This window comes from Flavobacterium filum DSM 17961 (assembly GCF_000425465.1).
Lineage (GTDB): Bacteria > Bacteroidota > Bacteroidia > Flavobacteriales > Flavobacteriaceae > Flavobacterium > Flavobacterium filum.
Genome location: NZ_AUDM01000007.1, coordinates 1 through 57,671, shown reverse-complemented (window position 1 = coordinate 57,671; position 57,671 = coordinate 1). Strand labels below are relative to the sequence as shown.

The 57,671-nt window shown below is 33.3% G+C and carries 45 protein-coding genes and 1 pseudogene (1 of these 46 running past the window's edge); 24 read left to right on the top strand and 22 right to left on the bottom strand.

From position 1 onward, the window contains the following. The 4 genes in view from H601_RS0104695 to H601_RS0104680 are tightly spaced (at most 56 nt apart) and all read left to right on the top strand, a layout consistent with a single transcriptional unit that may run on beyond the window. Positions 1-173, top strand: partial view of a CCA tRNA nucleotidyltransferase gene (locus tag H601_RS0104695; RefSeq protein ID WP_026710426.1) — the end only. The gene continues 1,249 nt to the left of window position 1, outside the view; 173 of the gene's 1,422 nt are visible here — the last part of the coding sequence; its start codon lies off the left edge, out of view; it ends in the stop codon at positions 171-173. Between the two features lie 56 nt (positions 174-229). Continuing rightward, a complete protein-coding gene (locus H601_RS0104690) occupies positions 230-511 on the top strand; it encodes a hypothetical protein (protein WP_026710425.1) in 282 nt (93 codons plus the stop codon). Further along, positions 496-792 (top strand): type II toxin-antitoxin system RelE/ParE family toxin, encoded by a 297-nt coding sequence (locus tag H601_RS15250; RefSeq protein WP_051220659.1) that lies wholly within the window; start codon positions 496-498, stop codon positions 790-792. Before H601_RS0104690 ends, H601_RS15250 begins: the two co-directional genes overlap by 16 nt. 2 nt (positions 793-794) lie before the next feature. Further along, positions 795-1,814, top strand: coding sequence for a COX15/CtaA family protein (locus tag H601_RS0104680; RefSeq protein ID WP_026710424.1), 1,020 nt, complete (start codon positions 795-797; stop codon positions 1,812-1,814). Between the two features lie 60 nt (positions 1,815-1,874). Here H601_RS0104680 and H601_RS0104675 read toward each other — a convergent pair whose 3' ends face one another. Then, the gene (locus tag H601_RS0104675) at positions 1,875-3,584 is read right to left on the bottom strand and encodes a DUF6029 family protein (RefSeq protein ID WP_026710423.1); all 1,710 of its coding nucleotides are present in this window, start codon (positions 3,582-3,584) and stop codon (positions 1,875-1,877) included. A 1-nt stretch (position 3,585) separates the two neighbouring features. Beyond that, a complete protein-coding gene (locus H601_RS0104670) occupies positions 3,586-4,068 on the bottom strand; it encodes a TlpA family protein disulfide reductase (RefSeq protein WP_026710422.1) in 483 nt (160 codons plus the stop codon). Between the two features lie 198 nt (positions 4,069-4,266). Between H601_RS0104670 and H601_RS0104665 the strand changes: the two genes are divergently transcribed. The 3 genes from H601_RS0104665 to H601_RS0104655 are packed head-to-tail and all read left to right on the top strand — an operon-like array spanning position 4,267 to position 7,790. Next, on the top strand, positions 4,267-5,979 hold the full coding sequence (locus tag H601_RS0104665; RefSeq protein WP_035655551.1) for a T9SS type A sorting domain-containing protein: 1,713 nt from the start codon (positions 4,267-4,269) through the stop codon (positions 5,977-5,979). Positions 5,980-6,030: 51 nt separating this feature from the next. Beyond that, on the top strand, positions 6,031-6,738 hold the full coding sequence (locus H601_RS0104660; protein WP_026710420.1) for a T9SS type A sorting domain-containing protein: 708 nt from the start codon (positions 6,031-6,033) through the stop codon (positions 6,736-6,738). Between the two features lie 2 nt (positions 6,739-6,740). Beyond that, positions 6,741-7,790 (top strand): Omp28-related outer membrane protein, encoded by a 1,050-nt coding sequence (locus tag H601_RS0104655; protein WP_026710419.1) that lies wholly within the window; start codon positions 6,741-6,743, stop codon positions 7,788-7,790. Between the two features lie 53 nt (positions 7,791-7,843). On the opposite strand, the gene H601_RS0104650 is transcribed toward H601_RS0104655, so the two are convergent. The 6 genes from H601_RS0104650 to H601_RS0104625 all read right to left on the bottom strand — a co-directional run bounded on the left by H601_RS0104650 (position 7,844) and on the right by H601_RS0104625 (position 13,743). Beyond that, entirely contained in the window at positions 7,844-8,599 is a 756-nt protein-coding gene (locus tag H601_RS0104650; RefSeq protein WP_026710418.1) for a LytR/AlgR family response regulator transcription factor, read from the bottom strand. Positions 8,600-8,696: 97 nt separating this feature from the next. Next, complete coding sequence (locus H601_RS0104645; RefSeq protein WP_035655547.1) at positions 8,697-9,002, bottom strand: 2TM domain-containing protein; 306 nt, start codon at positions 9,000-9,002, stop codon at positions 8,697-8,699. A 12-nt stretch (positions 9,003-9,014) separates the two neighbouring features. Beyond that, positions 9,015-9,311 (bottom strand): 2TM domain-containing protein, encoded by a 297-nt coding sequence (locus tag H601_RS0104640; RefSeq protein ID WP_026710416.1) that lies wholly within the window; start codon positions 9,309-9,311, stop codon positions 9,015-9,017. Positions 9,312-9,323: 12 nt separating this feature from the next. Next, positions 9,324-10,661 (bottom strand): 2TM domain-containing protein, encoded by a 1,338-nt coding sequence (locus H601_RS0104635; protein ID WP_026710415.1) that lies wholly within the window; start codon positions 10,659-10,661, stop codon positions 9,324-9,326. An 8-nt stretch (positions 10,662-10,669) separates the two neighbouring features. Continuing rightward, on the bottom strand, positions 10,670-11,290 hold the full coding sequence (locus H601_RS0104630; RefSeq protein WP_026710414.1) for a hypothetical protein: 621 nt from the start codon (positions 11,288-11,290) through the stop codon (positions 10,670-10,672). Between the two features lie 299 nt (positions 11,291-11,589). Further along, positions 11,590-13,743: a TonB-dependent receptor gene (locus tag H601_RS0104625; protein ID WP_026710413.1), complete on the bottom strand. Its 2,154-nt coding sequence runs from the start codon at positions 13,741-13,743 to the stop codon at positions 11,590-11,592. A 286-nt stretch (positions 13,744-14,029) separates the two neighbouring features. Here H601_RS0104625 and nudK point away from each other — a divergent pair, with 286 nt between their 5' ends. Continuing rightward, positions 14,030-14,611, top strand: coding sequence for a GDP-mannose pyrophosphatase NudK (gene nudK / locus H601_RS0104620; protein ID WP_026710412.1), 582 nt, complete (start codon positions 14,030-14,032; stop codon positions 14,609-14,611). Positions 14,612-14,665: 54 nt separating this feature from the next. Here the strand turns inward: nudK and H601_RS0104615 are convergent, their stop codons facing one another. From H601_RS0104615 to H601_RS0104585, 7 genes are all read right to left on the bottom strand, one after another. Further along, a complete protein-coding gene (locus H601_RS0104615; RefSeq protein WP_026710411.1) occupies positions 14,666-14,854 on the bottom strand; it encodes a YgaP family membrane protein in 189 nt (62 codons plus the stop codon). A gap of 57 nt (positions 14,855-14,911) precedes the next feature. Then, positions 14,912-15,217: a hypothetical protein gene (locus tag H601_RS0104610; protein ID WP_026710410.1), complete on the bottom strand. Its 306-nt coding sequence runs from the start codon at positions 15,215-15,217 to the stop codon at positions 14,912-14,914. Between the two features lie 64 nt (positions 15,218-15,281). Next, the gene (locus H601_RS0104605; RefSeq protein ID WP_026710409.1) at positions 15,282-18,473 is read right to left on the bottom strand and encodes an efflux RND transporter permease subunit; all 3,192 of its coding nucleotides are present in this window, start codon (positions 18,471-18,473) and stop codon (positions 15,282-15,284) included. 68 nt (positions 18,474-18,541) lie between these two features. Beyond that, a complete protein-coding gene (locus tag H601_RS0104600) occupies positions 18,542-19,621 on the bottom strand; it encodes an efflux RND transporter periplasmic adaptor subunit (RefSeq protein ID WP_026710408.1) in 1,080 nt (359 codons plus the stop codon). A gap of 96 nt (positions 19,622-19,717) precedes the next feature. After that, positions 19,718-21,031: a TolC family protein gene (locus H601_RS0104595; protein ID WP_026710407.1), complete on the bottom strand. Its 1,314-nt coding sequence runs from the start codon at positions 21,029-21,031 to the stop codon at positions 19,718-19,720. Between the two features lie 177 nt (positions 21,032-21,208). After that, positions 21,209-21,601: a methyltransferase family protein gene (locus H601_RS15245; protein WP_051220658.1), complete on the bottom strand. Its 393-nt coding sequence runs from the start codon at positions 21,599-21,601 to the stop codon at positions 21,209-21,211. Next, positions 21,585-21,797, bottom strand: a complete 213-nt coding sequence (locus H601_RS0104585) for a DUF6132 family protein (protein ID WP_035655544.1) — start codon at positions 21,795-21,797, stop codon at positions 21,585-21,587. The genes H601_RS15245 and H601_RS0104585 overlap by 17 nt, the downstream gene beginning before the upstream one ends. A gap of 143 nt (positions 21,798-21,940) precedes the next feature. Between H601_RS0104585 and H601_RS0104580 the strand changes: the two genes are divergently transcribed. The 12 genes from H601_RS0104580 to H601_RS16050 all read left to right on the top strand — a co-directional run bounded on the left by H601_RS0104580 (position 21,941) and on the right by H601_RS16050 (position 39,921). Beyond that, complete coding sequence (locus tag H601_RS0104580; protein WP_026710405.1) at positions 21,941-22,477, top strand: IS1096 element passenger TnpR family protein; 537 nt, start codon at positions 21,941-21,943, stop codon at positions 22,475-22,477. A gap of 118 nt (positions 22,478-22,595) precedes the next feature. After that, the gene (locus tag H601_RS0104575) at positions 22,596-22,955 is read left to right on the top strand and encodes a four helix bundle protein (RefSeq protein WP_026710404.1); all 360 of its coding nucleotides are present in this window, start codon (positions 22,596-22,598) and stop codon (positions 22,953-22,955) included. A gap of 42 nt (positions 22,956-22,997) precedes the next feature. Then, positions 22,998-24,056, top strand: a complete 1,059-nt coding sequence (locus H601_RS0104570) for a nucleoid-associated protein (RefSeq protein WP_026710403.1) — start codon at positions 22,998-23,000, stop codon at positions 24,054-24,056. Between the two features lie 165 nt (positions 24,057-24,221). Continuing rightward, positions 24,222-24,458, top strand: a complete 237-nt coding sequence (locus H601_RS16475) for a hypothetical protein (RefSeq protein WP_026710402.1) — start codon at positions 24,222-24,224, stop codon at positions 24,456-24,458. A gap of 376 nt (positions 24,459-24,834) precedes the next feature. Further along, positions 24,835-26,319, top strand: coding sequence for a zinc metalloprotease (locus H601_RS0104560; RefSeq protein ID WP_156900344.1), 1,485 nt, complete (start codon positions 24,835-24,837; stop codon positions 26,317-26,319). Positions 26,320-26,383: 64 nt separating this feature from the next. Then, positions 26,384-27,691, top strand: coding sequence for a T9SS type A sorting domain-containing protein (locus H601_RS16055; protein WP_026710400.1), 1,308 nt, complete (start codon positions 26,384-26,386; stop codon positions 27,689-27,691). Between the two features lie 169 nt (positions 27,692-27,860). After that, entirely contained in the window at positions 27,861-28,757 is an 897-nt protein-coding gene (locus H601_RS0104550) for an ABC transporter ATP-binding protein (protein ID WP_026710399.1), read from the top strand. Positions 28,758-28,813: 56 nt separating this feature from the next. Beyond that, a complete protein-coding gene (locus H601_RS0104545; RefSeq protein ID WP_026710398.1) occupies positions 28,814-29,653 on the top strand; it encodes an ABC transporter permease in 840 nt (279 codons plus the stop codon). Positions 29,654-29,669: 16 nt separating this feature from the next. Continuing rightward, positions 29,670-31,964 (top strand): T9SS type B sorting domain-containing protein, encoded by a 2,295-nt coding sequence (locus tag H601_RS0104540; protein ID WP_026710397.1) that lies wholly within the window; start codon positions 29,670-29,672, stop codon positions 31,962-31,964. 32 nt (positions 31,965-31,996) lie between these two features. Beyond that, complete coding sequence (locus tag H601_RS15235; RefSeq protein ID WP_051220657.1) at positions 31,997-37,060, top strand: T9SS type B sorting domain-containing protein; 5,064 nt, start codon at positions 31,997-31,999, stop codon at positions 37,058-37,060. 2 nt (positions 37,061-37,062) lie between these two features. Further along, the gene (locus H601_RS0104530) at positions 37,063-37,980 is read left to right on the top strand and encodes an alpha/beta hydrolase (protein ID WP_026710396.1); all 918 of its coding nucleotides are present in this window, start codon (positions 37,063-37,065) and stop codon (positions 37,978-37,980) included. A 120-nt stretch (positions 37,981-38,100) separates the two neighbouring features. After that, positions 38,101-39,921 (top strand): SPOR domain-containing protein, encoded by a 1,821-nt coding sequence (locus H601_RS16050; protein WP_051220656.1) that lies wholly within the window; start codon positions 38,101-38,103, stop codon positions 39,919-39,921. Positions 39,922-39,973: 52 nt separating this feature from the next. On the opposite strand, the gene typA is transcribed toward H601_RS16050, so the two are convergent. From typA to H601_RS0104505, 4 genes are all read right to left on the bottom strand, one after another. Continuing rightward, complete coding sequence (gene typA, locus H601_RS0104520) at positions 39,974-41,773, bottom strand: translational GTPase TypA (RefSeq protein ID WP_026710395.1); 1,800 nt, start codon at positions 41,771-41,773, stop codon at positions 39,974-39,976. 443 nt (positions 41,774-42,216) lie between these two features. Next, a complete protein-coding gene (locus H601_RS0104515; RefSeq protein ID WP_026710394.1) occupies positions 42,217-43,536 on the bottom strand; it encodes a hypothetical protein in 1,320 nt (439 codons plus the stop codon). Continuing rightward, the gene (locus H601_RS0104510) at positions 43,466-45,736 is read right to left on the bottom strand and encodes a sensor histidine kinase (protein WP_035655542.1); all 2,271 of its coding nucleotides are present in this window, start codon (positions 45,734-45,736) and stop codon (positions 43,466-43,468) included. The genes H601_RS0104515 and H601_RS0104510 overlap by 71 nt, the downstream gene beginning before the upstream one ends. After that, the gene (locus H601_RS0104505) at positions 45,729-47,009 is read right to left on the bottom strand and encodes a class I SAM-dependent methyltransferase (protein WP_026710392.1); all 1,281 of its coding nucleotides are present in this window, start codon (positions 47,007-47,009) and stop codon (positions 45,729-45,731) included. Before H601_RS0104505 ends, H601_RS0104510 begins: the two co-directional genes overlap by 8 nt. Positions 47,010-47,716: 707 nt before the next feature. On the opposite strand from H601_RS0104505, the gene dnaX reads away from it, so the two are divergent. Together dnaX and H601_RS16790 are read left to right on the top strand one after the other, a co-directional pair. Continuing rightward, the gene (gene dnaX, locus H601_RS0104500) at positions 47,717-48,802 is read left to right on the top strand and encodes a DNA polymerase III subunit gamma/tau (protein ID WP_026710391.1); all 1,086 of its coding nucleotides are present in this window, start codon (positions 47,717-47,719) and stop codon (positions 48,800-48,802) included. 17 nt (positions 48,803-48,819) lie between these two features. Beyond that, positions 48,820-49,419, top strand: coding sequence for a DNA polymerase III subunit gamma/tau (locus H601_RS16790; protein ID WP_245571613.1), 600 nt, complete (start codon positions 48,820-48,822; stop codon positions 49,417-49,419). A gap of 321 nt (positions 49,420-49,740) precedes the next feature. On the opposite strand, the gene H601_RS0104490 is transcribed toward H601_RS16790, so the two are convergent. From H601_RS0104490 to H601_RS0104480, 3 genes are read right to left on the bottom strand one after another with little or no spacing between them, the layout of a single operon-like run. After that, the gene (locus H601_RS0104490; RefSeq protein WP_026710389.1) at positions 49,741-50,631 is read right to left on the bottom strand and encodes a Ppx/GppA phosphatase family protein; all 891 of its coding nucleotides are present in this window, start codon (positions 50,629-50,631) and stop codon (positions 49,741-49,743) included. A gap of 20 nt (positions 50,632-50,651) precedes the next feature. Next, the gene (gene ppk1, locus H601_RS0104485) at positions 50,652-52,775 is read right to left on the bottom strand and encodes a polyphosphate kinase 1 (RefSeq protein ID WP_026710388.1); all 2,124 of its coding nucleotides are present in this window, start codon (positions 52,773-52,775) and stop codon (positions 50,652-50,654) included. Further along, positions 52,768-53,259, bottom strand: coding sequence for a SixA phosphatase family protein (locus H601_RS0104480; RefSeq protein ID WP_026710387.1), 492 nt, complete (start codon positions 53,257-53,259; stop codon positions 52,768-52,770). The genes ppk1 and H601_RS0104480 overlap by 8 nt, the downstream gene beginning before the upstream one ends. 585 nt (positions 53,260-53,844) lie before the next feature. On the opposite strand from H601_RS0104480, the gene H601_RS0104475 reads away from it, so the two are divergent. Further along, positions 53,845-54,309: a hypothetical protein gene (locus tag H601_RS0104475; RefSeq protein WP_156900343.1), complete on the top strand. Its 465-nt coding sequence runs from the start codon at positions 53,845-53,847 to the stop codon at positions 54,307-54,309. A 37-nt stretch (positions 54,310-54,346) separates the two neighbouring features. Further along, positions 54,347-57,671, top strand: a pseudogene (locus tag H601_RS16045) (Ig-like domain-containing protein); the annotation flags it as partial.

Sequence of the window (57,671 nt, the reverse complement as noted above, 5' to 3'; positions counted from 1 at the left end):
TTTCCGGAGAAGAAATTATGGAACTGTTCAATTTGAAACCCTCTCGTGAAATTGGCGTTTTAAAAGAAGCCGTAAAAGAAGCAATTTTAGAAGGAGAAATTCCGAATGAATACGAGGCTGCTTATGAATTTGTTTTAAAACGTGGAGCCAAATTAGGTTTGACAAAAGTTTAAGTTTTGTTTCATTCAATATTATCTAAAAATTCTTAATTTTATAAAAATTTAGATAGATGAATATCGCTGCATTAAAATTAGAAATTATTGCCAAAATTATTGCTACGGATGATGTTGAACTTTTGAATAAAATTCAAGAAATGATTAGCGTCTATCAAACAAATACTATGGTAAACGAACCACCATCAACATATCAAAAAACAACTAACGAAAAAGTTCGCGTTTTTAATGAATGGGAACAAAATAGAATTGATAAAGCATTAGAACAATACAAAAATGGAGAATGTATTTCTGATGAAGAAGCCGATAAAGAAATTCAAAAATGGTTAGAAGATTAATTTGGTCTATTGAAGCCAGAACCTCAAGAAAAAACATTTTTGACTATTGGAATAATCGCAATAAATCTAAAGTTTATAGCAAAAAATTAAATAGTCTTTTTAAAGAAAATCTTCTTATTGTTTCAAAATTACCTGAATTTGGAAATGCTACTAAATACGATGATACAAAATTTATAATTATTAGTCATTTTGAAATAATTTATAAAATAACTGATACTGAAATTGTTGTATTAGACATTTGGGACACACGACAAAACCCTATAAATTTTCCGATTAAATAAAAATGAAAACAAACAAACCTGTTATAATTTGGCTTCTTTCCGGCTGTTTTTTATTGTTTATTATGGTGATGGTTGGCGGCATCACTCGTCTAACCAACTCAGGACTTTCGATGACCGATTGGCATTTGGTTACCGATACTTTTCCTCCCACATCTGAAAAAGCTTGGAACGATGCTTTTGAAGAATACAAGAAATTTCCGGAGTATCAAAAAATCAATATTCACAACGACTTTACATTAGACGATTATAAATTTATTTATTTTTGGGAATGGTTTCACCGCTTCATTGGTAGAATTATCGGACTAGTTTTCATCATTCCGTTTGTTTATTTTTTGATAAAGAAAAAATTAGACTCCGAAACCATCAAAAAATGCATCATTCTACTTTTCATGGGTGGTTTTCAAGGATTTTTAGGTTGGTTTATGGTGAAAAGCGGCTTAATTGACAATCCGGATGTGAGTCATTATCGATTGGCTTTGCACCTCACTTTTGCGTTCATCACCTTTGCTTACACACTTTGGGTGGCTTTGGATTTAATTTATCCTAACAAAGTTGAAGTTATTTTACCGTTGCGAAAAATAGCTCGAATTGCCATGGTGGTTTTAATCCTACAAATTATTTATGGTGGGTTTGTAGCGGGATTAAACGCCGGATTAATTCACAATCACTGGCCATTAATGAGTGAAGGAAAATTAATTCACGAAACGGTTTGGATAGAACAACCCACTCTTTTGCAAAACTTAACCGAAGGAAAAAGCGGTGTGCAATTTATTCATAGAACATTTGCCTATTTTGTAGTTGGGATGATTTTATTTTTATATTTCAAAAGCAAAAAGTATTCGCTTACAATACTACAAATCAAAGGTTTAAATGTATTAGTACTTTTTGTATTTGCTCAATTTATTCTAGGCATTTTCACTTTATTGCTTCATGTTCCACTTTGGTTGGGATTGGCTCATCAATTGATGGCTTTCTTATTATTAAGTGCGATGGTTCTCGTGTTGCATCGATTTTCCAAGTAAAATGCATAAAAAAAGTCGATAAACAAATATCGACTTCATTATCTTATTTTCAGATTCTTTTTAAAATGCTGTATTAATAGAAAGCGTGAAACCTGTACTTTCCGGCACAAAACGACAAACGCCACCCACACAAACTAAACCACCACGTTGACGTCCATAATTCATGGCTATTCTGGTAGAATTGATGCGATAGGCACCACCAAAATTGTAGTAATGATTCCTTCTTGCTGTATTATCATTTCCATAATTGATGATATCCCAAAAGTAAAATGAATATTTATCTTTCAAATTCAACTCTACTGTTCCTCCTGCCCAATTTTTAAAATCAGCATCGGCCCACATATGTTCAGCCTCCATACGGATGGATTTATCTGATGCAAAATTATATACTGCTTCAGCCGTTACAATGTTTGTGCGTACATCAGTACTCCCATCCTCTACCCAAGGTTTGTTGTAGTATTGATTGATATAATAGAATCCGGTACGCCAATTTTCAGAAAATTGCTTTTTTATTTCTAAATTATAATCTGAAAAATATTTTTCTCCAACTCCAAAAAAGTCAGTTTTATATTCGGCAGGAGTCAAACGGTATTGACCCGGCAAATTATACCATGAAGCCATGTTCAGGGCAATTTTAGTACCATATTTTCCTCCCAACTTTGTGTCTTTGGCAAATTCATAAAAAATATCAATTTGACCACCTGTTTCTCCTACTTTTAAAATTCGTGGATCTTTAAAATCAAACCCTACTTGGGCTTGATATACATAAATATTTGCCAAATTAGAATGGTGTTGCTTGGTTAAAGCAGGTGTAAAATTCAATACTTTATCATTAAAATTTAAACTCGTATTTTCACCATTTACGGTTGGAATACGTTCAGACAAGAATGTCATATTTTCACTTCTACGAAGCGTTGCATCAATTCCTAGACCTTGCTTGGAATAACCTAAATTTAAACTAATTGCATTACCGTCTTTAATTAGATTTTCATCCAAACTATTACTAATTCGATTCAAAATAGCATCTTTCGATTTGTAATTATATTCAAAGTTGGAATAAAAGGAATTAATCGAATAATTTAACCTTCCTGAAATACCGTGTGTAATTTCCTTAAAATCAGGATCAACAATAGAAGGAGTAATTTCTTCTTGACGACCAACATAACTTAAACCAAGTGTTAAATCAGAATTTTCAAATTTAAAAAGTTGATTCAATTGAAAATCTGAGTCAAAACCATATATTTTTCCATCAGAAACATGAAAACCTGTACGTTGTTGTCCAAATAATGCTGTTAAACGAACATTATCTGAAGGTCTAAAAATAACTCTTCCTCCGCGAAGAGCTGTATTGATTCCTAAAGCTCTATCTTCCCAAGCACGAAGTAACATTCCACTACCAAATTGTTCATAGAAATAACCTGCCGTTATGTCCCATTTTTTAGACTTATAATTGATAAAATAGGTAGCTACATTTGTTCCCTCAAATTCTGGATTGTAATTTAAAAGAGCATTTTTTTCATACGCTTCCACTTGAACTCCTGCAGTCCAACCTTTGTATTGATAATTAACAAACAAATAATTGTTGGATCGAATTGGGTCTTCAGGTTGCACAATCCCTCTTCCCTTGTCATTCAAATACCATTGCGTATTGGATTCAAATCCACCAAAAACTCTACCAAAATCTTTTTTTACTTCTGTAGAATCAATTTGAGCTACAGCCAATAAGGAACAACTTAAAAATACGGTTACAACAAAATTTCTTACTTGCATGTTAAAGTTGTTTCAATTTGTTAAACAACTCTTTTTCACCACCTTGGCTATATCCATTATGAACATAAACAATTTTTTGATTTTTAACCACCACTGTATAAGGAACATTGGCTATTCCCAACGCTCTTTTTAAATCTTGATTGGTATCTAAAAGAACCTTATATGGCCAGTTTTTACCATTTAAAAGGGGTTTCACACGTTTCTGAGTTCTAGTATCGTCTATAGAAACAGCTATTACTTCAATATTCAATTCTTTTGTCCATTCTGCATAATTTTCTTTAATGGCATCCAATTCATTCAAACAAGGTGCACACCAAGTTGCCCAGAAGGTATAAACATAAATTTTGTCTTGCTCTTTAAAATCATTTTTAACATGATACGATTTATTATCATCCGATTTTAAGATAACGTTTGGCATTTGCTTTTGAGCTAAAATTGAAAGTCCGAAAAAGCAAGATAAGATTGTGGTGAGAAGTAAACGCATAAAAAAATAGTTAGTGGTATTAAAAATTTGGTTATAGTTTGTAATTTGAAGGCACAATATTATAAAAAAAAGAACACTTTATTACGAGTATGATATTTTTTTTAAAAAAATGTAAGCAAATTGTTGATTGTTAAGAAAAATATAATATTTTTGAAGCTTTAACTAAAACTAAACCTTTAATTAACAAACCACTAACCCATGAAAAAAACATTACTCTCTGCTCTTTTATTGAGTTTTGGGTTCATGAATGCACAAACATTTGTGAGCACTACACCACAAAACAAAAAAGTTATTTTAGAAGAATTCACAGGTGTTAACTGTGTTTATTGTCCACAAGGGCACACCATTGCAAATAATATTAAAAATGCAAACCCTGACAATGTTTTCTTGATAAATATTCACGTTGGAAATTTTGCAACTCCCGGAGCTGGCCAACCAGATTTTAGAACTTCATTTGGGACGGCAATTGCCAATCAATCTGGTTTAACAGGATATCCAGCTGGTACAGTTAACAGAACTGTTTTCAGCGGTTTAGGCATGGCCACCGGTTCAACAGCTATGGGTAGAGGAAACTGGACGAATGCTTCTAACCAAATATTAGGTCAAAGTTCATATGTAAACGTAGCTGTTCAAGGCCAAATTAATGCTCAAACTAATGAATTGACCGTTACAGTTGAAACGTATTACACAGGAAGTAGTCCGGTTGCAACTAATAAATTAAACGTTGCTCTTTTACAAAATAATACTTTAGGTCCACAAACAGGTGGTAATATGGGTAACAATTACAACCACATGCACCGTTTAGTTCATATGCTTACCGGTCAGTGGGGAACAGACATTACAACTACAACAAATGGTTCATTTAACTCACAATCATTTACTTATACTATTCCGGCTGCTTACAATGGAATTCCAGTTGAAATTGGAGAACTAGAATTAGTTGCTTTTGTAACTGAAACACAGCAAAAAATTATCAGTGGAAATGGTGCAAAACCAACATACACCGGATTAACAGCAAATGATGCAAAAGTAAAAAGTATCGAATCTATTGGACAACAATGTGTTACAACTTTAGGCCCTAAATTTACGTTACAAAATATGGGTCAAAACAATTTGACTTCATTACCAATTACTTACACTATTAATGGTGGAACTCCACAAGTTTTTAACTGGACCGGATCTGTTAGTCCATTAAGTTCAACTCAAGTAACTCTTCCAGCTGTAAACTACAATTTATTAGCAAGTAATACTGTTGAAATTAGTATTCCTTCGGATGATAATAATACCAACAATTCGGGAACAACTAGTTTTACTAAAGCTGTAGAAACACAATACACTAATATAACAGTTAAAATTACAACAGACCAATATGGTAGTGAAACTACTTGGAATATTAAAAACAGTAATGGAACAACTGTAGCTTCAGGCGGTCCTTATCAAGATATGGGAGCTGCCGGTACTACTGTTCAACCTGATGTTAATTTAACTTTACCTAACGAATGTTACACTTTTACCATCAATGATTCTTTCGGTGATGGTATGTTTAGTGCTACTTATGGATATGGAGGTTATCAAGTTCTTGCAAATGGAACTTTAATATCTGGAATTAGCGGTGGTAATTTCACATCTTCGGATACAAAAAAATTCGGTATCAATACCAATTTAGGAATCGACGATTTCTCTAAAGATTTAGTGAAGTTTTATCCTAATCCTTCCAATGGAATAATTACTATCTCTTTGCCAGAAACAGCAAAAATTAGTATCTCGGATTTAAGTGGAAAAGTAGTTTATGCCGCTTCTTTAACAGAAGGAGAATCTACAATAAACTTAAATAATTTGTCTTCCGGAGTTTATTTAATAAACTTTGCAGGAGATACATTTACCAAAACAGATAAAATTATCTTAAAATAATCATTCAAAATCGGGAGCCTTTGTTGGTTCCCGATTTATAAAATCTATGTTATGAAAAAAATAGTATTTAGTTTATTATTAAGTTGTTTGTTTATTAGTGCCAATGCACAACAATTTAACTTTAGAAAATCTGACGGAACTCCAATCAACAATGGAGATGTATTGGCCTATGGTTCAACAGGAACCTATCTAAATTTTAGAGTTACCAATACCGGAAGTGTTCCTTTAGATATAAAAATTAAATGTATCGGATTAACAAATGCAACCGGTAATCAGTTTGAATTATGTTATGGTGGTTCATGCTATGATAATATCAATTTAAATGAAGTGTATCCTGAATATGAAAATATTTTAGGTCCAGGTGCAAGTAATCCTTCACAAGGAGATCATTTTGTAAACTATAATGCCGGTAATGGTACTGCAATGGATTACCAATTTTCGGTATATGCTTTAGGTTATGAATCACAAACCTTAACATTTACCTATCGATTTGATCCTCAACTTGGAATAGGTAATTTATCTTCTGATTGGAAAGGTATTCAACTTGAGAGCACTCTCATTAACTCTGCCATTTCATTCCAAGCTGAACAAAATGGAAAAATTGAATTAGTGAATATCAATGGCCAAAAAGTTTATTCAAAACAATTTGAAGCCGGAGCAAATCAAATGGATGTAAACTCAATCTCTTCAGGAATTTATTTTGCAACGTTTACAAATGCTGAAAATAAAACTGCACAATTCAAATTAATTAAATCATAAAAATGAAAAAAATTAATGTATTTGGACTTTTCTTCTTGTTAACGCTATTTTCTTGCAGTTCTGAATATACCATATTAGAATCAATTGAATCCATTAGTTTAACTGCGGACTCGTCTTATAAATTAATTGGCGAAGAAATTACGTTTACTGTGAAAACCAATAACGGTACTGATGTTACGGAAGACGCAGAAATTTTTGTAAATGATGAAAAAATTGAAGGAAATACTTTTACATCTGAAACAATTGCCAATTACACCATAAAGGCAGTATATTTCGGAGTTTCCTCTGAACCATTTGTAGTTACATTTAGTGATGGTTCTGAAATTAATTTCAAAAAAAGAGTATTAATTGAAGATTATACCGGAACGTGGTGTGGTAATTGCCCTCGTGTTGCCCACGCAATAGAATTGGCAAAACAACAAAGTGATGCAATTGTAACTGTTGCTATTCATCGTTCAAGTTCTAATCCTTCAGATCCAAATTATGACCCTTACAACTATGATTCAAGTGCTTTAGAATCATTGATTAATATTTCAGGTTATCCAAAAGCATTACTGAATAGGATGACACGTTGGTCACCATTGGAACAAAACAATATTCCACAAGTAATCAACTTAACACAAGGCGAAAATCCGAAACTTGGTTTAGCAATGAATGCTCAAGTAAATGGTGGAAATATCAATCTTGAAGTGAAAACAAAATTCAGTAAAGATTTTTCTAATTTAAAATTAGTGGTTTATGTATTAGAAAATGGTTTAATTTATGATCAAGTTAATTATACCAATTTTTACACTGGACCAGGTTATATTTCTAACTTTCAACATGACCATACTGTTAGAACTTGTTTAACACCTTTATTAGGAGAATCTGTTGCCAATAATTTAACTTCAGTTGGACAAACATATACTAAGACTTTTTCAGTTCCTGTTCCAGCCAATGTTGCTAATCCAAATAATATTGAATTTGTAGCTTTTATGGTTGATGAAAATAATAAAGTAATCAATGTAAGAAAAGCAACACCGGGTCAAAACCAAGAGTTTGAACAATTATAAAATTGAAAATAATTTAAAATAAGACTGCTAATTTAATATTAGCAGTCTTTTTTTTATCCTAACCATTCCTTAAAATCATTTACTTTTTCCCGACTCACAATAACCTCATCGCCTTTATAAGTGGGTAAAATCACCTTGAGACGAGAATTACTGTACACCACAATATCCTTAATTGTTTTTAATGGAATAATAAATTTTCGACTGACTCTGAAAAAATCTTTCGGATTTAATTCTGATTCCAGTTGTTCTAATGTTGTATCTAAAAGATAATCCCGATTATCTATAGTATGAAGATAAGTACCTTTATTTTCACTGAAAAAACATTCCACCTCATCAATGGAAATCATTTTCAAATGTTCTCCAATTTTGATGGTAAAACGTTGTTTGTATGACTTTTCAATTGGATAGACCAACATTCGCTTTATTGCTTCAAAATCTAAAGAAGCCAAACTACTTTTTTGAAATTGATTTTTGAATTTCGCAATTGCAATTTCCAAATCATCTTCATCAATAGGTTTAAGTAAATAGTCAATGCTATTCAATTTGAAAGCCCGCAATGCATATTCATCAAAAGCAGTTGTAAAAATGACCGCACTTTTAATTTCAATTTGTTCAAAAATTTCAAACGATAATCCATCCGATAATTGAATATCTAAAAATATCAAATCCGGATGCTGATTCTCTTGAAACCACTGCAATGATTCTTCTACCGAGTGAAGCATAGTTTCAATTTGCAAACCCAATTTTTCAACCTTTCGTTGAAGTAATCGTGCGGCAGGTTTTTCGTCTTCTATGATGATGATTCTCATTTTTTAGGGTAATGGGTTAATTGTAATGGGTAATGGGTGATGGGTGATGGGTTATTGATACTAATTTAACTGATAACAGACAACTGAACACTAACCTCTACTCCCACTTCTTCTTATCTTTTTCCATCAATTCTTTAATCTTTCGTTCTTCCCAATTGCTACCTAAGAACCATTGTGGTAAGAATACTGAAAAACCGTGGGCTACTAAACCAATTCCCCAAAAGAAAGCGGTAAAAAAGTTTTTGTATTGAAAATAAGATTCTCCCGGAGATAAATTTTGAATATTTACTACAATAATCATAATATTTACGACAATATAAACCAATAAATGCGAATAAAATCCTTTGATTTTTTTCACTCGTTTCAGAGCTTCTTGGTATTTAATTTCTTCTTGAGCATTCATAACTTTATAATTTTATAAATAGTTGTTCTTTTTTTCTTTTTCCATTAATTCTTTAATTTTTCGCTCTTCCCAATTTTTACTAAAAAGCGTATCCGTTCCAAAAACGCCAATTGCGTGACCTATTAATCCTACTCCCCATCCTAACATTGGATAAAAAAACCATAAGTGTTCCGGTGTATTTCTAATATTTAATAGTATGAGTAAAGCAATAACAATCACATAACAAATCAAATGAATGTAAAATCCTTTTATTTCCTTTACTTTTTTACATGCTTTTTGGTATCTTTCCAGTTCTGTATTCGTTTCCATAATGATTCCTTATTAGCTCCACTTATTTTTTTTATTCGCTTCTTTTTCTAAAATTTCCTGAATTTTACGTTCCTCCCATGTCTTTCCATATCCGAAAGTTTCTAAGCCATGAAACAGCACTCCCATTCCCCAACCTAACATGGGAAACCAAAACCATTGGAATTTTGACGTGTTCAGATTAACAATAATTAAAACCGGAATAACTACACAATACGAAATTAAATTTCCGTAAAAACCTTTAATTCTTTCTACCCTTTCTTTGGCTCGGGCATACGCCATATCTTGATTGTAATTTGTTTTTGTTTCCATAATTGTAATTTGTTTCGTTAAAATAGGTAAGCCTACCTTAAAACTATTTTCATTTTCTACGACCCATACTTTTCTTTCAGTCAATATGGCGTAACGATTCACAATGTTTTGCAATCCCACTCCTTTTCTATCAGAAAGAATTTCCTTTTTTTGAAGATTATTTTCAATAATTAATTGATTATCATATACATATATTTTTATGTGTAACGGTTTTGATTCACTCACTACATTATGCTTGATGCAATTTTCTAATAATAATTGCAACGATAACGGAACCACTTTAGCCTCTTCATTAGCAAAATTTTCAGGCAACTCAAACGTAATGCTGTTTTCAAATCGCATTTTCAATAAGTTCATATACGTTTTAGCAAAGTTTAATTCTTCCTGAACCGAAACCAATTCTTTGTCTTTTTGTTCTAAAACATAGCGATAGATTTTTGATAAAGATGTAGTAAACTTTTGAGCACTTTCCGGATTTTCTTCTATCAAAGAACTCAACACATTTAAACTATTGAATAAAAAATGGGGATCAATTTGATTTTTTAAACTTTCAAACTGTGCCGAAGCTGTTCCGGCAATTACTTTTTGTTCTTTTACTTTGTTTTCCTGATACGCTTTGTAAAAATAAAATGCGTGAATTCCGAGTGTTACAATAAAAGTGATGATGATAGCCACCACATAATTTGCCGGTTTTTCATTTTGAATAAAGGTTGTAAACGACTGCTTTTCAATTACCACATCTTCAAAAACTCGCATCAAAAAAATCACCATCATACTCATTACAAACGAAGCAAAAGCTCCTAATAACAATCTCCTTTTGGTAAATCGATTGTTGGCAAAAAGCGTATCCAATTGATGAAAAACAAAACTGTTGGCAAAATAAAGCGTATAGCCATACAACATTGTGTAGCCAAAATTTATCCACAGGTTTTGATCAAATTTTATGGTGGCTCCCATAACCAATTGCAATAGAATAAGTACTGAAAATACTGCTAGACTAATCCAAGTGGCTCTGGGAAATTCTTTGATATACGCTTTCATTATATTGCCTATTTACAGTTTTTAGCAGCTTCTTGTGCTCGCTCTAACCCCCAATTTGGATGAAAAACTGTTTGAGGTTTAAAAGTAGCAAAAAGTTCGATTGATTTTTCAATTTGTGCACAGATTGGTTTAGTATCTGTTCCGAAAAATTTGGCAGAACCCATTTCAAATTCAGCTTTGCTAAAAATCACTCTCGGATTATTTGGCTCAATTTGTTCTGCTTTTGCATAGATTTCCATTACTTTTCCGGATAATTTCATTCCGTTAGTCATTGGATCAAAAGCAATCCAAGCGGTATGAATCATGGCTTGCATGACTAACAATTCTGCATTGTTTGGATATTTGTTCAACTCAACGTCTAATGCGGACTGTGCTTTTGATAACAAAGCATTCATTTGTTCTTTGTCTTTGGTAGCAAAAGCCGTTGTGGTGTTCACTAAAACCACATAATAATTGGGTAACCAGTTTTCTTTTTCAGCCGAAGCAATTCGTTCAAACATAGCCGAAGCTTCGGTGTTTTTTCCCTCTCCCCAAAGAGCGAAAGCTTTTCCCATTCCTTGCTCAAATTGACCTTGTGAGAATAATTGTGAAGTCACAAGTAAAACGATGGTAATGATAATTTTTGTCATAATTTAGATTTTTTGGATTGTTAGATAATTAGATTTTTTGATTGCTAGATTGTTCGTTTTTTGAATTTTGATATTGATATTAATTTTTGATCTTGATATTGTTATTGTTATTGATTTTTGATTTTTGATATTAATTTTCTGATTCAAATTTCCCCTGAAATACTCATTTTTAAAAAAGAGTCTGACTGAACTGTTGATTTTTGAGGATGAACTGTTTTTTAAGGTACTAAGCTGCTAAGGTTCTGAGGTAACTGCTATTTTAAAAACCTCAGTTCCTTAGAGCCTTAGTAACTCAGAACCTATAGATTCTCCAACTGATTCGTTTTCTTATTCTCACTAATCGTCCAAAAGAAACCAACAAAGAAGAATCGATCAGCGGGTTGACCAATGGCTCTGCGTTGAAATTGACCATTCATATCCGGTGAATTGGAATATTGATACCCAAAAACATTATCCGTTCCAATAATGTTGGAAACCGAGAAATACAAAATCTTTTGTTGCGAAAGCAAATACGCCCAGTTGAAACTCAAATTTTGAAAGGCTTTTGTTTTACCGTTCATGAATGTGGCTTCATTCGGATTATTATATGGACGACCGGAATTAACAACATAAGAAAAACCTATTTGCGATTTCCAATCTTCAATCCAATGCTTAGTAACAATCGACAAAGTATGATCAGCCACAAAACTTGGTGTGACTTGGTTGAGAAAATTCAAATAATTACGTTCTGTATCGATGTACGAATACGAAACCCAATAATCGGTGTTTTTGAAGGTTTTATTATCTCGCCAAAAAATATCAATTCCTTTGGCAAAACCGGAACCATCGTTGCTGAAAGCTGAATTAAATTGAGCCATTTCAGTATCAAATTTCACCAAATCGTCATATTTTTTATAATATGCTTCCGCTCTGAATAAACGTCCGTTTTTATTATGTTGAAAATTTAAGATATAATGACTAGCTTTTTCTGACTGAAAATTATCAGAATACTTTATATAATCTGCTCTTGGCGTTTGAACAAAATCGCCATAAGCAAACGAAAATTGTCCGTTTTTTGAAACTTTATACGCAAAAGATGCTCTAGGCGAAATTCGAAATTCATCCAACAAACTGTTTTGAGAAGCTCTTGCTCCTATTTTCATCGCCAACTTTTTACTGAAGAAAATATCTGATTCCGCAAAAGCAGCTGCGATTGAATTTTGATAACCTACGTTAAAAGTTTCTCCTTGAAATTCGGTAAATTTTTCATCAAAATCAGTCACAAAATAATCCGCTCCGGCAGTAATTTTGATTCGTTCAGTGATTTTCTTTCCCACTTTCATTTTTAGATGAAGAGCATTTTCATCATTTTCAACTTGATCTGAATTGACACCAATTTTATTCACACCTAAACCATAACTTATTCCGGTATGAAGATTCCAATTATCGCCAAAAGTTCCTTTATAAGAAGCATTTCCATAAAAATTATCGTTTCGCAAATCAAATCGAACTTTTTCCGGCTGATTGATATCTTCTTGATTGATGTCAAATTGCGACACATCAAATGCTCCATAAATTTTTAATAATCCATTTTTAAACTGATAGCGATAAACCATTTCTCCCGATAACGATTGATAGGGTTTATTCCAATCAACTGCTTGCGGAATCAATTTTTGATACGGTTCTAAATTGATATAAGCTGCATTAAAAGTGAGTGAATTTTTATTCCATTTTTGCGTATTTCCGATTCCTAAACCAACTGTCATTAACGAAATATCGGTTTGTTCTTGTGTTGGTTCGTCAATCGTGTTTAAAGTCAACACACTCGAAAGTGCTTCACCAAATTCGGCACTGTAACCTCCGGTTGAAAATGAAATTCCGTTAAACAAAAACGGTGAAAAACGTCCGCGAGTAGGCAAATTCTGTGCTGTTGCTCCATAGGGTTGAGCTACACGAAGTCCGTCCACAAACGTTTGGGTTTCATCAGCTTCACCACCACGCACAAATAATCGACCGCTTTCTCCAACGGTTTGCGTTCCCGGAAGTGTGTTTAAAGCCGCAATAATATCTCCGGCAGAACCAGCAGTGGTCACAATATCCAACGGTTTTAATACGGAAACTCGAGCTTTATCTCCGGCTTCAAACGTTCCGGCAGATACAATCACAGCATCTAACGTATTGACACTTTCTCTGAGTTTGATGGTTTGATTTTTGAAATTAGAAACCTCAATTTGTTTTTTAAATGTTTCAAAGGAAAGATAACTTACAATTAAAATTTTAGTACCCGTTTCGGAAGTATTGAATTTAAAATTTCCGTTTTCATCGGAAGAAGCTCCATCATACGTTCCTTCTAAATAAATATTGGCACCGGGAATGGCGATACCTTTTTCGTCGGTAATTTTTCCTGAAATTTCGGTTTGAGCATAGCTTTGCATTGCTACGATAAAAAGTAAAAAAGTAAAAATAGTTTTCATTAGTTTGATTTTGATGAGACAAAGTTGCTTCAAACTACAGAATTTTAAAATTGAATGTTGCTGAGTTGTAAAAAATGAAGGATGAATTGTGATTTATGACTTTTTTTTTTTTACCATTAAGAAGTTAAGAAAATTAAGCCTTTTTCATTAAGGCTTATTTTATAAATATTACAAACTTAATGAAGCTTAACTTCTTAATGGTTTAGATTTTTAGTTATATCAAGTCGAATAAAAACTTCTTTTTAGCTAAAAGTTTATGATATTTGTAAAATCAAGAAAAAAAAGTATGAACCCAAAAATCCAAATCACCAAAACCGAATTATTATCCGACAATTGGTATCTTCTAAACAAAGTTACTTACGAATTCACTCCCCAAAACGGCGAACCGGAAACACAACGAAGAGAAGTCTATGATCGTGGAAATGGAGCGGCAATTTTATTATACAACAAAGCAAAACAAACGGTTATTTTAACTCGTCAATTTCGATTACCGACTTTCTTAAACGGAAATGAAAGTGGTATGATGATTGAAGTTTGTGCCGGACTTTTAGACGAAAAAAATCCCGAAGATTGCATCAAACGAGAAACTGAAGAAGAAACCGGTTACCGCATTCAAGACGTAAAAAAAGTATTTGAAGCCTACATGTCGCCTGGAGCCGTAACAGAAATTTTATACTTTTTTACAGCCGAGTACCATCCTGAAATGAAAGTTAGCGAAGGTGGCGGATTGGCTTCAGAACACGAATATATTGAAGTGTTGGAACTCGATTTTAACAAAGCTTTGAAAATGGTTTATTCAGGAGAAATCAAAGATGCCAAAACCATTATGCTTTTACTGCATGCAAAAAGCGAAGGAGTATTGCCATAAAAAATCGGACAACTCAAAAGTTAAGCTGCCCGACTTTCTTCACTAATCAACTAATCAATCTTTAATTTTAAATACTTTCGTTAAAATATCATCCATTAAACACCATTTGGTTAAGGATGATTGTAATAAATTGGCTCCTACAAAAGCAGTGAACCACAACCAATTTTGGTTGACATAAATAGCCAGAAGAATACTAATTAAAATAAAAGTTCCGGCAATTCCGCGTACGATTCTGTTTTTCATTTTTTTGAGTTACTTAGTGGCTGAGATACTGAGTTGCTGAGTATTTCGACCAATTATTTAAATAAATTTTTCGATGTTAAATGTGGCTAAATGCACTTTTGATTTGGTTTCTAATTCTTGATTGAAAGCGAGAATTAATGCATATACTTTTTCCAAATTTTCAATCGGTACAAAAGCATAAAAAGCAATCGATTCGTTTTCGCTCATTTCACTTCCAAACCAATTGGAGGCTAACGCTTCTTCTGATAAATCTTTAAATCCGGTTACGTCACGATACGAATAGGTTTTTACACCGGATTGTTTGAGCAAATGCTGGATCTCTCGTTTGAAAGAATGGACAGCGGTTATTAAGACTAGTTTCATGTTTTTGAGTTGCTGAGTTACTGAGTTGCTGAGTTGCTAAGTTTTTGCTGATTACTATTCACTATTACTTTTCCCATTTTTTGCGTTCTGTAATGAAATAAATCAACGGAACTACAATTAGAGTTAACAACGTCGAAACAATCGCTCCGGCTACTAACGATATTGCTAATCCTTGGAAAATCGGGTCAAATAAAATGATGGATGCTCCAATTACAACGGCTCCCGTAGTTAGTAAAATAGGTGTTGTTCGCACTGCTCCGGCTTCGATTATGGCTTGTTTGATTTCGATGCCGTCATTTAACCTAATTTCAATAAAGTCGATTAAGAGAACTGAGTTCCGAACCATCACCCCGGCCAAAGCAATCATTCCGATGAAAGAAGTTGCCGTGAAAAAAGCTCCTAATAACCAATGTCCTAATACTATTCCCACCAAGGATAGCGGAATGGCCACCATCATCACAATTGGGGTTTTAAAATTTTGAAACCATCCGACAATCAACATATAGATAATGATGATAACCACTAAAAATGCAGCTCCTAAATCACGGAAAACTTCTAACGTAATTTGCCATTCTCCATCCCATTTTACAGTAAAATCATTTTCATCTGTGGGCTGTTCCATGTACAATTCGTTCACTTTATAGCCTTTTGGAAGTTGCATTTTTTCCAATTTCTCATTCATTCCTAAAATGGCGTACACCGGACTCTCCAAAGCTCCCGCCATATCAGCTAAAACGTACACCACTCGCTTTTGATCTTTACGGTAAATCGTATTTTGTAAGGTATCGGTAGTTACTTTAACCAAATCACTCACTGGAACCACATTGCCTCGACTTCCTTTAATTTTTACATTTTGAAGGTCTTCGATGGAAGTTTTATCTGCATCGTTTAAAGATAAAGTAATGCCAACCGGATTGTTTGAACGTTCGTCATACAAATGAGAAACCGGCATTTCTCGTAACAAATACGTCAAATTCCCAACCACTTGTTGCGGAGCAATTCCGTTTAACATGGCTTTTTCTCGATCAATTTCGAATTTGTATTCTACTTGTGGAGCCTCTACCATCCAATCGGTATCCACCACATCGGAAGTGTTTTCCAAGATGGATTTCACTTGATTGGCTACTTTAATTTGTTCTTGATAATCGGGTCCGTAAACCTCTGCCACCAACGTGGAAAGCACCGGTGGTCCGGGTGGAACTTCAACAATTTTTACATTGGCTCCATACTTTTTAGCAATTTTTTGCACTTCAGGACGAACCAATTTCGCCAAATCATGACTTTGTAAATCACGGTCTTCTTTGTGCAACAAATTCACTTGAATATCAGCCATGTTGCTTCCGCCACGCATATCATAATGACGCACCAATCCGTTAAAGGTTATCGGTGCAGAAGCTCCAATATAATTTTGATAATCTACCACTTCAGGAACGGTTGACAAGTATTGAGAAATTTCTTTGGTAACCGCTGCAGTGCGTTCTAAAGTAGTTCCCTCCGGCATATCAATCACCACTTGGAATTCATTTTTATTGTCAAACGGTAACATTTTTACGGCTACCGATTTGGTAAAAAACATGACCACAGAACCTACTAATAATACAATTGTTACTAAAAACATTGCATTACGTTTTTTAGAATTATCTAATAATGGTTGTTCTACTTTTTTGTAAATTTTATAAATCCATGATGTTTCAAAACCTTGTTCTTCTTTTTGTTCTTGCTCCTCTTTTTCATGCAATAAATGATAGCCCAAATAAGGTGTTACGGTTAATGCCACAAATAAGGATAACAACATCGCAATAGAAGCTCCAATAGGCATTGGACTCATATAAGGCCCCATCATTCCGGAAACGAAAGCCATCGGAAGAATTGCCGCAATAACCGTAAACGTTGCCAAAATAGTTGGATTTCCTACTTCATTAATTGCGTAAATCGCAGCCTGTTTAAACGGCAATCGCTTCATTTTGAAATGCCTATGCATATTTTCGGCGATAATGATACTATCATCCACCACAATTCCCACCACAAAAACCAAAGCAAAAAGCGTGATTCGATTTAACGTATAGCCCAACAAATAATAGCTAAACAAGGTTAAGGCAAACGTTAACGGCACAGAGAAGAAAACAACCAAACCACCTCTCCAGCCCATAGCTAACATAACCAAAACCGTAACCGCAATGATGGCAACACCTAAGTGCAACAACAACTCGCCTACTTTGTGCGAAGCCGTTTCACCGTAATTTCGAGTTACTTCTACATGTACGTCATCCGGAATAAGTGTTTTCTTTAAGGCTTCTACTTTATCCAAGATTTTTTCGGCAATTTTCATCGCATCAGCACCTTTTACTTTAGCAATTGAAATGGTTACAGCGGGGTACTCTGAATTATAAGTTGTATATTTTTCATTGGCTTTTCCATATCCAAATGAAACATAGTTTTTGGGTGTTTGCGGACCATCATGAATAGATGCCACTTGTTTCAAATAGACCGGTAAATTGTTGTTAACGCCAACTACTAAATTTTCAACATCTTCTGAAGTGGCTAAAAATTTTCCGGTGGTGACCAAATATTCTGTATCGTTTTGCACAAACGCACCCGATTGTGAACTCCCATTATTGGCTTGAATCATTTGCATGATACTAAGAGCATCTACCCCATTTTCCGCCATTTTATCTTTGTCTAAAACCACTTTCAATTCGCGTGTTCTACCGCCAATTTCTTTGGTAATGGCCACATCTTTTACTTTTTCAATTTCAGATGTAACTTCTTCTGCCAGTTGACGGATTTCAAAATCATCGTATTTTTCACTCCATAAAGTTAATCCCAACATCGGAACATCATCAATTGAGCGGGTTTTAACTATGGGTTGCATTACTCCTTCCGGGAAAATGTGACGATGTTTCATCAATTCATCATATAATTTCACATACGAATCCTCACTGTTTTCCCCTACGTAAAATTGCACCACCATCATGGAATAACCATTCATCGCCATGCTGTGAATGTGTTCTACCCCTTTGATGTTTCCGATTACTTTTTCTAACGGTTTCACCACTCTGCTTTCAATTTCTGAAGGGCTGGCTCCCGGATACATCACCATGACATCGGCCATGGGAACATTAATTTGTGGTTCTTCTTCTCTTGGTATTAAGAACGAACTATACGTACCAATAATCATCAACGCCACCATTAATAAAATGGTTAGTTTTGAATTGATAAAGAAATTGGCAATTTTACCTGATATACCTTCTTGCATAATTTTAATGTGTTAATTTGACAATGTGTCAATATGTCAATTGACTAATCGGCTAATTGACCAATTGGCTAATTAATTTGAACTTTAGCTCCGTTGAACAATTTCCCTTCTGCTGAAATGATGTAGGGTTCTTTGGCTGATAATCCGGAAAGTACTTCAACTTTATCGCCATAATTTTTACCGATACGTAACCATCTCAAAATGGCAACATTTCCACTTCCAACAGTATAAATTCCGGTAAGTTGACCTTGTTTTACTAATGCTGAAGTTGGTACAATAACTTGTTCTGAAACTGTTGCATTTGCTTCTTTTTCAATTGGGAATTGCACATTCACAAACATTCCGGAAAGAACAGTTTTATCCATTTCATCTAAATTGACTTTCACTAAATATTGTCCGCCTGTGTTTTTGGCTGACAAACTTACTTCTGCTACTTTTCCGGCTACTTTTTTATTCATTGATTTAATGATGATGGAAACCGGCATATCTTGTTTAATTTTTGAAATATCACTTTCAGAAACCATTGCGGTTACTTGTAATTTACCTGAACCTTCTACACTAACCAATGGCATTCCCGGATTGGCCATGTCGCCTTCTTTGATAAATGTGTTGGTTACCACGCCGCCAAAAGGAGCTGTAATGTTGGCATAACTAAATTGAGCCATGACTTCATTTCGCATTTGTTTGGCACCTTCTAAACCGGCTTTTGCCATTTCAAATCGAGCTGTCATGTCGTCCAACTCTTTTTGAGAAGCACTTTGTTGATTGAACAATGCTACAAAACGATCGTAATCTTTTTTGGCATTGTTATAACCAGCTGTTGCTTGTAAAATAGAAGCATCCACTTGTGCTTTTTTGGCTTGTAAATCGGTGTTGTTAATGCTCACTAACAATTGTCCTGCTCCTACTTTTTGTCCTACTTTTACATGAACTTTGGTTACGTAACCCATCATTCGGGTGCTGACATTGGCACTGTTTTCGGCTTCAATTTTACCGCTTGCCGTTACAAATGGACTGGTTGAATTTTCTACTATTCCATTTACTTTTACAGCAATTGGAGGTAATTCTTTGGTTTCTTTTCTATCGCTTCCGCAGGAAAATAAAAGAGCTGCTGAAAAAATAAGTAGAGAGGTTATTTTGATTTTCATAAGTTTGAATTTAATTTTTAATATTTTTTTCTTGAACACAGATTTAAGAAATTTTAATAATTTTAATAATTTCTCCAATCAGTATCCTTTTAATGATTATTTCGTTAAAAATTCCAAATACATTTTGGTGAAATTGTATTCAAAAACTGCTTGCAAGAATTCCAATTCTTTTTGAGCTGTTTGTGTTTCCGTCATCAATAAATCAGACGTTTTTTCTAAGCCTTGAGCAAAACGATTTTGACGAATTCTAAAACTTTCCTGGGTTTGTTCAAAAGCCAATTTGGAAAGAGCTACTTTGTTTTGAGCATCGGCTAATTGCCGATTGGTTTTGTTCAATTCTAGCTGACTTTGTTTTTTGTATTGTTCAGCTTCCGTTTCTGCTTTTTGAAATTCTACTTTTGATTTTTCAAATTTTCCAATGGATTTATAACCGTCAAATACATTCCATGACAATTGAGCTCCAATAGTATAACCGTTTGCACCAAATTGAAAGATTTCAGTATCGTATAACTCATAGGTTCCAAAAGCATTCAAACGTGGTAGAAAACTCATTTTACCTGATTTCATCATGTTTTTGTAGGCTTCGGTTGATTTTTCCATCGCTAAAAAATCTTTTCTTGATGTTGATAATTGAGCATTTTGGAGTGTTGGATTAATTTCATTATCTAATTTTTCCATCGGTTTATAAATGCCGCCTTTGGTATCTTCATTCAATAAAAAAGCCAAATAATCGGATGCGTTTCGCACATTACTTTTGGCATACGTCAGTTGATTAGCAATTTCATTTACGCGAACTTGCACATCCAACACATCCGTTTTTTGCAACATTCCTTGTTTGAAATAATTGTTGACCAAATTCAGATTGGCTTGGGCCGTTGTGTTCGCTTTTTCCAAAACCCCAACCGCTTTATAAGCCAATTGCAATTGCATAAACGCTTTGTTCACTTCCAATTCTAAATATTCTTTGGTGCGTTCGGTTTGCAATTGATAAGCTTCCATTTTTGATTTTGCTGCTTTTCTTTCAAATAAACCATCCGCATTTAAAATGGGTTGAAGCACTTCAATTCGAGTAGCATAATTTTGAACTTGTGAAGGATCATTCAACAAAGCCGGATTAAAATCGGCTTGTGTTAAGATTTCTTGATTCAATTTAGAACCAAATGCCATTAAAGGATTGGTTGTAGTAATGGCCGTATGCGAAGCCGAAATATTCGGCAAAAAAAGAGCATTGGATTGGCGATAATCTGAACGAGCTGACTCAACATTTTGTTTGGAAATTTTCAATTGAAGATTTTGCTCCGATAATTTTGTGGTTAAATCTGATTTGGAAATTTGCAAGGTATCTTGGCTGAATACAGCTGAAGAATATGCAAGTATCACAATTACAATCGTATTTTTAATAGTTTTCATTCGATTTACTTCTTAATTACATGACAAAAGTAGAACGATGAAAAAAGGTGTGCAGTAACATTTGTTACCAAGAGGATTTTTATACTTTTAGTATAATTTTAAAAAACAAGCTAGTTATAGACGAAGTTTCGGAAAAAACCTCCCCACTTTTTCCTGATAGTCTTTATATGAAGTAAATTATTGTGATAATTGTTTTTCTTCATAAACTGATTTTAAATAAAACCAAATCAACAACAAACCACTAATGAGCAATTTATACAGTGAACAATTATAAAGTGCAAATCCAATAGCAAACATCAAAATTCCGGTGTAAATGGGATGCCGACTGTACCGAAAAAATCCGTGTGTTAAAAGAACTGCTTTTTCGGTTGGCGTTGGGAAAACGGTAAGATTGGATTTTAATTCAAAAACAGTTAATAAAGCAATCATGAACCCGATAATAGCAATCACCATTCCGAATGTTGCTAGAAATTTTGGAATTTCTAAGGATTGAAAAAAATCAAACGCATAAACTCCAAAAAGAAGAAATTGGATAACAACAAAAATGTAATCTTTACTCGTTTTTTTCATGCTTCCTTTTTTTCTTGGGTGAAGTTACAAATAAATTGAATAACAAACCACCCATTAAACCACCATATAATGTACTATTTAATGGTTTTGAAGTGATTGCACAAGTTCCACTAGCACAACCTATTTGTTGGTAATATAAATAACCGACAATAAGTCCTACAATCACACCAATTACTGTAATAATGATTCCTTTCATGTATCTATAAATAACAAAAGTAAGCTCTTTTTTGGAAAAAGTATGTAATAAATGTTACACTCAAATCTTTTCAACAAAATGAAAACTTCAATTTTATTCCAACAAATATTCACTACTTTTGTCTCCCTAAAAATATATAGAAAATGATATATAAATTACGTGTAATCCTTGATAATGAAGAGGATATTTTTAGAGATATTGCCATTGAAAGTTCAGATTCTTTGGAAGATTTACACAATGCTTTGGTGAATGCTTTTGGTTTTGACGGAAACGAAGTGGCTTCTTTCTATACTTGTGATGACAATTGGAATCAAGAAGATGAAATTCCGCTTTTTGACACGGGCGATGTTGCGGGCGAAATGCGTATCATGAGCGATTTTTCGATTGAAGATTTGTTGTATGAAAAACAAACCAAAATTATCTATGTGTATGATTTCTTAAACATGTGGACGTTTTTAGTTGAGTTAGCCGCCATTGAAGAAAAACAAGTCGGAGTTACCTATCCTGAATTATTATTCTCTCACGGACTCATGCCAATTGGTGAGAACAACATCAATTTTGAGGCAGACGATGATAACTTATTTAGTGAATTTGATGATGACTTAGACGAAGACGATTTGGATATGTTTGATGGAGATGATTCGTTTGAGGATTATGGGTTTGAGGAGAATTGGAATTAAGTAGCTGAGTAGCTGAGTAGCTGAGTAGCTGAGTAGCTGAGTAGCTGAGTAGCTGAGTAGCTGAGTAGCTGAGTAGCTGAAAATTAAATATATAAACCATTCAAAACAATTATTAGCCATGAAAAATTTTAAATCATTACTAATTTGGCAAAAATCAATGTCATTAGTAACCGAAACCTATTTAATAACAAAAGAATTCCCAAAAGAAGAAATTTTTGGATTAACATCTCAAATTAGAAGAAGTTCAATTTCAATTCCGAGTAATATTGCAGAAGGATTTGGAAGAGATGGAAATAAAGAATTTTTAAGATTTTTAAAAATTTCATTAAGTTCACTTTTTGAATATCAAACCCAAATTGAAATTTCAAAAAACATAAATTATTTAAACGAACATCAATTTAACAAATTACACGAGTTCAGCAGAGAACTAGAAGCTATGCTTGTTTCATTCATAAAAAAAATTGAGGAATCAAAGTAAACTTAGCTACTCAGCTACTCAGTAACTCAGCAACTTAAAAAAATGATAAACCTTTTCAACGCCCACATCGAATCCCTTTCCATCCACCGAGTTGGAAACAAAAGCCGTAACGAAGCAATCTTTTTATCGGAACAACCGTATCAAACCAACGACGAAATTACACCGTTGTTGAAAGAGTTTTTCTTAAAACCTTTTCGGGAGAAGGAAGAAAACTACTATCAATTTGCCCATGAAGTCGATTTAGAATACCACGACATGTATAAATTGGCTTCTGAAGTGTTTGATAATCCGTCAACTATTCACGATGTTTCCAAAAAAATTACGAAACATTTATTTGAGCAATCCAATCATCCGCACATTAAAAACGGTGAAGTATATGTGGCTTATTTGACTCATTTAACCATTGATAATAATCAAGTAGATGCCATTGGCGTGTTTAAAAGTGAAGTGCAAGCCGACTTTTTGCAATTTGAAGAAAAAGGAACTAACTTGGAAATGTTGCTACAACACGGTATCAACTTGAACAAATTAGACAAAGGATGTTTGATTTTCAACTATAAAAAAGAGGAAGGATATAAAATCTTAACCGTTGACAGCAATCGATATGATGCTCGATATTGGTTAGAACATTTCTTAAGTGTTGATGCTTTTCAAGATGAAAATTTTATCACCAAAAAATACTTGAAATTCTGTCAGGATTTTGCCAAAGATGTAGTACTACCGGCAGAAGACAAAAAGCAAGAAGTGATGTTTATGAATCGTTCGGTGAATTATTTTGCTAAGAATGATGAATTTGAAGAAAGTAAATTTTTGAATGAAGTTATTGATAATCCTGATTTGATTCCGGAATTTAAAAACTATAAAGTCGATCGTGGTGAAAAATACAGCATTGAAGATGTGACGAATTTCCCAATTGCCAATGCGGCAGTAACCGATGCTCGTAAGAAGATTAAAAACGTAATCAATTTAGATACCAATATTCAAATAAAATTGGATTTTATCAACCCTGAAAGTGCCGAAAAATTTGTTGAAAAAGGCTGGGACGAAGAAAAACAAATGTATTATTACTTGGTTTACTTTAATAAAGAACAGAAATCGTAATTGAGTACAAAAATTTAAACTTAAATCCTTCTTCATACGTTGTAGAAGGATTTTTTATTGTAATCTTATTCATGATAAAGCATTAATTTTCAGTAGTATATCGATTATTTTTTGTGAAATATGTAAAATTCATTACGTTTATGTTGCCACAAAAAATACCACATTATGAAAACCTACACTTCTCCCCAAACTGCTTTGGGTCTTTCGGTTATTTGTAACCTGATTGGACACAAATTCAGAATCACCAAAAAAATCACCAATCATTTTCATGAATACCAATGCCGCTGTTGCGGAAAACAAATGACTGAAGATGTTTACGGAAGTCTGACTGAATTGACTGCTGAACGCAAAGAAATCAATACTACTTTACATTTTATTTTCAGTAAAAAACAACATTGTTGACTTTTAATTATTACTATTCCAAAGCAATTTTATGTAAATCTCACATTATTTATTTTTGAATCATTTTCCTTTCTTTTATAAAATACATTTTATTTGTAAGTAAAAACCATTATATTTACTTGATTATTAAGTTATAATCTGTTCGATAAAGGGTTTTTAATGAATTGATTTAAACAGAAAATTTACCACGTTGTCCGAAAATATGAAGTGCAAAACAGGAATAGAAAGCACTATTAAGTACGAAACGGTTATTCATTTAACATGGTATTAAATTAAACTAAATCAACAGGGCGGTACAACTAACCTAACCAAAATTGTGCCTAAAGTTATCGTCCTTCTGGTAATTCAGATGAATAATAAGGCAACAACTTACATTATGAAAAAAATTATTTTTCTTTTTTTTGCATTTCTTTATGCCTCAACTAGTATAGCTCAACTATTAGATTGTCCGGTTACACTCGATCCAAATTATGTTGAGCCGCCAGCTTCAGTATTAAATTCATTAATACAAAACCCAAATTCTACAGATAAATATGTGTTTAATGTTAAGTTTCATATTGTAAAAAATGATGATGGTTCTGGAGTTACTGCTACTTATGGCGAAAACGAAGTGATGAATGCTATTATGATTTTGAATACCAATTTTAATCAATTTAATATATTTTTTAAATATAAAGGATATGATGTAATTAATAGTACTTCGTTTATGAAAGTTCGAGCAGCTAATTTTCCAGATACAAATTTATCACATCCAACCTTTGACCAATTATTAGAATACAGCAAGACAGGAATGACCAATCCTGTTTATGATTATAATGCTTTAAATTTATTTATTGTTGAAGGCTTAGATTATAGTACAATAAGTCCTTTTAATCCAATGGTTAGAGGTGCTGCAAAAATGCCAGGAATTGACAGTATATATGGGCATAATCATTTATTAAGTAAAACTTTGCCTCATGAAATCGCTCACAATTTTAAACTATATCATACTTATCAAGATTCAGGTACACCATTTTGCGAACGTGTTGCTAATTTTGGAGACATTTTTAATAATTCAGCTACTCATGGTGATCGGATTGTAGATACAAAAGCATCTTTTATGTTTGGAGGTAATTATGCAGACCCAGCAACTTGTACCTTTCAAAATACTAATGGTTATGCTGATTGTTTTGGCACACCTTATGTAGATGTTCCAATAAAAAATTATATGAGTTCTACGAATCCATGTCAAGATTTGCATTCGACTTATTTGCCGGGTACTGGCGAATTTACCTCTGGTCAAGGCGTTTATATGAGAAATATAATAGCCTTATACTATAATCATCCAAATAATTTTTATGGATTCAGTAATGCTAAAAACACCGTTGAAAGTTTATATCAACCTTTTGAAACTATACCTTATGGTGGAAACATAATAAGAAGTGTAACAGACAATAATGATGGAACAGCAGAGGTCTGTAGAAACATGTTAATTAAACATCGTTTTCAAAAGGGTTTTGATTATGCTTTTACCAATGTAAACCCTTCTGATCCAAGCATAGCTACTTTAATTGATTTACCTGAAATCATTAATACTACCTATACTTTTGGTGTTCAAATTAATCAAGTAAATCCAGATATTGTAAAAGATGTTTTTGTAGATTGTCATCGAGAATCTTTCTGCCAAACAGAGGACTTTGTAAAAGGATTAGTTGTTTCTACTAATATTTTAGGTTCTATGAATTTGACTTTAGAAGAACTAAATGAAATACAAGTAAAAGACCCGGAATTATATGATAAATTAATGAGTCAGTATTATCATATCATCAATAAAGAAACATCATCAGGTGCTGTTAAGCAAACGTTTATTTATAAAAATTAAAATTAATTATAAATCCTATTGAAAGGTAAACTTTCAATAGGATTTTAATTTAAAAATTTGAGTCATGAAAAATTACTACTTTTTCCTTTTGCTTTTTTTCTTTTATAAGGGTAATGCTCAATATACGGTTATTCCTGACGAAGATTTTGAACAAGAACTCATCAACCAAGGTATTGATAGTGATGGTATCATCAATCATTTGGTATTAAATAGCGATATTAATACGGTTGTTAGTTTAAACATTAATGGCAGTAATTTACACAATATCATAGGAATTGAAGGTTTCACGCAGTTAGAAAGTATCAACATCAGAAACTGTACTAATTTAACCAGTTTAGATTTTAGTAATAATTTGAATTTAATTAATTTATCTTGTAATGACAATAGCCTAACAAGCATTAACATTACTAACAATATCGCCTTGCAAGGGTTAATTTGTGTAAGAAACCAACTCACTACGCTTGATGTTTCGAATAATATCAATCTCACAACTTTATCATGTGAACACAATCTATTAACAAGTCTTGATGTTTCTCAAAATGTTAATTTAACACTACTCTTTTGCTATAATAATCAATTAACATCACTGGATATTTTTGCAAATCCAGCACTATTATTACTTTCTTGTGGTTTTAATCCTTTAACTCATTTAACCATAACCAATGTACCACAATTCTATAGATTGCACTGCACAAATACTCAACTTATCACTTTAGATCTTTCTAATGTACCATCAATAAAAGAGTTATTTTGCCAAAATAATCTATTAACTACTTTAGATTTTGCTAATAATCCAGAATTGAAAGCGTTGTTTTGTATGAATAATATTAATCTTAGTACTCTTAACCTAAATTCCAACTCATTTTTAAATATTTTGCATTGTAACAATAATAGCCTTTCTTCAGTATTGCTTCAAAATGGTTCAAATACTCTACTAAATGGCCAATATGTTACAAATCCCGGTAGTGTAACACTTATTTATGACGACCGTTTTAAGGTTACTAATAACCCTAATTTGAGTTGTATTTTTGTTGATGATGTTGCCAATTGTAATGCTAATTGGCTAGAGAAAGATGCAACAACCCATTATGTGAGTACACAACAAGAATGTGAAGCTATTTTAAAAAATGATGAGTTTACCGCTTCTTCGTTTACCCTATATCCAAATCCTGTTCACAATATGTTGTATATAGAAAATAATACAAATACTCTAATTCAAAAAATTGTAGTGTATGATATAATGGGCAAAACAATTATGGAGCAAATTGGTAACATTGCCCAAATTGATTTTTCAAACGTTACAAAAGGTTTGTATTTTGTGAAAATTTCAAGTGAAAAAGAAATTATGGTAAAGAAAATTATGAGGAGGTAAATGGATTTATCCAAACCTTATCAAAATAAATATTTTATTGACGCTAAATTATATCTACTTATTCTGTATTTTTTGTAAAGCTATTTAATAAGTTTCGTCTTTTTTTAACATTTGTCGTAACAATTTGGTTGATTATTCGTCCTACTTGAATAAATCAATCAGATTCATTTTGGAAACCATTTTAACTTTAGAAAAATTAAACAAACGTTTTGGAGCGGTTCATGCCGTAAAAGATGTTTCTTTTGAAATCAAAAAAGGAAACGTATACGGGATTTTGGGTCCGAATGGCAGTGGAAAATCCACCACGTTAGGCATTGTACTTAACGTTGTAAATAAAACTTCCGGTGATTACCGTTGGTTTGGCGGAACAATTGAAACCCATGAAGCTTTAAAAAAAGTTGGAGCCATCATTGAACGACCAAATTTTTATCCGTACATGACCGCCAAGGAAAATCTGGAATTGGTGTGCAGAATTAAAGGTGCTCCTTTTTCTAAAGTGGAAGAAAAACTCGAAATTGTTGGACTTTCAGAACGAAAAGACAGTAAGTTCAGAACTTTTTCTTTAGGGATGAAGCAACGGTTAGCAATCGCTTCTGCCCTTTTAAACGACCCGGAAATTTTAATTTTAGACGAACCAACAAATGGTTTAGACCCACAAGGTATCAGACAAATACGCGATATTATTAAAACCATTGCTTCGCAAGGAACGACTATTTTATTGGCTTCTCATTTATTAGATGAAGTAGAAAAAGTATGTAGTCATGTTCTCGTTTTGCGAAAAGGAGAAATTCTCTATTCCGGAACTGTGGATGGAATCATTGCCAATGAAGGTTTTTTTGAGCTTCAATCGGATAATATGACCGATCTGAAAGCTAAACTTGAACTGCATCCTGCTGTTGATTCAATAAATGAAGAAGACAACAAATTATTTGTATATCTAAAACAAGCGTTGGAAGCACATGAACTGAATAAATATTTGGTTCAAAAAGGGATTTACCTCAATCATTTGGTCAAAAGAAAATATAGTTTAGAAGAACAATTTTTACAATTAACCAACAATAAATAAATCCTTTCACCTTTTACCCATTACCCATTACCAATCACCCATTACCAAATACCTTCATGAAAAGACTTCTTCAAATAGAATTTCAAAAAATATGGAAAAACAGAGCCAGTAGAATTTTGACCTTGGCCTATTTTATCATCTTAACCTTTATCGCTCTTATTGCATCAATCGAATTTAAGATTGGAAACTTTGAATTGCGAATTGCGGATCAAGGTATTTTTAACTTTCCCTATATTTGGCATTTTAACACCTATGTAGCCGCAATTCTTAAACTTTTCTTAGCCATTGTTATCGTTTCTATGATGGCCAATGAATATTCGTATGGCACTTTAAAACAAAATCTAATAGACGGTTTAAGCAAAAAAGAATTTATTCAATCTAAATTTTTGATTGTTTTTACGTTTGCCGGAATTTCTACCGTTTTTATTTTCATCATGAGTTTGCTACTTGGCCTAAGCTTTTCTGCCTACAATGAAATTGGAATCATTTTCTCTGATTTGGAATATTTATTGGCCTATTTCGTAAAACTTTCTGCCTTTTTCTCTTTCTGTTTGTTTTTGGGTATTTTAGTTAAACGCTCTGCATTTGCATTAGGTTTTTTATTCATTTGGAACATTATTGAAGGAATCATCATAGGTACACTTCGATGGAAAGTATTTAAAGATTCTGATAATTACCAATATATCACACAGTTTTTACCATTGGAATCGATGTCTAACCTTATCAAAGAACCAATTACTCGTTTAAATGTGATAAAAAACATTGAAACAACTATTGGTGGAGAAGCGAGTTTAAAGGATTATAGCGTGCATTGGTATTCATTAGTGATTGTCATTGCTTGGACTGTTATTTTTATGTTAATGTCCTATAAAATTCTACAGAAAAGAGATTTGTAGTATCTTTGCAAACGCTATGAAGTTTGCCAAAAACATTACTTTTTTTATTTTTACGCTGCTGTTTTTCAACACTATAAAAGCTCAGTACATTCAAGTTGACGATAATTCTTTTACCGCAACTGAGCTTATTGAAAATGTTTTGGTTAACAGTCCATGTGCAAATGTTTCAAATGTAAGTGTTTCCGGATGGAGTTTCAGTTCAGGAAATAGTTATGGTTATTTTACGGCTAAAGGCAGTTCATTTCCTTTTCAAGATGGTGTAATTATTTCAACCGGAAGAGCAATTTCTGCGATTGGACCCAATAATTCATTATTAAGTGAAGGTCCAACCAATTGGCCTGGTGATAATGACTTACAACAAGCTATCAACGAATCTAATACGATAAATGCTACCGTAATTGAGTTCGATTTTTTACCATTTGCTAATAAAATTAGTTTTGAGTATATCTTTTCATCAGAGCAATATTTATCCAACCCAAATTCTAATCAATGTAGTTATTCAGACGGATTTGCATTTTTATTAAGAGAGGCTTCCACTTCGCAATATATTAATTTAGCGGTTGTTCCGGGAACTAGTACTCCGGTAAAAGTTCCTACTGTTAGAGGTTCCGGAACCATTTGTCCGCCTGCAAATGAACAATATTTTGATGCCTTTAACGGTATTGCACATCCTACTAATTATAATGGTCAAACCAAAATTCTAAAAGCAGAAAGCAATGTTATTCCCGGCCAATTGTACCATATTAAACTGGTAATTGCCGATCAAGGAAATAATCTGTACGATTCTGCTATTTTTCTAGGAGGAGGAAGTTTTACAGTAGAAACCGATTTAGGTCCGGATAGACTTATTTCAAATAATACTCCGCTTTGCGAAAACGAAACATTGGTTTTAGATGCCACAACTCCAAATGCTATAGCTTATCGATGGTATAGAAATAATCAACTTTTAATTGGAGAAACTGGCCCAACTTACACAGTTACCCAATTTGGTTTTTACAAAGTGGAAGTTCAATTTAATGCGAGTTGTTTTTCTACCGGAGAAATTACCATTGAATATGTTTCAAATCCAACACCTAATTCGGTTGCGCTAACGCAATGTGATGACAATAATGACGGTATTGCCTATTTCAATCTAACGGATGCATATAGTGCAATAGTTGGTTCAAATACGAATGTTCAAACTCCAAGATTTTTCTTTAGTCAAAGTGATGCAGAATTGAATATAAATACTATTTCTACAACAACTCCCTTTTTAAACACGAGTGTTAATCAAATGCTTTATGTTCGATTACAAAATATTTATGGATGTTTTAGTATCTCTACTGTAACATTATCTACTTCAAACAGTACATTAGTATTACCAAGTTCAATTATTTGTGATAATGATGATAGTCCTGACGGAATTACCACTTTTAGTTTATCATCAGTTGTAACACCAAATATATTGTCTTTATTTCCAAATGGTAGTCAATTAACGTATTACGCTTCTTCAACCGATGCTCAATTGCAACAAAATGCTTTCTTAAATTCTTTTACCAATACAACACCTTTTGAACAAACAATTTATATTAGAGTTGCAAATGGCACAACTTGTTTAGGCATTTTTCCACTGGTTTTAGAAATCAAAATTTTTACGCCAATTGGTTTAGAAGATGAAACAATCTATTTGTGTGAAGGTGAAACGATTTCAATTGGAGTGCTTCCCAATTTTTCTTCTTATCTATGGGATACTGGTGAAACAACTCCAACTATTTTTATTGATGAAGCCGGAACCTATACCATTACGGTATCGAATAGTGAAGGTTGCACGGTTTCAAAAAAATTTACGATTCTTTTATCAGGGCCACCAACTATAGATTCAATCCTTATTAATGATTTTTCCGGTAATCAAAATTCGGTGACCATCAATGTTTTAGGTTTTGGAGATTATGTCTATTCTTTAGATGGAAGTTACTTTCAAAATTCGCCGATTTTTCAATCGGTTCCTGCCGGAGAATATTGGGTTACCGTTAAAGATTTAAATGATTGTGGGATAAAAACCCAAAAAATAATAGTGTTGGATTATCCAAAATTCTTTACGCCAAACGGAGATGGTATTCATGATATTTGGAAAATAGAAAAGCTCACAGACACTAAGTCAAGCATTGCTGTTTTTGACCGTTATGGAAAATTAATCGTACAATTTAATCCATCTATAAAAGGTTGGGATGGAAATTTTAATAACACTTCAATGCCTTCATCCGATTATTGGTTTATTTTAACACTTTCTGACGGAAGAATCATCAAAGGTCACTTCGCTTTGAAAAGATAAATTACTATCTTTGTTAGCCTTTGAAAAAGAAAATGAAAAAAATTTTATTATTAATCCTATTCTTGAGTGTTAACTGTTTTGCTCAATTTAGTAAAACGCACTATATACCACCTCTTGGAGGAGCTGACGGTCAACCTGCCCAAAGTCAGTTTATCTATATATCCTCTCCAAGTTTAACTCCTATTAATTTTACGATTTATAATTTAGGTGGCGGTACTGTAAACGGAACTGTTTCTCGTAATAGTCCCTACGTTTTTAATGTTGGATTTGGCACCAATACCCAACTAATGGTGAGTAATGCCAATGTGAATACCGTACAAAACAACAAAGGTTTTATTATTGAAGCAGAAGATCAAATTTATGCCGCAGTTCGATTAACCGCTACGCCACAGAACTTTCAAGCTGGTGGATTAGTATCCAAAGGTCTAGCTGCTTTGGGCACACAATTCAGAATTGGTGCTTTTGTAAATACAGGAATTTCAGCGATAAACACCAATCATTATACCTTTATTTCTGTATTAGCTACTGAAAATAATACCACTGTTTCTTTTAGCGACATTAAGCCCGGAGTTTCATTGATAAACAATGCCGGAGCCGGAAATACTCCACCTAATGTTACTTTAAACAGAGGACAAAGTTTTGTATTGGCCACTACCGGACCAACGGATGGAAACAGAGATGGATTAATTGGAGCACTTGTTACTTCTGATAAACCTATCACAGTGAATTGTGGTTCATTTGGAGGAACTAATGGTACAAATGACAATAATATTGACCTTGGTTTTGACCAAATTGTTTCAGCTGAACGCATTGGAAATGAATATATTTTCGTGAGAGGTTTTGGTGAAGATGTTACAGAAAGAGCCTTGATTGTAGCCCATGAAAATAACACTCAAGTTTTTTTAAACGGAAATACTGGAGCTCCAAATTACACTTTAAATGCTGGTCAATATGTGGCTATTGATGGTTCATTATACAGTACAGACGGAAATTTATATGTAAACACTTCTAAAAATGTATTTGCTTATCAAGGAGTTGGCGGAAGTACTCAAGCCAATCAAGAAATGTATTTTGTTCCACCGTTAAGTTGTCAAACTCCAAAAATTATTGATAATATTCCGTTACTTCATTTGATTGGAAATAGTGTTTATACCACAAATAGCGGACTAAATATCGTCACAGAAACCGGAGCTACACTCGACTTTATTTTAAATGGAACCAACTATACACTTGCCGGATTACCCGGAACTGTAAATGCTCAAGGCCCTTTTACCATTCCCGGTAATGCAAATTATGTTACCTATAAACTAACTGGAATTACAGGAAACATTTCTGTTTTTGCAGATAAACAATTATATATTTCTTACTTCGGTTCGAATGACAATGCAACGTATGGAGGTTACTATTCCGGATTTACATTTAAACCCGAAATTTCTTTTAACCGATTAGATGTATCGAGTTCTAATTGTATCCCAAATGTAAACCTTTCAATTAATTCTCTTTCTCCTTTTGACACCTATCAATGGTATTTTAATGGTGATCCGATTGTTGGAGCAAATTCACCGAATTACACACCTACTGTACCGGGTTTCTATTATTTATCAGCAACTGTAACCACTTGTAATATTACACTTATTTCAGATGAAATACCAGTAAGCGATTGTGCTATTGACACTGACAATGATAACGTTTTTGATAATATTGATATCGATTTAGACAATGACGGAATAACGAATTGCACGGAATCATTTGGAGATGTACCGATTGATCTTTCAAATGCAGCAAATGGAAATTTTTCAGTTGCGACTTATTCAAACGGATATAATGGTTTGATTTCCATCATTGGAAGTGGAACTCCCCCTCCTACTCCTTTTACGGGAAGCACTGATGGAACATTTATCACAAATCCGGCAGATGGTATAGGAAAATCTGTTCAATATGAAATGCAATTTAATCAACCGGTTTCTATAAAATTAGAGTATGTAGATACTGCTAATACTGCTGATTTATTATCCTCTTCAGGCGAATTTATTATTCAAGGAGACACTGATAAAACCATCACATTATTGAATCCTACAGATCAATTGTTAGTGGATACCAATTATGATGGCATTTATGAAAATGGAGTAACCGAATTCTCTTCCTTTCAAATTCGCTTCCGATTAAACAGTGCAACTTCGCTTGCAGCTGGTACTGGAACTTTTTCTTTTTCAACACACCTAACCAATTTTATTTCAATTAGACATATCAATCTTACCGACAATACTTCTAAAGCTTCCTTCAAGCTTAAAGCCACTTGTGTTCCGAAAGATACGGATGGTGATGGAATTCCAGACCAAAAAGATTTGGATTCAGATAATGACGGTATTCCGGATAATAGTGAAGCTCAAGGCCAGAATTTTATTGCTTATACTACTGTTGATGTAAATAAAGATGGATTAAGCGATGCTTATGGAAATGGCTTAATTCCAATTGATACGGATGGTGATAGTGTTCCTGATTATCTTGATTTAGACAGTGATAACGATGGGATTTATGATTGGAGAGAAGCCGGTTTATCAGCTACTGATTCCAATAACGATGGAAGAATTGACGGAGTTCTATTTGGAAATAATGGTTTGGCCGATAATTTAGAAACGACTCCTGAAAATGGCATTTTAAATTATACGATTACCGATACAAACAATGACGGAATTGCCAATTATATTTCGTTAGATAGCGACGGCGATTTGTGTTTTGATGTTATTGAAGCTGGATTTTCAGATACTAATAATGATGGTTTTTTAGGAAACACAGCTCCAGTTACAAATGCAAACGGAGTGGTTACAAATAGTGCAATTGGCTATACTGTTCCCAATCTAAATTACATTATTGCGGCACCCATAAGCATTAGTACTCAACCAACAAATCAAGTGACGTGTAACACGCAAAACGCAAGCTTTCAATTTACGGCAACACCTTCTGATAATTATCAATGGCAGGTTAGCACCAATAACGGAACCACATGGAATAATTTAACTAATTCAGCTATTTACAGTGGAGTAACTACCATAAATTTACAAATTACGGGTGCTACTACTAGCATGAATAATTATCAATACCGTGTATTCATCAACAGAAATGGGAATAGTTGCGGATTATATTCCGATGCGTCTATCCTAACCGTTTACCCTTTACCGGTTTTAAATTCTCCCGTTACGATAGTTCAATGTGATGATGATGATACAAATGATGGTATTTCCTTTGTCAGTTTAATTCAAAAAAACAGTGAACTTTCTGCAAATTCGCAAAATGAAACGTTTACTTATTTCACTTCGGCTATTGCCGCACAAAATAATAATCCTGCTTTTCAAATTACGAATCCTGTAGCTTATTTTACCGGAAATACTACCATTTGGGTGAGAGTTGAAAATGCTGATGGTTGTTTTGAAGTAGGACAAATCAATGTGTTTGTTTCAGCAACTCAAATTCCATCCACTTTCATCAGAAGATTCTCTAAATGTGATCAATACTTTAATGACATTGAAAATGATAGAGATGGTGTATCTCAATTTGATTTTAGCAGTGTAACTACTGATATTTTAGCATTATTACCCACAACAAATACGTACACAATTGCTTACTATCGTACACAAGCAGATGCATTAGCAGAGACGGATGCTAATGGAAATTCATTAGCGGTAAACCCGGCAGCTTATCAAAATATAGGTTTCCCCGGATTTCAACAAATTTGGGTGCGAGTAGAAAGTGCGGTTGATAATGCATGTTATGGGATTGGTCCTTTTGTAGAATTAACTGTTGAAGATTTACCAACAGCTCATCCAATTGCTGATTTTATAACTTGTGATGATGACTATGATGGACTTTTCCCATTTGATACAAGTACAATTGAAACTACCGTTTTGAATGGTCAATCTCCATCAAATATTATAGTTAGCTTTTTTGATCAAAACAATAATCCGTTACCAAGTCCGTTGCCAAATCCATATTTATCCGGAAGCAAAACGATTACCATTCGAGTAACAAATACAACTACAAACGACCCTAATGGTCCGTGTTTTGATGAAACTACATTAACTTTTAAAGTTGATGTTTTGCCAAGAGCGTTTGCAGTAGCAGATTTTGTCACTTGTGATATTGACGGAATAGAAGATGGAAAATTTCAATTTGATACTTCATTATTAGAGTCAACTCTTTTAAACGGTCAAACCGGGATGGTCGTTACCTATTTTGATCAAAATGGTGCCAGTTTACCAAGTCCATTTCCATCCAATTTCTTCACAACATCCCAAACCATAAAAGCAGTTGTAACCAATCCTTTGAATACGACTTGTTTTGCGGAGCGAGATATTGTTTTTACAGTAAATCCATTACCACAACTGGAAGAAAACGAAAAAATAATAGTGTGTGAAAACACTGATCCAATTACCATTATTGCCGGATTACTTGTTGGAAATACATCAGATTTTAGTTATAAATGGTTCAAAGATGAAATAGAAATTGTTGGCGAAAACAACAGTACATTAACTGTTCAACAAAATGGTATTTACCGAGTTATCGTTACAAACATTTTTGGTTGTACACAAACCAGAACAATTGAAATTGTATATTCACAACCGGCAACAATTGATGATATTGTGATTGTTGATTTATCAAATAACAATACCGTTACGATTTTTGTATCCGGTTCAGGAAATTATGTTTATAGTTTGGATTCAGAAAATGGTTTATTCCAAACTTCTAATCAATTTTTTAATGTTATTGCTGGACTTTACACAGTTTATGTAAAAGATTTATTGGGCTGCGAAACGGTTAGTCAAGAAATAGCCGTTTTAGGTGTACCAAAATTTTTCACGCCAAACGGTGATGGTTTCAACGACTCTTGGAATATTAGAGGTGCAAACGAAAGATCAAACGGAAAATCAATTATTTATATTTTTGACCGTTATGGAAAATTAATCAAACAAATCAGTCCACTTGGTAATGGTTGGGATGGAACTTATAATGGAAGACCGTTACCATCTGATGATTATTGGTATTCCATTCAATTTGAAGACGGAAGAAGTGCAAAAGGACATTTTAGTTTAAAACGTTAGTCATGAAAAAGTATATCCTTTTTGTATTGCTATTCAATTTCCTTAACAGTAATGCTCAAGTTATTGAAGTTTCTGATGGAAAATTAGAGTTATACAAAGACTTTCCTTCTAAATATGTAAAACCTAGAGAAATTGCGGTTTGGTTACCTGAAAATTATTCTCCCAAGAAAAAATTTTCGGTTTTATACATGCATGATGGTCAAATGCTTTTTGATGCGAATCAAACTTGGAATAAACAAGAATGGGGAGTAGATGAAACCATTTCAAAACTAATAAAAGAAGGTAAAATACAAAACGTTATTGTGGTTGGAATTTACAATAGTGTAGAAACCCGACATCCGGAATATTTCCCTCAAAAACCATTTGAAAGTTTAACCGGAAACGAAAAAGCAATTGTAACGGAAGCCTTAGTTCAAAAAGGCCGAATCAGTGAAACATTTCAACCTTTTTCAGATTTATATCTACAATTTTTAGTAGAAGAAGTTAAACCTTTTATTGACAAAACCTATTCAACACGAAAAGACCAAGCCAATACCTTTATTGCGGGTTCAAGTATGGGCGGACTCATTTCACTATATGCAATTTGTGAATATCCGGAAGTATTTGGTGGAGCTGCTTGTTTATCAACGCACTGGCCCGGAATTTTTCATACAGAAAATAATCCTATACCGGAGGCATTTTATACCTACTTAAAAGCGAAACTTCCACAACCGGAAACGCATAAAATATATTTTGATTACGGTACGGCTACACTTGATGCTTTATATGAACCGCTTCAGAAAAAAGTAGATGAAATTATGACTTCCAAAAATTTCTCCTCAAAACAATGGACAACCTTAAAGTTTGAAGGTGAAGAACATAGCGAAAATGCTTGGAAAAAAAGACTTTCAACACCTTTACTTTTTCTATTAAAAAAATAAAAGATAGAATAGGTAAAGTTTTCAATGTGTAATGTTGAAAAAAAATTCATTTTTTTAACATTAGTTGGGTTTAAAGTACTACTTTAGTGCTACCAATAATTCAACATTTAGTTCAAACAAATGAAAATTTCGAAACCAAACAAGTATTTCATCGTTTTTCAACTCATTTATATCATCTTTTGTTCCAACGGTGTGTTTGCTCAATTAGGTTCTCCTTTTAAAAAGAGATACCAAGGCAATGTAAAAGGAGACATGACTTTGATTGCAAATAATATTGTGAATAGAAGTGAAACAAAACAAAATGCCAATTCACCCTATAATGAAATAGATGAAAAAGCCAAATTAAATGATGAATTTGAAATGGTTTACATCGATGTTGATAATGATGAATCAACATTTAGTTCGAGTGCAGCAAGTCTTTCCTTATCCAATATTTCAGAAAAGAAAATCGTTTATGCCGGATTATACTGGGCGGGAACGTATAAATATGATTCAGGTATTCGCGATAAAAATTGGAAATATTTAGCCGTAAACAATTCGCGAGAAATTATTAATGAAATCAAATTTAAGTTGCCTGGTAAAAAAGAATACATCAATATTACCGGAGAAGTTTTGTTTGATGGTTTAGCTCATAAAAACTTCAAAGAAAGTGCACCTTATTCCGTTTATGCAGATGTCACATCACATCTACAAGGATTGTCTAATCCAAATGGTGAATATATGGTTGCCAATATTCGTGCAACACAAGGAATTATAAGTGGTGGTGTAGCCGCAGGTTGGACTTTATTTATTGTATATGAAGAAGCTTCTGCTTCAGAAAAATTCATCACTTCATTTGATGGATTTGTGGGAATTACCACTAAGCCAATTGAAATTGCTTACACAGGTTTTAATACACTTCCTAAAGGTAATGTGAATGCCAAATTAGCTTTTGCGGCTTTGGAAGGTGATCGAAATCTAACAGGTGATCAGTTAGAGTTAAAAGATGGGAATAGTGCCAAATATACGTTAGTAAGTCACCCATTAAAACCGGTTGATAATTTCTTTAACAGTACAATTGTTTTAGACGATAATTATTTTAGCACCCGAAATCCAAATAGTTTAAATACATTAGGTTATGATGCCGGAATGTTTACTATTGACAACAAAAACAATTCTATTATCCAAAATAATACTTCAAAAGTATCCATGCGTTTAAAATCATCCGGTGATCGATATGCCATGTTTTTCAGTGCATTTAATGTTGAAGTAACTTCACCTGTTGAAGAATCTGTTCCGGTAATTGTTGAAGCTAAACCTATAGAAACAGAAACAGCATTAAAAAGAGAAGAAATTCTTCAAACCATTAAAGATAGTGAATCTACAAATGTTGCGAAGACCAATGATGAAAACATGAGTCAAAAATCAGTAATGGAAGAAGCTATAAGTCAAGTAGAACAACCAAAAACTGAAATTAAAACAGAAAAAACCGCTGAAATAATTCCACAATCAACTATTCAACAAGAGGTTTCGACTCCTGAAAAAGTAGTGGTAGCAACTCCTTCAACAGAACCAAAAAGAAAATATAACAGTATTATGGACATGATTCGCGATAGCGAAAAAATGAATGCCGAAACAACATCTTCCAAAAAAAGAATCACTGTTTTACCAGGAGCAGATGTCATCATTCCGCAACAAGCGAAAGGATATTATGTTGTAGCGAATGTATTTGCCGTTCCAAAAAATGCAACACGATTCTTAGACAAATTGAAAAAGAACGGGTTTGAGAATGCAGACATCATTTATAATCCTACCAATAATTTTCAAGGTGTTTATTTGGCAAAATTCAACAATTGGTATGACGCTATATCCTACTATTACTCAAATGCAGAAGGGAAATATAATGATGACCTCTGGATTATGTTAGTCAACACTTCAACCGGTTCTATCTTAACACCATAAAACAAAAAAACAACCTACTAAAGGTTGTTTTTTTGTCTATAAATCAATTTAATTATTGAATCTTAAAACGTTTTCTATCATTTTCATTCAAATAGATTTTACGCAAACGTAACGATTTTGGTGTCACTTCTACATACTCATCTTTTTGAATGTATTCCAAAGCTTCTTCTAAAGAGAATTTAATCGCCGGAATAATCTTTGTTTTATCATCAGCTCCCGCAGAACGGAAGTTAGTTAATTGTTTTGTTTTAGTAATGTTAATGGTCATATCATCCCCTCTAGAGTTTTCTCCAACTACTTGTCCTTCATAAATATCTTCGTTTGGATCTACAAAGAATTTACCACGATCTTGCAACTTGTTGATAGAATAAGGAATCGCTTTTCCGTTTTCCATTGAAATTAACGAACCGTTGATACGACCTGCAATTTCTCCTTTGAATGGTTCATAACCAATGAAACGGTGAGCCATGATTGCTTCTCCGGCAGTAGCGGTTAACAACTGATTTCTCAAACCAATAATTCCGCGAGATGGGATATTAAATTTGATTATCATTCTATCACCTTTGCCTTCCATACTCAACATTTCACCTTTTCTTACGGAAACAAACTCAACCGCTCTTCCTGAAACATGCTCCGGTAAATCAATAGTCAATTCTTCAATTGGCTCACATTTTACGCCATCAATTTCTTTGATGATTACTTGTGGCTGACCAATTTGCAACTCATATCCTTCTCTTCTCATCGTTTCAATCAATACTGATAAGTGCAATACACCACGACCAAATACCATGAATTTATCAGCAGAATCGGTATCAGAAACACGAAGAGCTAAGTTTTTCTCTAATTCTTTTGCCAAACGATCTTTTACGTGTCTTGAAGTAACAAATTTTCCTTCTTTACCAAAAAACGGCGAATCGTTGATGGTAAACAACATACTCATGGTTGGCTCATCAATGGCGATGGTTTGTAATGCTTCCGGATTTTCAAAATCTGCAATCGTATCACCAATTTCGAACCCTTCAATTCCAACCACAGCACAAATATCACCGGCAGAAACTTCGGTTACTTTTTTACGTCCTAAACCTTCAAAAGTGTGTAATTCTTTAATTCTTGATTTAATTACCTTACCATCTCTTTTTACCAAAGAAATTGGCATTCCTTCTTTTAAAACGCCTCTTTCCAAACGCCCAATCGCTATACGACCGGTGAACGAAGAGAAATCTAAAGACGTAATCAACATTTGAGGGGTTCCTTCAGAAACTTTTGGAGCCGGTACATTATTAACCACCATATCTAAAAGCGGTTCAATGTTATCGGTTACATTTTTCCAATCATCAGACATCCAGTTGTTTTTAGCCGAACCATAAACGGTTGGAAAATCCAATTGCCATTCTTCTGCACCTAATTCAAACATCAAGTCGAAAACTTTTTCGTGTACTTCTTCCGGAGTACAATTTTCTTTATCCACTTTATTGATTACCACACAAGGTTTCAACCCTAAATCGATTGCTTTTTGCAATACAAAACGCGTTTGTGGCATTGGACCTTCAAATGCATCCACCAACAAACAAACCCCATCAGCCATGTTCAACACACGTTCTACTTCACCACCAAAATCGGCGTGACCCGGAGTATCGATAATGTTGATTTTTGTACCTTTATATACTACAGAAACATTTTTAGAGGTAATGGTAATTCCACGTTCACGTTCTAAGTCATTGTTGTCTAAGATTAAATCACCGGTATTTTCGTTTTCACGAAAAAGCTGACAGTGATACATAATTTTGTCAACCAAAGTCGTTTTACCGTGGTCAACGTGGGCAATAATTGCAATGTTTCTAATTGATTCCATCTGTTATTTTTTCAGGGTGCAAAGGTACACTTTATTTCTACATAAAAAACTTTTGTGTAAAACATTGAGAGATTTAACGTTAGGGTAACGAAGGGTTGTCTGATTTCTGTTGTCTGTTGTCGGTTGTCGGTTGTCTGTTGTCTGTTTGAATCATCTACACATTGACACATTGCTCAATGGAACACGGATGGGATGGATGAAATAGATTTTCGCTGATTTTTTGGTTCGCTTAGCGAAAAGGGATGGAAGAGGATTTCTTCTGGCTAAATTTGTGCTTACTTTTAGATGTTAAGGTTTGTTTATGGAGATGGCGGGTGTCGTTTTGAAATTTGCCAATGTCTTTTTAGACTTGATTCAAGGATTTTTTGCTGATATATAAAAAAAACTGCAAAGTAGGGAGATTTTGCGGTGGGTTTTTAAGGGCTGTTTGTGTAGCTAGTGTCTTAGTCCATTGGTAAATTATCAGTAATAATCTCAACAGGCATACGAGGCAACCCAAATCGACCAACATACGACGAATACTTTTGTTGAATGTGAGTTATATATGGGCTAACTAAACGACATTTTCTATTTCCTCTTTGAGTTATAAAATTATGAATATATATTTTCTTTAAAGAAAACCTAAAAAATTCTTTTTCTTCAACACCGTAAATAACAACTTCATCAATTCGTTCATTAATCATTTCAAGGTTTGAATTATATCTATCCTTAACATCTATCGGACGCATTTTACTTCCTTTAATCGAATAGAAATTTCCATCACAAGAAGCTGATGGTGTCTCATTTTCTTCCATTCTACCAATAATCGTATCACAGATTGGTCTCAAATTAAGATAATAATCTCCTTGGATTTTAAATATATCACCAGGCTGTAAATCTTTATCATGAAGATAATCACTATTCATAAACATAATTCCTTGTATTACTTCCTTAATTTCATTTTTTGTAATGTTACCATTATAACCTTCTAATATTACTTGATCATAGTTAAGAAATTTAGTTCTGGATGATATATTTTTATTTATTGTATCCATAATATTCAATCCTTGATCTACAGAATCTTTTGAATATGTATCCCATAATATTTTTGGCCACATTGGACTCCTTTCAAAAAGGTGCCAAAAAGTTTTATTTTTTGCTTCCAAAAAGGAATTATCCCAAGACTTTAATGTATAAATTGCAGGATTTTTTTTAATCCATTCATTTACAGCATTAAAAAGATTTTCACCATCGATAAGTTCTGATTTACTTTTAATAAAAATAAAATTCCTTTCAGGTGAATCCTCATTTAGTAAATCCTTACCACCATTCTCGGATAGTTCTTCAACAATATTATCCCTGTTTTCCGAACTAAATATAAAAACCGGTGCAAAACACTGCTTTCTAAATTCTTTAAGAAAATTAATGTTTGATGTTGCATTTGCTTTTATCATAAAATCTGTCACAACAACCTCTTGATTTTCAGGGACTGACAACCTCCAATCTAATACTACAAAATTGACAGCTATAAAATTTGAAATACATTTTAGAGCATCATTTAAATTATTATATCCGCAATAAGGAATTCCTTTATTTGAAATAATATTAGCAATTTTATTTATATCGTCAGTATCATCCTTTAACAAATGATCATCAATAATGATAGCAAAACCTTTATTTAATTCTACATTCATAGGCTCTATATTTTGTCCTTTAATTATCTCCATCTGTATTGAAATCCACCAAGAAATTAGCCCCTGAAAGAATTTTTTTATTTTTTCCATACTCTATACTAAATTCATTTCTTTCTAGAAGTTGTCGAGCAATATACAATCCTAATCCTCGACCTCTATCTCCTTTAGTAGAAAAGAAAGATTCGAAAATATAAGGTTCATCATCTTCTGATATTCCTGGTCCATTATCAGCGAAAACAACTTCATAATTATTACCGTCAATCATAATTGAAATTTGTTTATCATCCTTATCTACGGTACTTAACCAATATACTGCATTATCAATTAGATTAATAAATGTTTGGAGAAGAACAGCTTCATTTGTACGGATGACCAATGGAGCACCAACTTCCTCGACTTTTAATTCTATTTTATATTGATTAAGTAATACATCATAATACTTTCTTACTGTCTTAATAATTTCTGAAATCCTAAAATCTTTTTTCTTTCTTCTTGAAGACCTAAAAACAGGTTGAATTCCTTTAATTTGGTCTTCAATAAACGTAATTTCTCCTCGTAACTTCTCTAAATTTTCAGTAATTTTTTCTTGATCAGCATTTCCTGCATTTGACATTCGCATAAGAAAATCCATAGTTTCCTTAGCACGCCGTATCATTGTCATTAAATCATGAGAGGCGGCTTCAACAGTTAAACCGACCGAAGCTAAATCTTCTGATATCTCAGCTTTTTCAATTAAATATTTTCTTTCTGCATGATATTGGCTTACCAAATCAGCAAATTCTTTTCTCTTAACAGGTTCAATTTTATCTGAAAGATATTCCTTGAATAAATCTAATTGATTAGGAACTACAGATTTTTTTACGGATTGAATTACTGACTTATCTTTATTAGCATCTTTATATTTAATAAACTCTTTATGAAGATATGCAAAGAATGACTGAATTAATGTAATAAAGTCTTCGTAAGAATTGCCTATTTCCAATAAACCTTCTCGATTCGTTTTGTCCTTTAAATCTGGATTACTTTCGTTAGAAATTGATAAATAACCAATAGTTTGATCATTACTCAATGAATCACCTGCTCTTGTGATTCCTCTCTTCACATCAATACCAATCCAATCGTCATTTGGATCTCCGTAGGGATAAACCCTAACTCCATCCCTATATAAATAAATTCGATGGTTTTTGATGAAAGTTTTATCCTCATCATTGACATCAAAATGATACTTTAGTGGTGCATCTTTTCCTAAATCAAAGATGTAAAATTGAAATTTGAATGGACCGCATTCAGGATCACGCTTTAACTTCCCCGTTTTAGAATCAATAAATCTATCTTTAAAAACTTTAAAACCTGATAAAGTTTCAAATGAAATTACTCGATTGTTACCATTTAAATTAAACTCAAATTTAAGATTATCGAAATTTCCATTAGTCACTTTAAGAGGTGCTTTCTCTAACAAGCTATCTAATTTATCCTTAAACTTATCGTCTTTAAATCTACTAGAATTATTTATTAATAAATCGAAAATAAAATCTTTTGTAACATTCTCTTCAGAAAATGGGGAACTCAATTTATTTACATCATTTATAATTTCATCTATTTTTTTTAAATCTAGACCACCCTTTTTAAGATTGCTTATTTTTATGAGTGTTCCATATGATTTACTTGAAACTCGTGAATTTTGTATATTAATTGTTCTTTCAACGAAGTGCTCTGGAGATGATTTTATTTCGTAATTGTAATTTATTTGATCTAGATATTTTACCTCTTCTTTTCCAACTTCTGTAAATAAATCTTGATCATACTTAGACAAGTCACTAAATAAAGAAATTTCATCTCCATTCTTGGTTCTTGTTGTTATTTCAACTGTGGAGCCAATTTTAAAAACAGCAAATCGACCTATACCTTTTTCACCTTGTAATAATCTCTTTTTTTGAGGGCTTTTTCTTGATCCTTTTTTCTTTTCTAAATATTTAATAGGTGATGCAGGATTCATCCAAGCATCACTTAAAACTTCCCAAGACATGCCATGCCCATCATCTTCAATTTCAATAAAAGAATCAGGTTTGGCAATTATCTCAATTAGTTGCTCATTGTTATCATACACTTCCTTAAAATTGTTTAATCGGACTTGAACCCAATCAGCATCAGCATCATAAGAGTTTTTTATTAACTCAAACAAAGCAATTTTCTCGTTCTTGATAAGCTGGTCGCCAATCATCGTTAATAAACGTGCATATGGTCGAGGCGATAATGTACCTTTTAAATCTATTGGAATTCTCTTATCCATTTGACGGTTTTCTTGCAATGATTACAAATTCGTAACTATAAATTTTCTTATGATTTTTGTTATTTGAAAATTTGCCTCTCTTATCTCTATAAGGGCTAAGAATTTTTGAACTAATTTTCCTTTTCATAACTTCAATTTCACCAAAACCTCTATTAAGCATACATTTAGTAAGATATTTAGCGTTGTCAATATATATATCTTTATATGTTGTATTTCCTATTACAAATACTGCCATACCACCTGGATTTATTAAAGAATAGGATTTATTAATAGTGTCTCTCATATCAATAAAATACTTTAAAGCTGCCCTAGGACTTTTAGCATCAGCATTACTAAGATTTCTATATGTATCTATTGCAAATTCATCTAAACCTTCAATATCTAAATTATTTAATGATTGATTATAAATGCTTCCTATTGTACCATTACGCAGTTCTCTAAAATCATTAGTATATCCCAACCACATAGTAGATAATTGGTGTAAATCGGCATATTCATATGATGTTACATACGGTGGACTTGTTATAAGCATGTCTAGAATAGATTCATTTACATTTAATCTTAAAAAATTTCTATTTATTATTTGAGCATTTGGAGAATTTGAAACTTTTGTATTTATTTCCTCTACAGCTCTTAACATCGTAATATATTGGGATTTAAAGGACTCAAATACAGGATAAATCGGCTTTGCAGGATCTATCTGAGGTTTAATAGATTTTGTAAGCCATTTAGAACTTCTTTTTAGAATATTTGAGAAAGCAACAAGAAAGAAATCCTGATATTTTCCCTTTGGAATAATTAATTTAATAGCGTTCAATAATTGACTTAAATCTTCTATTTGTTTAGGCCAAAACCAATATAATATTCTATCATTTTGAACAATATAGTCTGGAATTTCACTATAATTATTAGTATAAACCGTAACAATATTTTCGTAGTATTTATTTAAAATATTCTTACTATATGTTTCTCTTTTAACTTTTGCGATTAATGTTGCAACTGGGTTAATATCACATCCCCAAAACTCTTTATCATTAACCTTTGCTTCGAGTGCAGTTGTACCACAACCGCAAAAAATATCTCCAATTGAATTAACTGTAATACTGTTCTTTCTTGCATACTCTAAAGATTTCCCAATAAGAAACGAAGGAAATTTTGCAGGATACATATGAATTTTATGCATCTTTAACTCTTGGTCAACTTGATTATTCCACGTTGATGATTCTCGGATACTTTTAAAATTTGTATCCCAGTTAGCTTGGGTTATTCTCATAAGTGGCTACGTAATTTTGAATTTTATTAAAAAATTCTATTTTAACAAAATTACATTTAATATTATTCATAAAAAAATGTTTTTTCAAAGAATATTTTTCACTATAATTCTATAAATCTGAACGTTAGATCAAAATATAAATAATTCAATTATTTTAATTCCAAATTTTTAATTCCAAATTTCACAAAAAACTGAAAATTCCTTTTGTTACGCCAAAGGTAGTAAGGTAATTTTATAATTTTTTACGGATTTCTGTAATGAGTGAAATTATTTTGTTAATATTGTCAAAATTACGAGATGTCTCCTTCGTCGACATGACAAGATTGCGGAGGATTCCGTTCAAAAATCAATAATCATAATTTTTCAATCGTTAATCAATTTCCGTTTATCTATTCCTTTTTTTAATGGCACGCTGATGAAACGGATTGAACAGATTTTCGCTGATTTATTTTTGTTCGCTTAGCGAAAATGGATAAAAGCGGATTCATAACCATTAAATTAGCAGTAATTTCAACGCCCAGTCTCCCCTCTCCTTTGGAGAGGGGTTGGGGGTGAGGATTATAGAGATTCTTCCTTCGTCAGAATGACAAAAATGCGGAAACCCGACAACCAACAACCAACAACCATCAACCAACAACCAACTAATTTTCCCTCCCCCCCTTGCCAATCAACAATTAAATTTTATATTTGTCATCCAAACTTTTTTGATGGAACAATTTGTAGTATCTGCCCGAAAATACAGACCCCAAACGTTTATTGACGTGGTGGGACAGCAGGCTATTACCAACACTTTGCTTAATGCCATCGAAAACAATCACTTAGCTCAAGCTTTGCTTTTTACCGGGCCTCGTGGGGTGGGAAAAACAACTTGTGCGAGAATTTTGGCTCGTAAGATTAACCAACCCGGTTATGATGATCCGAATGAAGATTTTGCATTTAATGTGTTTGAATTGGATGCCGCTTCTAACAACTCGGTGGATGATATTCGGAATTTGATTGACCAAGTTCGCATACCGCCACAAACCGGACAATACAAGGTGTATATTATTGACGAGGTACACATGCTTTCGTCTGCCGCTTTCAATGCTTTTTTGAAAACGTTGGAAGAACCGCCAAAACACGCTATATTTATATTGGCTACGACCGAAAAGCATAAAATTATTCCAACTATTTTATCGCGTTGTCAGATTTTTGATTTTAAGCGGATTACGGTAAAAGATGCCAAAGAACATTTGGCTTATGTTGCCGAAAATCAAGGTGTACAATACGAAGACGATGCATTGCATATCATTGCTCAAAAAGCAGATGGTGCCATGCGTGATGCCTTATCTATTTTTGATCGCGTGGTTTCGTATTGCGGAACTAATTTGACGCGTCAAGCAGTTACAGAAAATTTGAATGTTTTGGATTATGAATCGTATATCAACATTACGAATTTAATTTTAGCCAATAAATTACCGGAATTGTTGATGGCGTTCAACGATATTTTGGCTCGCGGTTTTGATGCTCATCATTTTATACAAGGTTTGGCTTCTCATTTTAGAGATTTATTGGTTTGCAAAAATCCGGCAACTTTAACGTTGTTGGAAGCCGGTGAACAAGCTCAAAAAATGTATGGCGAACAAGCTCAAAAATGCAGTCAGGAGTTTTTGTTAAAAGCAATTGAGCTGGCAAATGACACTGATTTGAAATATAAAGTGAGTCAAAACCAACGTTTACTCATCGAACTTTGTTTGATGCAATTGGGCTCTATCACTTTTGATGGAGAAAAAAAAAAGTTGACGGATATATAATTCCACCCTTTCATTTTTTGGGAAAATTAGGTGCTATTGAAGTAGCCAATACTTCCGTTGAAGTTGTTCCGACTGTTAAAATTGAAACACCAAAACCTACCGTTCCCGAAAACACAATAGAAAAACCAAAACCGATAATTCCACCGCTTTCAACTGAACCAAAAGTTTCTGCATTTTCTTTAGCGAGTATTAAACAGAAAAAAGAACTAGCCGAAGCTCAAAAATTAGTTGTTAAAGAAACCATTCAATATCCTACAGAACCTTTTACCGAAACGGATATGCTTTTGCAATGGAATAAATTTGCCCAAAAGTTAGAAGAACGAGGGCAGATGATCATGCAATCGCTCATGTTGATAAACGATCCCAAATTGGAAGGAACCAAAATCACGCATGAACTTCCTAATGAAGGAACTAAGATTGAATTTGAACGCACCAAAAATGAAGTTTTAGGTTATTTGCGTGGCATGTTACACAACCATGATATTGAAATTGAGTTGGTTGTGAATGAAAAAATGGAAAATAAACGGGCGTTTACTCCGCAAGACAAATTCAATCGCATGAAAGAAATTAATCCGAATTTGGAGGTGTTGCGAAAGATGTTTGATTTGGATGTTTAGTAATGTGGCAATTGGACAATTAGTCAATGTGTCAATTTGGGTGAACTATATATACTTTTAATGGAACACGGATTGGACGGATTGGCACGGATTTTTTTTGATTTGCTTTGCAAAAGCGGATGTTCGCGGATTTATGAGTGGTAGATTAGTGGTTTTGATTAATTACAACCTTCACACTTGATTGTGTCATTTCGGCGATAGGAGAAATCACATGTCGTTAAGCAAAGAATACGTTATCTACTTTATGTGATTTCTCCTGCATCGAAATGACACAGTGTTACTTTCAATTTTATAAAAACCAATAAATATATTTTCTTTTAATTAAATCCTCCCATAATACATCGCCTTCACAATTCCATCTGAGAGTCCGATTTTTGGAACATAGAGATGGCGAGCTCCACTCCACTTCATGGCATTCAAATAGATTTTGGTCGCAGGAATGATTACGTCGGCACGGTCAGGATTCAAACCTAACTCGGCAATGCGTTCGTCGTAAGTCATTTTATTAAGCATGGAAAATTGAGCATTCAAACCTAAAAATGTTAAAGGCTTATCTTGTTGCTTGCCCGTCATTTTAAACAATTTATTGATGTTTCCGCCGGAACCAATCAACGTAATTTCGTCAAAAGAAGCGGTGTGAGTTTTAATCCATTTTTCAATTTCAATCCAAACGATTTCATTCACCATATTATTTAGCATGCGAACCGTACCGTTTTTAAAGGATTTTGACGCAATAATTTTTCCATTGGAAAACAAAGAAAACTCGGTACTTCCACCCCCAACATCTACATACAAATAAGTTTTATCTGTTGCTATATATTCTTTCAAATCTGAAGAAGCTATGATACTAGCTTCTTTTTTTCCATCAATAATATCAATATCGATATCGGCTTCGCGTTGGATAATTTCAATAATTTCTCTGTTGTTATCGGCCTCACGCATGGCGGAAGTTGCACACGCTTTGTAGTGTTCAACCTTATGTACTTTCATCAGCAATTTGTAGGCTTTCATCGCATCAATCATTCGTTCGATGTTTTCATCAGATATTTCACCAACGGTAAACACATCTTGACCTAAACGAATGGGTACACGCACTAACGAACTTTTATTGAATTGCGTTTCTTTACCTTCTTGTTCTACAATATTAGATACCAACAATCGCATGGCATTTGAACCAATATCAATGGCGGCATATCGTTTAATTGTAATCATTAATTTTAAAAAATTTGGGGTTATAATTTTTCGGTGATGACTTCTAATTGGTTTCTGTAATAATTATAGGTTTCCAATTGAGCTCTGAAAATACGCTCATTTTCATCCCGAACACGGTATTTATTATCTAATTTTTCAGAATGTAAACGGGCTTTTACATTTCCTTTCCATCCAACTTCAAAACTTTCTAAAAGTTCTTGTTTGATTCGTTCATCATAAATTGGGCACGTCACTTCCACACGAGCATCAATATTTCTAGTCATAAAATCGGCTGATGAAATATACACTTCCGGATTGCCGTTATTGCCAAAAATAAAAATTCGGGAATGTTCTAAGAAATTATCAACGATGCTTATGGCTTCAATGTTTTCGCTCATGCCTTTCACACCGGGAATTAAACAACATATTCCTCTGATAATCAGTTTAATCTTCACTCCTGCTCTGCTGGCATCATACAATTTATCAATCATTCTAGGATCGGATAAACTGTTCATTTTTAAATTGATATAGGTTGCTTTACCGGAAAGAGCGTGCATGATTTCACGGTCAATTAACTTGTACAATTTGTTTCGGGTGTAATGTGGCGAAACAATTAAATGTTTGTATCGATGCACACGATAATTTACTTCAAAGAAATCAAAGACTTTATCGGCATCTTTTAAAATCTGTTGATGACTGGTAAACAACGTTACATCGGTGTAAACTCGTGCAGTTGATTCATTAAAATTACCGGTAGAAATAAATCCGTAGCGTTTAATTTTTTTATCTTCAATACGGTCGATGACACAAATTTTGCTGTGTACTTTTAAACCTTTCACACCAAAAATCAAATTAATTCCTTCCGTTTGCATTTGTTCCGCATACGAAATATTGCTGGCTTCATCAAAACGGGCTTGCAATTCAATTTGAACGGTAACTTTTTTCCCGTTTTTAGCTGCATTGATAAGCGAACTAATGATTTGAGAGTTTTTAGCCAATCGATATAACGTAATTTTTATACTCACTACTTTTGGGTCGAGAGCTGCTTCACGTAAAAATTTAATTAGATAAGCAAACGATTGATAAGGTGCATTGACCAAATAATCTTTTTCACTTATTTTCTGTAAAATACTTCCTTCCAAACCTAAACCGTCAACCGGAAGAGGAGTTTTAGGTTGATATAATAAGTCATATCTACCAAGATTTGGAAAATCCATATAATCACGACGGTTGTGATAACGACCACCCGGAATGATACTATCGGTAGCATCAATATCCATTTTTTCAAGGAAAAACTTCAAGGTATCTTTATCAATAGATTGGTCATATACAAAACGAACGGGTTCACCAATTCTTCTGTCTCGTACACTTTCAGAAATTTTTTCAGCAAAACTTTTACTAATGTCGCTGTCCATTTCTAATTGAGCATCTCGCGTAATTTTGATCATGTGAGCCGAAATACTTTCATAATCAAAAATATTGAAAATGTTTTGGAGATTATAGCGGATTACGTCATCAAGTAATATGATATATTGTCGTTCTCCATTTGAAGGTAAAACCACAAATCGATTGATTGTTTTGGGAATTTCAATTACGGCATAGCGAATATCTTTTTTAGATTTTTTAAAACCTAAAAACGAAGATTTTTGTTCTTCAGTAGATTTCATTACCATTTTGATAGCCAAATAACCGGAGGTATCTTTTAACAACGGAAACTCAGCTAAATCATTTAAGATAATAGTTACTAGTGCCGGACTTACTTTTTGAATGTAGAAGTCGTGAATAAAATTCTCTTGGTCTTTAGAAATCTCTTTTTCATTAATAATGTAAACACCTTCTTTTTCGAGCTCTTTTTCAATTACGCCTAAAATTCGTAAACTCTCCGATTGTTGTTTGATTACAATTTCAGTAATCTCTTTAAGCAATTGTTGAGCAGAAATTCCACCTAATACTTTTTCAGCAGCTTGACCAGAAAGAGCTAAACGTCTGATGGCAGCGAAACGGACTCTGAAAAACTCATCTAAGTTGTTGGAAAAAATTCCTAAAAATCGCAAACGGTCTAAAAGTGGCACCGTTGGGTCAGCCGCCTCTTGTAGCACTCTTGCATTAAAAGACAACCAACTTTTTTCACGATCAATATAACGGTAATCTATGGCTTTAATCATTTCTTAATTCTCTTGGAAAAAGTAATTTGTTCGTTTTTCCTTTTGCTATGGTTGACCAACTATTTGTTGCAAAGGAAATGGAAACCATTCCGGCAGTTGGCACATTATCAATAAAAATATCTCCAAATTTATTAACAAAATCTGTGATAGCAGCATTATGTCCGAAAAGAATAACATTTTCATAACGATTATCACTAGATTTTACTATGTTTTCTAATTTGTAAGCATCAAAAGTATATAAATCGTCTAAAAACTGAATGCTTTCGATGGGCCAATTAAGATTTTGAGCAAAAATTAGAGCAGTTTCAGCGGCACGTTTAGCCTTACTACTCATTACAAAATAAGATTTAGGAAAAAACTGAGCAGCTTCTAGGGCCATTAAATGTGCATCTTTAATCCCTCTTTGATTAAGAAGTCGGTCTTTATCTTGAACAGGAGTATCCCAACTAGATTTAGCATGTCGAATAAGAATTAGTGTTTTCATAACCTTACAATTAGTTTTTAAACTTACTAAATATAAACAAGAATCACTAAATTATTACTCAAAAAAAACAAATAGAATGAATTTCAAGAAATAGTTATTAACAAACTTATGAAAATCATAATTATAATTAATTTTCTTACAGATAAAATACTTTAACACACTTTATCGATAAAAAAAAGCATTTTATCGATAAAATATTTTTTTTTTAGAAATCAACTTTATACATTCGTCTTCGAATTAAGATGAAATTAACAAATAAATTATAAAATGTTATGAAAAAAAGAGGTTGATTATCGATAAAAAACATCCATAAAATACATACAAAGTGTCATTTATCGAGTTTTTTGGTTAGTTATGGAAAAAATAAGCAATAACATTATTTAGTATATAGTTTAGCCGTCCGTTAATTGACTAACACTGAAAAAGTGAAAGAAAATTAAAAGCCAAATCAACCAAATTTACATATTATGAAAAAAAACTTAACCAATTATGTCAAAAGTCATGTTATTAAAATCCCAAGCTAAGATTATGGAAAATTTGTTCCAAATCCGGCAGTTTCAACACCTAACATTGAAATTGCTGGTAATGCTATTTCTAGCATTCCCAATTGTAGGTTTTTCGCAAAACTCAAAAATTCAGAACACTGAAGACTTCTTTAAGTCGGTTCAGAAATCTGAAGTTTCGAAAAACAAGAGTACTAACTCTATTAAATCTTTAATTAAAGATTTGCACCCTTCCATTTATGTGGACAACGGACGAGTAAATACGTACGGTAAAAACCCAATTGTTTTATTTGTTGATGCAAATTCAATTTCAAAACTAAAAGGATTGAGTTTAGAAAGCAATCAAATTGAAGTGGTAACCATCAAAATCAATCAAAAAAGCGATTTAGTTCATTTGATGAATTTAGATGTTTTTCAACAATTTCCATCCATCAAAGTAATTCATTTTAGTGTAGGTTTTGATTGTAGTGCTGAGACATTATCTAATAATGTTCGAATTGAAAACGCGAACTACACTTTATTATATTCTATTGAAAAACCTTCTTAACAAAAAATTAAGAATAGATCAATTAAAAGAATTAAACATGAAAAATATGTACTCAAATTTAAAAATAAACAAAAAAACAAACTACCTGTTAGTACTTTTAATGGTATTATTGGGTAACTTGTTTTTTGTTCAAGCTCAGGTAAGAGTTCCTTTTACCCAGCGAACGTCGGTTTACACGCCTGGAAAAACCATATATAATGTAAAAGGTGATTTTACCATGATTGGTAACACCAATTTAACTTTGGTTAACTATGGCGATGAAACATCAAACAATAACAACATGCAATATGTTGATATTGACAATGATGCCAATACATGGAATTCATCTTCTGCCAATTTGGTATTGTCTACAGAAAATGGTGCAAACCCAGCATGTTCAAATATTGTTTATGCAGGTTTATATTGGACAGGAAGAGCATCAAATTCTGACACAAGTCCAACTGTTTTTACTGTTGAAAGACAAGTTCCTGGCGGAGTTGTAAATGTAAACAACAATTATACTGTTGGACATAACCAACAAATTACCAATACTTCATACACATTAACGATTGGTAGAAATAATCCAACTAATACCAATAGAAGTCCTATTTATACTTTTACAAGTGGAGGAAACACTTATGTTTTTAACTTTACTAACAATACTGGTGCAAATAGAGTAACGCTTTCTGTTAATGGTGGAACAGCGATTAATGTTCCTGTGAACTACACAACATCTGGTTCAACTGGAACTGCTACTTTGGTAACGCCATATGTGATAAACAATGGTACTGTAAATTTAACTATTAATAATCTAGTTAGAAATACAGCCACTAATTTATCTACTACTGATACACAAAACAGTTCATTTGCAAATGTAAATGTTACTGGAACTATTATAGGTACTGTAACTGAGAGCAAAACATTTGACAAAAGAAAAGTATCTATTAAAGGGCCAAACGCAAGTAATTATACCGTTTTAACGGCTCAAGATTCTGATATTTATTATCCTGTTAATACCGATGGTTTTATGTATTCTGGTTACATCGAAGTAACCGATTATGTAAGAACAAATGGTTTAGGTGCATACCAAGTTGCTGACATAGCCTTGATTGAAGGTAACGGTGGTGGAACCGGTTACTATGGTGGTTGGGGTATGGTTGTTGTTTATGAAAACGACAAAATGAAATGGAGAGATGTGACCGTTTTTGATGGTCATTCATATGTGGCTGGTAGTATAACTGCTGATTTTGATATTCCTGTTTCTGGTTTCAATACGGTACAATCTGGTCCTGTAAATATGAAATTGGGTATGATGGCCGGAGAAGGTGATAGAAACATCGCTGGTGATTTTTTCCAAATTAGAAACTATCAAGATTCTAATTGGGTTACACTTAATCATGGAGCAAATGGAGCTAACAACTTCTTTAATTCTTCCATTTTTACCGGTGGAAATACAAGAAATCCAAATTTATTAAACAATACTGGTCTTGATATTAGTATGTTTGATATTCCAAATGCTAACAATAGTGTAATTACAAATAATCAAACTTCTACACGATTCCGTTATGGAACTACTCAAGACACCTATGTGATTTTCAACATCACAATGTCTGTAGATGCTTACATCCCTGAAATTGAAGGATTATTATCTGTCCAAAACATTGGTGGTGTTCCTGTTGCACCAGGAGGTCCTTATAATGCTCAACCAGGTCAAGAAGTAGAATTTGGTGTAGATATTAAAAACTTAGGTACTGAAGCTGTAAATAATTACAGATTAGTTATTCCGATTCCTTTTACATCAACATTTGTACCTGGAAGTTTAAATAGCTCAATTTTCTTTTCACCAAACCCAACTCCAAATAACCTTTATTTCGATCCAAATCTTGGAGCGATGGGTTCAATTGTTTGGGATTTTGGAACTTTACCATTACCTGCAAACCCACAAACTTTGTTAGCTTCTTTGCGATTCAAACTTAGAGCTACCGATAATTGTGCTATCTTATCCAATCCAAATTGTGCTAACAATATATTAGTAAATGGCTTAACATTTGGAACTGGTGCAATAACTAATATAACTTTTAAAGATAGACCATTAATTTTAGGATATAATAATTCTGGTGTATGTCAAGGTGAACCAATTTATCAACCTATTACAGTTAACATAGTTGCTGGTAATTATGTAGCTCAAAACTGTTCAAATGTACCGCTGGTTCAAAACTTTTACTATTGTAATGGTCAAACAAGCGTAACAGCTGCTCAACTTGCATCAGCTTTTCCTCCAGGATCTATTTTTTATTCTAGCTATCCTGTCCCTGATGGAGCAACTCCAATTACTAACTTCCCAATTGTAGCCGGTGCAACAAATTCTTATTTTGCTGTACCTTACAATGCAGACGGATGTTTCTTTGAATTTACCATTTCTGCTTGTCGTCCAATTAATGCTGTGGATGACAATGCAGGCCCTATCAATGGTGCTTCAGGTCAAAACGGTGTGGTGAATGTTTTCGATAATGATACTTTAAACGGTGTTATCCTTAACCCTGCTGATGTAACCTTAACTTTAGTTACGCCAGACCCTACCGGTGCTCTTACACTTAACCCTGATGGTTCTGTTGATGTGGCTCCTGGTACTCCTGCGGGAACTTACACTTTAACTTACCAAATTTGTGAAAACTTAAACCCAGGTAACTGCGATACTGCTGTTGTAACTATTACGGTTAGTGCTCCTATTATCGATGCTGTTGATGACAATGCAGGCCCTATCAATGGTGCTTCCGGTCAAAATGGTGTGGTGAATGTTTTCAATAATGATACTTTAAACGGTGTTATCCTTAACCCTGCTGATGTAACCTTAACTTTAGTTACGCCAGACCCTACCGGTGCTCTTACACTTAACCCTGATGGTTCTGTTGATGTGGCTCCTGGTACTCCTGCGGGAACTTACACTTTAACTTACCAAATTTGTGAAAACTTAAACCCAGGTAACTGCGATACTGCTGTTGTAACTATTACGGTTAGTGCTCCAATTATCGATGCTGTGGATGACAATGCAAGTTCTACAAGTGGAATTTCAGGTCAAACAAATATTTTGAATGTATTTAATAATGACACTTTAAATGGTGTTATTCTAAATCCAGCTGATGTAACTTTAACTTTAGTTACGCCAGATCCAACTGGTGCTCTTACACTTAACCCTGATGGTTCTGTAGATCTTGCTCCAAATACACCTCCTGGAACTTATACTTTAACTTATCAAATTTGTGAAATTATAAATCCTGGCAACTGTGATACTGCTGTTGTAACTATTGTTGTTACATGTCCTAATGTAGTTCAACCAACTCTTGCTTGTTACGAAACTGCTACTTTCAATACTACTACTTGTG

What these genes read in the sequence shown, in the direction of transcription:
- H601_RS15250 (WP_051220659.1), top strand. Translation starts at nt 496, where the DNA reads ATGGTTAGAAGATTAATTTGGTCTATTGAAGCCAGAACCTCAAGAAAA.
- H601_RS0104675 (WP_026710423.1), bottom strand. Translation starts at nt 3,584, where the DNA reads ATGCAAGTAAGAAATTTTGTTGTAACCGTATTTTTAAGTTGTTCCTTA.
- H601_RS0104635 (WP_026710415.1), bottom strand. Translation starts at nt 10,661, where the DNA reads ATGAAAGCGTATATCAAAGAATTTCCCAGAGCCACTTGGATTAGTCTA.
- H601_RS0104560 (WP_156900344.1), top strand. Translation starts at nt 24,835, where the DNA reads ATGAAAAAAATTATTTTTCTTTTTTTTGCATTTCTTTATGCCTCAACT.
- H601_RS0104655 (WP_026710419.1), top strand. Translation starts at nt 6,741, where the DNA reads ATGAAAAAAATTAATGTATTTGGACTTTTCTTCTTGTTAACGCTATTT.
- H601_RS0104505 (WP_026710392.1), bottom strand. Translation starts at nt 47,009, where the DNA reads ATGAGAATAACCCAAGCTAACTGGGATACAAATTTTAAAAGTATCCGA.
- H601_RS0104595 (WP_026710407.1), bottom strand. Translation starts at nt 21,031, where the DNA reads ATGAAAACTATTAAAAATACGATTGTAATTGTGATACTTGCATATTCT.
- H601_RS16475 (WP_026710402.1), top strand. Translation starts at nt 24,222, where the DNA reads ATGAAAACCTACACTTCTCCCCAAACTGCTTTGGGTCTTTCGGTTATT.
- H601_RS0104600 (WP_026710408.1), bottom strand. Translation starts at nt 19,621, where the DNA reads ATGAAAATCAAAATAACCTCTCTACTTATTTTTTCAGCAGCTCTTTTA.
- H601_RS15245 (WP_051220658.1), bottom strand. Translation starts at nt 21,601, where the DNA reads ATGAAAAAAACGAGTAAAGATTACATTTTTGTTGTTATCCAATTTCTT.
- H601_RS0104670 (WP_026710422.1), bottom strand. Translation starts at nt 4,068, where the DNA reads ATGCGTTTACTTCTCACCACAATCTTATCTTGCTTTTTCGGACTTTCA.
- typA (WP_026710395.1), bottom strand. Translation starts at nt 41,773, where the DNA reads ATGGAATCAATTAGAAACATTGCAATTATTGCCCACGTTGACCACGGT.
- H601_RS0104585 (WP_035655544.1), bottom strand. Translation starts at nt 21,797, where the DNA reads ATGAAAGGAATCATTATTACAGTAATTGGTGTGATTGTAGGACTTATT.
- H601_RS0104510 (WP_035655542.1), bottom strand. Translation starts at nt 45,736, where the DNA reads ATGGATAAGAGAATTCCAATAGATTTAAAAGGTACATTATCGCCTCGA.
- H601_RS0104665 (WP_035655551.1), top strand. Translation starts at nt 4,267, where the DNA reads ATGAAAAAAACATTACTCTCTGCTCTTTTATTGAGTTTTGGGTTCATG.
- H601_RS0104605 (WP_026710409.1), bottom strand. Translation starts at nt 18,473, where the DNA reads ATGCAAGAAGGTATATCAGGTAAAATTGCCAATTTCTTTATCAATTCA.
- H601_RS0104580 (WP_026710405.1), top strand. Translation starts at nt 21,941, where the DNA reads ATGATATATAAATTACGTGTAATCCTTGATAATGAAGAGGATATTTTT.
- H601_RS0104545 (WP_026710398.1), top strand. Translation starts at nt 28,814, where the DNA reads ATGAAAAGACTTCTTCAAATAGAATTTCAAAAAATATGGAAAAACAGA.
- H601_RS0104610 (WP_026710410.1), bottom strand. Translation starts at nt 15,217, where the DNA reads ATGAAACTAGTCTTAATAACCGCTGTCCATTCTTTCAAACGAGAGATC.
- H601_RS0104490 (WP_026710389.1), bottom strand. Translation starts at nt 50,631, where the DNA reads ATGATTACAATTAAACGATATGCCGCCATTGATATTGGTTCAAATGCC.
- H601_RS0104480 (WP_026710387.1), bottom strand. Translation starts at nt 53,259, where the DNA reads ATGAAAACACTAATTCTTATTCGACATGCTAAATCTAGTTGGGATACT.
- H601_RS0104640 (WP_026710416.1), bottom strand. Translation starts at nt 9,311, where the DNA reads ATGGAAACGAATACAGAACTGGAAAGATACCAAAAAGCATGTAAAAAA.
- H601_RS0104540 (WP_026710397.1), top strand. Translation starts at nt 29,670, where the DNA reads ATGAAGTTTGCCAAAAACATTACTTTTTTTATTTTTACGCTGCTGTTT.
- H601_RS0104570 (WP_026710403.1), top strand. Translation starts at nt 22,998, where the DNA reads ATGATAAACCTTTTCAACGCCCACATCGAATCCCTTTCCATCCACCGA.
- H601_RS15235 (WP_051220657.1), top strand. Translation starts at nt 31,997, where the DNA reads ATGAAAAAAATTTTATTATTAATCCTATTCTTGAGTGTTAACTGTTTT.
- H601_RS0104615 (WP_026710411.1), bottom strand. Translation starts at nt 14,854, where the DNA reads ATGAAAAACAGAATCGTACGCGGAATTGCCGGAACTTTTATTTTAATT.
- dnaX (WP_026710391.1), top strand. Translation starts at nt 47,717, where the DNA reads ATGGAACAATTTGTAGTATCTGCCCGAAAATACAGACCCCAAACGTTT.
- H601_RS0104630 (WP_026710414.1), bottom strand. Translation starts at nt 11,290, where the DNA reads ATGACAAAAATTATCATTACCATCGTTTTACTTGTGACTTCACAATTA.
- ppk1 (WP_026710388.1), bottom strand. Translation starts at nt 52,775, where the DNA reads ATGATTAAAGCCATAGATTACCGTTATATTGATCGTGAAAAAAGTTGG.
- H601_RS0104575 (WP_026710404.1), top strand. Translation starts at nt 22,596, where the DNA reads ATGAAAAATTTTAAATCATTACTAATTTGGCAAAAATCAATGTCATTA.
- H601_RS0104475 (WP_156900343.1), top strand. Translation starts at nt 53,845, where the DNA reads ATGCTATTTCTAGCATTCCCAATTGTAGGTTTTTCGCAAAACTCAAAA.
- H601_RS0104530 (WP_026710396.1), top strand. Translation starts at nt 37,063, where the DNA reads ATGAAAAAGTATATCCTTTTTGTATTGCTATTCAATTTCCTTAACAGT.
- H601_RS0104625 (WP_026710413.1), bottom strand. Translation starts at nt 13,743, where the DNA reads ATGAAAACTATTTTTACTTTTTTACTTTTTATCGTAGCAATGCAAAGC.
- H601_RS0104650 (WP_026710418.1), bottom strand. Translation starts at nt 8,599, where the DNA reads ATGAGAATCATCATCATAGAAGACGAAAAACCTGCCGCACGATTACTT.
- H601_RS0104645 (WP_035655547.1), bottom strand. Translation starts at nt 9,002, where the DNA reads ATGAATGCTCAAGAAGAAATTAAATACCAAGAAGCTCTGAAACGAGTG.
- H601_RS0104660 (WP_026710420.1), top strand. Translation starts at nt 6,031, where the DNA reads ATGAAAAAAATAGTATTTAGTTTATTATTAAGTTGTTTGTTTATTAGT.
- nudK (WP_026710412.1), top strand. Translation starts at nt 14,030, where the DNA reads ATGAACCCAAAAATCCAAATCACCAAAACCGAATTATTATCCGACAAT.
- H601_RS0104680 (WP_026710424.1), top strand. Translation starts at nt 795, where the DNA reads ATGAAAACAAACAAACCTGTTATAATTTGGCTTCTTTCCGGCTGTTTT.
- H601_RS16055 (WP_026710400.1), top strand. Translation starts at nt 26,384, where the DNA reads ATGAAAAATTACTACTTTTTCCTTTTGCTTTTTTTCTTTTATAAGGGT.
- H601_RS0104690 (WP_026710425.1), top strand. Translation starts at nt 230, where the DNA reads ATGAATATCGCTGCATTAAAATTAGAAATTATTGCCAAAATTATTGCT.
- H601_RS16050 (WP_051220656.1), top strand. Translation starts at nt 38,101, where the DNA reads ATGAAAATTTCGAAACCAAACAAGTATTTCATCGTTTTTCAACTCATT.
- H601_RS0104515 (WP_026710394.1), bottom strand. Translation starts at nt 43,536, where the DNA reads ATGGAAAAAATAAAAAAATTCTTTCAGGGGCTAATTTCTTGGTGGATT.